The sequence below is a fragment of the Brenneria sp. hezel4-2-4 genome (genome assembly GCF_013155275.1).
GTDB lineage: Bacteria > Pseudomonadota > Gammaproteobacteria > Enterobacterales > Enterobacteriaceae > Brenneria.
This window is the reverse complement of sequence record NZ_JABJXS010000004.1, coordinates 57,672-115,342: the sequence shown is the minus strand read 5'-3', so window position 1 is coordinate 115,342 and position 57,671 is coordinate 57,672. Positions and strand designations below refer to the sequence as shown.

Here is a 57,671-nt window from a genome sequence, read left to right as displayed (position 1 = left end):
GCTTCAGCCTGATGTCCGCATTAACCCCAGCCAGTGAAGTCATACTGCGCCATAGCGACGAATTTATCCCCCGCCGGGTATTGTTTGCCGGTGATTTACAAGACACTTTGCCCGCGCAGTTCGACGCGGCCGATGTTCGCGTCCACGCCACGCAGTTTCACCACTGGCAACAGCTGAAACGCACGCTGGAGGATAATATTCAGTACGGCCTGCTGGCGGATGCCGCGCTGGCGGCGGATTGCGACACCCTGATCTATTACTGGCCGAAAAGCAAACTGGAAGCGGAGTTCCAACTGTCCAACCTGTTGTCGCTGCTGCCGGTTGGCGCCGAAATCTTTGTGGTGGGTGAAAATCGCAGCGGCGTGCGCAGCGCGGAAAATATGCTGTCTGATGTCGTGTCGTTGAATAAAATCGACGGCGCCCGGCGTTGCGGGCTTTACCACGGGCGCATTGAAAAACAAACCGCTTTCAATCTGGCCGACTGGTGGGATGAGTACGTGGTGGATGGCGTGACGGTGAAAGCGCTGCCCGGGGTATTCAGCCGCGACGGACTGGATCCGGGCAGCCGGCTTTTGCTGTCTACCTTTGAGCCGCATATGAAAGGCAAGGTGCTGGATATCGCCTGCGGCGCAGGCGTGCTGGCGGCGATGCTGGCGCAACAGTCGCCTAAAATCCGCCTGACGCTGAGCGATGTCAGCGCCGGGGCGCTGGCGTCGAGTAAAGCCACGCTGGCGGCGAACCAGCTGGAAGGCGAAGTGATCGCCAGCAATGTCTATTCAGAGATTACCGGCCGTTTTGATCTCATCGTATCCAATCCGCCGTTTCATGATGGTTTGCAAACCAGCCTGCAAGCGGCGGAACTGCTGATCCGCGGCGCGGTGTCCCACTTGCCGATTGGCGGGCAGTTGCGCATCGTCGCCAATGCGTTCCTGCCTTATCCGGATCTGTTGGACGCGGCGTTCGGCAGCCATGAAGTGCTGGCGCAGACCGGGCGCTTCAAGGTTTACCAGGCCACGGTGGGCCGCCCGCCGCGCACCGGCAAAGGCCGCCGTTAGTTCTCCGTATTGATCGCCGCCATGCCTTCTTTGCCGTAGCGTTCCCCCGCTGCGGCATGGAACGGAAAGATGGCGTCGATTTGCGCCAGTTCTTCCGCCGTTAGCGTGACGTCCAGCGCGGCGACATTCTCTTCCAGATAACGGCGCCGTTTGGTGCCTGGAATCGGCACAATATGCTCGCCCTGCGCCAGTACCCAGGCCAACGCCAACTGTGACGGCGCAATGCCTTTCTCTTGCGCCAGTTGATTGACTTTGTCCACCAGTCGCAGGTTTTTGGTGAAGTTATCTCCGGAAAAACGCGGATTGCTGCGGCGGAAATCATCCGCATCCAAATCGTCCGGGCTGCGGATCGCGCCGGTCAGAAAACCGCGTCCCAACGGGCTGTAGGGCACGAAGCCGACGCCGAGCCGTTTACAGGCGGGCAGAATGGTTGTTTCCACGTCCCGTGTCCACAGCGAATATTCACTCTGCAACGCCGTAATGGGATGAACCCGATGCGCGCGCTCCAGCGTCGCGGCGGACGCTTCACTTAAACCGATATAGCGAATCTTACCTTCCTTGACCAAATCGGCCAGCGTACCGACGGTTTCTTCAATGGGCACCGTAGGGTCGACGCGGTGTTGATAGTAGAGGTCGATTTCTTCTACGCCCAGCCGTTGCAGGCTACCTTCAATGGCGCGACGAATATATTCCGGTTTTCCGCATACGCCGCGCTCGATGTGGTTATCCGGGTTGCGCACGATACCAAACTTGGTGGCAAGGAAAACCTGCCGCCGCTTGCCTTTAATGGCTTTGCCAACCAGTAATTCATTGGTATGCGGGCCGTACATGTCCGCGGTATCCAGCAGAGTGACGCCCAATTCCAGCGCTCTGTGCAGGGTGGCAATGGCTTCTTTTTCATCCTGTGCCGTGGAGTAGAAATCGCTCATTCCCATGCAGCCCAGTCCGAGAGCTGAAACCGCTGGGCCGTTTTTGCCTAATTGACGCTGTTGCATTGTGTCGTCCTCATACTTGGTATGGAAAGTCAGACAAGTGTGGTTGTTTATTGAATAAAGATAAATAACGCATTTTGTGCAACACTGTTCAAAAATAAACAACAATCGGTCAGGCAAGATGGATCATATTCAGGCGATGCGGGTTTTTGTACGTATTGTAGAGCTGGGGAGCTTTAGCCGTGCGGCGGAAAGGCTGGCGCTGCCGCGGGCGACGGTCAGTCATACCATCAAACAGCTTGAGGCGCGTCTGGGCGTGCGTTTACTGCAACGCACAACGCGGCAGGTACAGATCACCGATGAAGGCCGCATTTATTACCAACGCTGTACGCAGCTGCTGGCGGAAATTGAAGAGACGGATTCGCTTTTCACTCGGCACAAGCGACAGCCGGTGGGCAAGGTGCGGGTGGATATGCCGCATTCGCTGGCGCGCGAGGTGGTGATCCCGGCCCTGAGCGACTTTTATCAGCGCTATCCGCAGATTACGCTGTCGCTGAGCGCCAATGACGCGGCCATTAACGTGTTGCGAGAAGGCGTGGACTGCGTGCTGCGAGCCTGGCAGACCGAGGATGACTCGCTGGCGACCCGCCATTTACCGCCGATGTCGCAGATAACCTGCGCCTCCGCCGACTATCTTGCTAAATTCGGCACGCCGCAATCGCTGGACGATTTGGTTCATCATCAGGCCGTGGGCTATTTTTCATTGCGCACCGAGCGGCTCTATCCGCTGGAGTTTATGTCTCAGGGCGAGCGTATCACCGCAATGTTGCCTGGGAAATTGCAGGTGAACGGCGCCGATGCCTATATCGCCGGGTGTCGGGCGGGATTGGGGTTGATTCAGGCGCCGCGCCATGGGCTTCAACGCTGGCTGAACAGCGGCGAACTGGTTGAGATCCTTAAGGATACGCCGCCGCCGGATATGCCGTTATACGTGATGTATCCGCCGGGAAGATTCCTCGCGCCGCGGATCCGGGTATTCATTGAATGGCTGAATGAACTGTTTACCCGGCCCTTGCCATCCTGAGATGATGATTTTTACAGCAAACCCCGCATTTACGCGGAAATAATCATTGACCTTGACGTTAAAACCTCTAGAATTCGCCCCCGTGGTGGCATTGCGTAACGTCATGTTGCCGGATTGCGAAGGTGGCGGAATTGGTAGACGCGCTAGCTTCAGGTGTTAGTGCCTTAACGGGCGTGAGGGTTCAAGTCCCTCTCTTCGCACCAATATCACCACAATGTTTTACTGCTGTAGTCATTTGTATTGCATGGCATCCCTGCGAAGGTGGCGGAATTGGTAGACGCGCTAGCTTCAGGTGTTAGTGTCTTAACGGACGTGAGGGTTCAAGTCCCTCTCTTCGCACCATGTCGTGGTACAGATTGAGCGGTGAAAGTATATAGCGTTATCCCTGTGCGAAGGTGGCGGAATTGGTAGACGCGCTAGCTTCAGGTGTTAGTGCCTTAACGGGCGTGAGGGTTCAAGTCCCTCTCTTCGCACCACTCCTCTCAAGATCTTTCTTCTTTATTATCCCAGCGTCAAATTAAATACGACGGACAGCGCCGCCAGTCCGCCGGCCAATGCAATGCAGGACGGCAACAGCAAATAGTGGCGTAAACGCTGATGAAGCAGCATCGCCAAAGTCGCCAACAGCGCGATGGCGATAATCACTTTCAGATGCGTCAGATTCAGATCAAGCACGGCCAGCAATGGCATGACGGCGCAGGGCAATAACACTCCCCATGCGCTGGACAACCGTTTGCCCAAACGCCAACCGGCGCCCCACAATCCACAGGCAGTAATCATCGCAGTCAGCATGTTATGTCCGCCTCAAAAATGATAATGATAACTAATATCATATAAGAATTTATATCAATTGCCAGCTTTTTGGCGCTGGCGGCCTCGGCGGAATGCGCAGGGGAAATCGGTCAGCTCGCCCGTAGGTGATGGCGCAGCAATTTCACCATGTTCATGATGATCGGCGAGCGTTCATGCTGGCGCCATACCATAATTATCTGGGTGCTTAGCTGGCTATCTTTGATCGCATGATAGGAAACGTTCGCCATTTTGATACAGGAGAGCGACTGGGGAATGATGGTGATGCCAAAACCTGCCGACACCATGCCGATGGTGGCGGGTAACTGAGGCGCCGGCTGGCTTAGTGTGGGTTGGTATCCGGATAAATAACAGGTGCGAAGGATCATGTCGTGCAACCCGGGGCACACTTCACGCGGGGACATGATCAACGGCTCCCGCTTCAGTTCATTCAGGTGGACGCTCTGCTTGTTATGCAGGGGATGATCGGCGGGCAGCACCAATTCCATTGATTCTTCCGCTAGTACCTCGCTATTGAATTCGCTGCCGATATTGCATGGCAGACGAAGAAAGGCGATATCAAGATTTCTGTTGTGCAGTTCAGTAAGCAGCAGCGGGGGATTTTCTTCACGCGGGCTTAATGACACGTTCGGATAGCGCTGACGGTAAGCATTCAGCAGCCGTAGTACCGCGGGATGGAAGGATGAAGAGGAAGAGAAACCGATGTTGAAGCTGCCTTCTTCCCCCCTGGCGATGCTTCTTGCTCTGTCGATGGCAGCGTCCGAGAGCTTCAGGAGCTGACAGGCATCCGTATACAACGCTTCCCCCGCTTCAGTCATTTCCACGCCGCGCGTGAGCCTTTTGAATAACGGCGTCCCTATCTCATGTTCCAGCTTCTTGATTTGCTGACTCAGCGGGGGTTGCGATATGCCCAGGTTTTCTGCCGCCCGAGTGAAATGCCGGGCAGTGGCGACGGCAACAAAATAGCGCAGGTAGCGAAGCTCCATGGGGATAACTCCATATTTTTTAGATCTTGAAATAACGATATTTGTATATTGGAACTTTGCCCGTGTCCGCGTCAATCTTTATACAAGGATTAAAAAAATTTAAGTAATAACTCGTCGGAAGAGAAGATATATGAAAGAAGACATTAACGTCGATTCCTGTGCTGAAGAGATCGCATCGTATGCGATTGCTCATCAAAAGCACCATTCTGACTGCGTTATTTATCAAACCTCACTAATGAGTGGGCTAATAAATGGCGTATACGAAGGCAGCCGAACGATGAAGGAATTATTGGAGCACGGAGATTTTGGATTAGGAACGTTTAACAACCTGGATGGAGAACTGGTGGCTTTCAACAGCCGAATTTTTCAGTTGCGTTCCGATGGCAGCGCGCGTAACGCCCTGCCGCATCAAAAGACGCCTTTCGCGGTCATGACGTTTTTCCGTCCGACAGAAGAAGTGCGCTTCGACAGCACGATTACCCGCAACGGCCTCCATCAGAAAATCGACAAGCTTATCGGTACGGATAACCTGTTTTGCGCTCTGAGAATCGATGGTCATTTTCATTACGTTGAAACTCGTACCGTGCCGCGTCAGCAGCGTCCTTATAAACCGATGCTGGAGGCGATTGCCCAGCAGCCGACGTTCCATTTTGACGATTGTCAGGGAAGCGTGATTGGTTTTCGCAGTCCGACCTATACGCAGGGCATCAACGTTGCCGGCTATCACGAGCATTTTATTACCGACGACCGCAAAGGCGGCGGACATATCCTTGATTATGAAATGGAAAGCGGGGTTTTGACATTTGGGGTCATCTCCAAACTGATTATCGATTTGCCGCAAGATCGTGATTTTCTCAGTGCCGATCTGTCACCTGACAACCTCGACAGAGCCATCCAGTCGGTGGAAAGCTGAACACAGATTAAATAAGACAGATCACGAATCATTTCTGAGGAATAAGACAATGGAAAATTCAACAGGCCGGCAGAGCTGGAACTGTGGGGCATCCCTGGTTGTAAAACATCTGGAACAGCAGGGTGTGAAATACGTATTTGGTATTCCGGGCGCGAAAATCGATCGCGTTTTTGATGCGTTGGAAGACTCGCCAATTGAAACGATCCCGGTACGGCATGAAGCCAACGGCGCTTTTATGGCGGCGGCGATCGGACGATTGACCGGAAAAGCCGGCGTGACGCTGGTGACTTCCGGGCCGGGCTGCTGCAATCTGGTTACCGGCCTGGCGACGGCGACGTCGGAAGGCGATCCGGTGGTGGCCATCGGCGGGGCGGTCAAACGATCCGAAAGCCTTAAGCTGACGCACCAGAGCCTGGACACCGTCAGCCTGTTTCAGCCGGTCACCAAGTTCAGCGCCGAAGTCAGGGCGTCATCGGCGATTTCCGAAGTGCTGGCGAATGCATTCCGGACTGCGGAGATGGGGCATCCTGGCGCATCTTTCATCAGCTTGCCCCAGGATATCATTAATGAGCCGGTGACCAGCGCCGTACTGGTGCGTCCGAATATCCCCGCGTTGAACAGTGCGCCTTATGCCGACATCGAGAAGGTCGCGCGGATGATCCAACAGGCTAAAAATCCTATTTTGCTGCTGGGGCTAATGGCGAGCCAGCCTAAAACCGCCGAGGCATTGCGCCGCTTGTTGCATAAAAGCAAGCTGCCGGTAACCAGCACCTATCAGGCCGCCGGCGCGGTCGATCAGCAGCATTTTGACCATTTCGCCGGGCGTGTCGGTCTGTTCAACAATCAGGCCGGCGATAAGCTGTTGCAACAGGCCGACCTGATCGTCACGGTCGGTTACAGTCCGGTGGAATATGATCCGGCATTGTGGAACAGCGGTAAGTCGGCGTTGGTGCATATCGATGTGCTGCCCGCCAATATCGACAGCGCCTATCTTCCCGATGTGGAACTGGTCGGCGATATCGAGCCGACCATTGATAAACTGACCGCCTGCATCCATGCGCCGCTAACGCTTTCGTCGCAAACGCAGGCTATTTTGCGCGACCGCTGCCAGCAACGTCACGATCTGGCGACACGCGGCATGAATATGCGCGGATTTGCCATTCATCCTCTGCGGCTGGTCAGGGCGATGCAGGATATCGTCAATAATGACGTTACGCTGTGCGTCGACATGGGCAGCTTCCATATCTGGCTGGCGCGCTATCTGTACAGCTTCCGGGCGCGGCAGGTGCTGATGACCAATGGCCAGCAAACCATGGGCGTGGCCTTGCCCTGGGCTATCGCCAGCTCGCTGATCCATCCCGGTCAGAAAGTGATTTCGGTTTCAGGCGACGGCGGTTTTATGCAGTCCAGCATGGAGCTTGAAACGGCGATACGCCTGAAGAGCAATCTGTTGCACATTATCTGGGTGGATAATGCCTATAACATGGTTGAGATGCAGGAAGAGAAAAAATATCACCGTTCTTCCGGGGTCAAATTCGGCCCGATCGATTTTAAAGCGTATGCAGAAGCGTTCGGCGCCAAAGGGTTTGCGGTCGAATCGGAAGACGAACTGGTCAGTAAGCTGCGGCAGGCGATGGATGTTCAAGGGCCGGCGGTGATCGCCATTCCGGTGGATTATTCGGACAACCAGCGTCTGATGGAGGATCTGAATATCAGTCAGCTTATCTAGCGTCTGTCTGGCGTGCTTTTGACGCCGGCGGCCCAGGCGGATCGCGATCGGGGAAGCCATCACCGCATGCGCACGGTTTGTCATTGGTGATAAACGTGGATACTATTGGCAATAGTTATCATTTCGTTTCCGGTTTATTCGGATGCCTAGCGGAATCTGCCTTATGCCGACCAAAAATATCGTCAGCACCGTTGAGCCGCCGGCGTTTTCCGGCGGCGACCGGGCGCTGGCCGCTGAGTTAAGCGACTTGCTGCGGCAGCATCGACCTCATTGCCTCGATAGCGTTAAATTCGGCGAACCTCCCCCGGCGGGCAGTATGCCCCTTGCCGAGTGGTCTCAGCCCGCGGTATTTAATCCGTTGGTTCAGCGCTATGGCGATGATCTGTATCGGGACTATCCGGATAGCCAGCGCGAGGGAAAACCGCTGCAATCGCTATGGGCGCAGTGGTACTTCGGGCTGCTGGTGCCGCCCTTGATGTTGGTATTGCTCAAACACGCTGCCGTACTGGATTGTTCGCCGAATCAGATACATGTCGGTTTTCATCACAAAGGACACCCGGCGACGTTTTATATTGCGACGCGGGCGCTGCCGTCCGCATCGGCCGGCGACTCGCCGCGAGCGCGGCTGGAGAGGCTGCTGCATCAACATATTGCCCCGGTGATTAATACGCTGGACAGCTTCGGTGAGCTGAATGCCAGACTCGCCTGGAACAATACCGGCTATCTGATGTACTGGTTTCTGGGCGAAATGAAGGCGCTGATGCCGCAAGATGAACTTACCCGCCTGAGCAACGATCTGTTCTTTTCCCGTTCACTGCTGGATGGCGGCGAAAATCCCCTCTATCGCACGGTTATTCCCCGTAGCGGCATCATTCAACGCCGCAGCTGTTGCCAGCGCTACCGTATTCCCGGCGTCATGCGTTGTCAGGACTGTACGCTGAATAAGGTTTAATACCTTCCGCGGCGTGGATGGTTTACTCTTTCAGTGGTGCGGGCCGCACTGAAAACAGGCGGTAAAACGGCAAACCGACAGGGAAATTAACATGCTGATAAGATCCGTCAGGCGGATAATCAAACGTATTGCCATTATTTTGGGCGTGGTGGCGGTGACGCTGCTGGCTATCCGTATTTATGACACGCAACGTGGGCCGGCGCTGGCGCCGTGGCATACGTTTGCGCCGGATGAACTGTCGGCGGAGGAGCTTGACCGGGCTGACTGGGCAGCTTACCTGCGCACCGAAGAGACGCTTTTCCAGCAAATCAATCAGCATGTGACTCAGGAACTGGATGACGATGAACAACGGCCGATTAACCGTTATTTTTCCGGCAGCCCGGTTTATCCGGGCAAGTTTCAGCATGACTGGAACCGTTCTTATGAATTGATGCCGGACGGCGCGCCAAAAGGCGCGGTGGTGCTGTTGCATGGGCTGACGGATTCTCCTTATAGCCTGCGGCATATTGCCGAGCGCTATCGCCAGCGCGGATTTGTGGTCGTCGGCATTCGTCTGCCGGCGCACGGTACGGTGCCGGGCGCCCTGACGGACGTCCGTTGGCAGGACTGGCTGGCGGCAACCCGTCTGGCGGTGCGCGAAGCGAACCGGCATCTTACGCATACGTCAGCGGGCGCATTACCGCTGCATCTTGTGGGGTTCTCCAACGGTGGGGCGCTGGCGTTGAAATATGCGCTGGATACGCTGGACGATCCAACGCTGTCCCGCCCCGACCAGCTGATACTGATTTCGCCGATGATTGGCGTCACCCGTTACGCCCGCTTTGCCGGGCTGGCGGGGTTGCCCGCAGTCTTCCCGGCGTTTGCCAAGTCGGCGTGGCTAAGCATTTTGCCGGAGTTTAACCCTTTCAAATATAACTCGTTTCCGGTTAACGGCGCCCGGCAGTCCTGGCTGTTGACCCATGAGTTGCAGCGTCAGCTAACCCGTAAAGCGCAAAACCATATGCTGGAACACCTGCCTCCGGTGCTGACGTTTCAGTCGGTGATGGATTTTACCGTCAGCACCCGGGCGGTGATTTCATCGTTTTACAATCTCTTACCCGCCAACGGCAGCCAACTGGTGCTGTTTGACGTGAACCGCACGATCAATTTTGGCCCGTTGCTGCGAGATTCGGCAAATGGCGCGCTCAGTCAGTTGCTGCCGCCGCCGCCGCGCCATTATGACACTACGGTGATCACCAATGCCGCGCCGGACAGCGCCCATGCCATTGCGCTTGATGTCAAAGCCGGGACGGGACAGGACCAATCCCGTGAGTTGGGCATTGACTACCCGCAGGATGTTTACTCTCTCTCGCACGTCGCTTTGCCTTTCCCGGATACGGATTCTCTGTATGGTCGTTTTTCGCAGAATCCCAGCGAGTTTGGCCTGCCGCTGGGCATGATCGCGGCGCGGGGGGAACGTTCGGTGCTGGTGGTGGATCTGGATACGCTGCTGCGTTTATCGTCCAACCCGTTTTTTCCTTATCTGATGCAGCGTATCGACGGGAAAATGCCGCAGTAGCGGCGTTTCGATTGAAATAATCTAATTTTGGTGAAATTTTCGCATTAATTTTAGTAATGGGTATGGGTTTTTTTTACTGTCTAAAGTGACGGATGGTTCTATTTTTCATATCAATAATTTTATTTTTTATCCGGTTTTTATTGTGTTTGTATTGATTATTTCCAATTTATTGGTTTATTCATCTGTTTTTTATCGCGCCATAACCCAGGTGTTGAGGTGTTTCCCATATAGTTTAACTTATGACTGAAGGGATAGTTTCAACCGTGCTTCGGTGGTAAGTTCACCAGTAAGAAATCGTTTGCGTGGTGGTTATCACCGGAACGCAATGCTCCGAATCGAGGGAAAAAATGGCAAAGCACACCCCGTTGTATCAGCAGCACCTGACAGACGGTGCCAAGATGGTTGATTTCCACGGCTGGATGATGCCGCTGCATTATGGCTCCCAGCTTGATGAGCATCACATTGTTCGTCGTGATGCCGGCATGTTCGATGTGTCTCATATGACGATTGTGGATTTACACGGCGCCCGAACCCGCGAATTTCTGCGCTATCTGCTGGCGAACGATGTGGCAAAGCTCACTCAGCCAGGCAAAGCGCTCTATAGCGGTATGCTGAATGCCTCCGGCGGCGTTATCGACGATCTGATCGTGTATTTCATGGCGGAGGATTATTTCCGGCTGGTGGTCAACTCGGCAACCCGCGACAACGATCTGGCCTGGATCGTCCGGCACGCCGAGCCTTTCACCATCGACATCCGCGAGCGTGACGATCTGGCGTTAATTGCCGTTCAGGGGCCGAACGCGCAGCAAAAGGTACGCTCTTTGCTGAAAGAACATCAGCGGCTAAGTGAGGCGCAGATTGAACAGATTGCCGCTATGAAGCCATTTTTCGGCGTGCAGGCCAATGACCTTTTTATTGCCACGACTGGCTATACTGGCGAAGCGGGCTATGAAATCGCACTGCCGCAGGAACAGGCGGTGAGCTTCTGGCAACAGCTTTTGTCCGTAGGCGTCAAGCCCTGTGGATTAGGCGCGCGCGACACGCTGCGGCTGGAAGCCGGGATGAATCTTTACGGCCAGGATATGAGTGAAGGCATTTCGCCGCTGGCCGCCAATATGGGCTGGACCATCGCCTGGCAGCCGGAGGATCGCCAGTTTATCGGCCGCGAAGCGCTGGAACGTCAGCGTGAAAAGGGGACTGAGCAACTGGTCGGGCTGGTGATGACGGAAAAAGGGGTATTGCGCAATGATTTGCCGGTACGCTTTACTGATAGCGAGGGTGTGATGCGGGAAGGTGTCATTACCAGCGGATCGTTTTCGCCTACGCTTGGCCTGAGCATTGCGCTGGCGCGCGTTCCGGCGGGGATCGGTGAACAGGCGATCGTCCAGATCCGCAACCGTGAACTCCCCGTGCATGTCACCAAACCCGGTTTTGTTCGTGCCGGAAAACCTATTGTTCAGTATTAATGACCCATTTGGTTTTAACCGTATTGTGAAAGGAGAAGGTGGCAATGAGCGATGTCCCAGCAGAGTTAAAATATACCGCTTCGCATGAGTGGGTGCTATTTGAAGGCGACGGGATTTATAGCGTGGGTATTACCGAACACGCGCAGGAATTATTGGGCGACATGGTGTTTATCGATTTGCCGGAGGTGGGCACTATCGTCTCCGCCGGCGATGACTGCGCCGTGGCCGAGTCGGTCAAGGCGGCTTCCGATATTTATGCGCCGATCAGCGGAGAAATTATCGAAGTCAATGAAGAGTTGGAAAACGCCCCTGAACTGGTTAACAGCGCGCCCTATACCGATGGCTGGCTGTTCCGTATCCGTTCGTCCGACGAATCCGACTTGAATGAGCTGCTTGATGCCGAGGGATATCAGGCCACGCTGGAAGAAGACGAATAATGACCGCGCCCCGGACTCTGCTGAGCCGGGGCGTTTTATTTTGTTCCTCGCTCTGTGTCGGACAGTCACTGCGTTATGCAGCCTGTGCTATGCGGAGAATGTCTGATGCAGGAAATTTTCGTAATGACCCAGACTCTCAGTCAACTTGAACATAACGGCGCTTTCGTTGAACGTCATATCGGCCCCTCCGCCGGCCAGCAGCGGCACATGCTGTCGGTGGTCGGCGCGGATTCTCTCGATGCGTTGATCCAGCAGATTGTGCCGGCTGATATTCAGTTACCCGGCCCGCCGGCGGTTGGTGAAGCGACGACGGAACATCAGGCGTTGGCTGAGTTGAAAGCCATTGCCAGCCATAATCAGCGCTACAAAAGCTACATCGGCATGGGCTATAGCGCGGTGCTGACGCCGCCGGTGATTTTACGCAACGTGCTGGAAAATCCGGGTTGGTACACGGCCTATACGCCGTATCAGCCGGAAGTTTCTCAGGGACGTCTGGAAGCATTACTCAATTTTCAGCAGGTGACGCAGGACTTAACCGGTCTGGAACTGGCCTCCGCCTCGTTGCTGGATGAAGCAACCGCCGCCGCCGAAGCGATGGCGATGGCGAAACGCATCAGCAAGCTGAAACAGGCCGATCGTTTTCTGGTCGCGGAGGATGTTCACCCGCAAACGCTGGATGTGGTGCGCACCCGGGCGCAGACGTTCGGTTTTGAGGTGGTGGTCGGCAACGCGCAAGCCGCGCTGACGGACGACAGCATATTCGGCGTGCTGTTGCAACAGACCGGGACGACCGGTGAGCTGCATGACTACGGCGCGCTGATGGCCGAATTGAAACAACGTAAGGTCATAAGCTGTGTGGCCGCCGATATCATGGCGCTGGTGCTGTTGACCGCGCCGGGCAAACAGGGCGCGGATATCGTCTTCGGCTCCGCGCAGCGCTTTGGGGTGCCGATGGGCTACGGTGGGCCGCATGCGGCGTTCTTCGCCTGTCGCGACGAACACAAACGCGCCATGCCGGGGCGGATTATCGGCGTGTCGCGCGATGCGGCGGGCAATACCGCGCTGCGTATGGCGATGCAAACCCGCGAGCAGCATATCCGCCGTGAAAAGGCCAACTCCAATATCTGTACCTCACAGGTGCTATTGGCCAATATCGCCAGCCTGTATGCGGTGTTCCACGGCCCGGAAGGGTTGAAACGCATTGCCGGGCGTATCCACCGTTTGACGGATATTCTGGCGCTCGGCTTACGTCAGGGCGGGTTGACGTTGCGCCATCAGGCGTGGTTTGACACATTAACCGTCGAGGTGGAAGACAAGGCCGCGGTGCTGAGCCGGGCATTGAGCTTTGGCATCAACCTTCGCGGCGATCTTGACGGCGCGGTCGGGGTGACGCTGGATGAGGCCACCACTCGGGAAGACGTACTGACCTTGTTTGCGGTACTGCTGGGCTATGCCAACGGTCTGGATATCGATACGCTGGATGCGGCGGTCAACCGGCAGGCCGCGTCCATTCCCGCCGCGCTGCAACGTGATGACGCCATTCTTTCCCATCCGGTGTTCAACCGCTATCACAGCGAAACCGAGATGATGCGCTATCTGCATCGTCTGGAGCGCAAGGATCTGGCGCTCAATCAGGCGATGATCCCGCTGGGCTCCTGCACCATGAAGCTCAACGCCGCCGCTGAAATGTTGCCGATTACCTGGCCGGAATTTGCCGAACTGCATCCGTTCTGCCCGCCTGAGCAGGCGCTTGGCTATCGGCAGATGATCGAGCAGCTTGCCGGCTGGCTGGTACAACTGACCGGTTATGATGCGGTGTGCATGCAGCCGAACTCCGGCGCCCAGGGCGAGTACGCCGGACTGCTGGCGATCCGCCGCTATCATGCAAGCCGTAACGAAGCCCGCGATATCTGCCTGATCCCCAGTTCCGCGCACGGCACCAACCCGGCGTCGGCGCAGATGGCGGGAATGAGCGTGGTGGTGGTGGCCTGCGACAAGCATGGCAATATCGATCTGCACGATCTGCGGGAAAAAGCGCAGTCGGCGGGAGAACGCCTGGCCTGCATCATGGTGACTTATCCGTCAACTCACGGGGTATATGAAGAAACCATCCGTGAAGTGTGCCAGATCGTGCATCAGTTCGGCGGCCAGGTGTATCTGGACGGCGCCAACATGAACGCGCAGGTCGGGATCACCACGCCGGGGTATATCGGCGCGGATGTTTCCCATCTCAATTTGCATAAAACCTTCTGTATCCCGCACGGCGGCGGCGGCCCGGGCATGGGGCCGATTGGCGTGAAAGCGCATCTGGCGCCGTTTGTCCCGGGGCACAAGGTGGTGAAAATCGACGAGATGTTGACGGAGCAGGGGGCGGTGTCCGCCGCGCCGTTCGGCAGCGCCTCCATTTTGCCGATTAGCTGGATGTATATCCGCATGATGGGCGCGGAGGGGCTGAAGCAGGCAAGCCAGATGGCGATCCTGAATGCCAACTATATTGCCGCACGGCTGCAATCGGCTTATCCGGTGCTGTATACCGGGCGGGGCGGTCGCGTCGCGCATGAATGTATTCTGGATATTCGCCCGCTGAAAGAGCGCAGCGGCATCAGCGAAATGGATATCGCCAAGCGTTTGATTGACTACGGTTTCCATGCCCCGACGATGTCGTTCCCGGTGGCCGGCACCTTGATGGTGGAACCGACTGAATCAGAAAGTCAGGCGGAGCTGGATCGGTTTATTGACGCCATGCTGTCGATTCGGGCCGAAATCGATCGCGTGGCGAGCGGCGAATGGCCGCTGGCGGACAATCCGCTGGTCAATGCTCCCCATACGCAGGCGGAACTGGTCGGCGAGTGGTCGCATCCCTACAGCCGTGAGCTGGCGGTGTTTCCGGCGGGCAGCGAAAATAAATTCTGGCCGACGGTAAAACGCCTCGATGATGTCTACGGCGACCGCAATCTGTTCTGTTCCTGCGTACCGCTGGCGGATTATCAGTAATCCTTTTCCCTGAGCATCGGCCCGTCGGTTATCCGGCGGGCCGATCGCCATACTGGCCGTATTAACATTATTCAAACTTTCTGCAAGTCTGGGCCTCTGTAGCTCTGAACCGTTGTCATACGCCATGATTGGAAAGATTGATGGAACCGTATAAGGGTTTTAGACCACTTAACTCATGGTCTGGGTCTGATCGCTGAGCTTTATCCTGAAAACGCCATGATGTGATTGGTCCGCGGATTTTTCATCGCATCCTGAATATGACGCGAGCGTCAGCGCCTGCCTCGTCGCTGATAGGTCGTATGAATGATCGCGTTTATCTTTCGCATTAATAAACAGGGAGCGTATAGCGTGAATGGAATAAGGAATCGACAAGCGCCTGACTTTTCCACCTACGTCCAGAGTGTGAGTAAAGCGCCGGAGAAAAAAGAGATTGGGATAAGAACATTGGACGAAGCGCGAACGTATGTTGCCGCACAGCGGTTTACGGATAAAACCCATGCGCAAAAATATCTGGAAAAATTAGACGTAGCGAGCGATCTAAAAATAGAGAAACAGGCTCTCAGCCTTTTGAAATCGGCAATCCAGAATGAAATTAAAACGCTACCTGAGAGATCGGAGAAGGCCGAGGCCCTGGTTAAACAACGATTTACCATTAAGCCGAATAATCGTCTTTCTCCCGAACAGTTTGCCGTAACGCAGAACGACATGCAGGGGAAGGGTAAGCGCGCGCCGATTCTGCCGATGACGCTCGGTACTTTCGCTGTAATACGCGGCTTATGTTCATCACAGCCCCGGGTCGATGAACATAATAGCTATTCTTTTGGGGGGAGCGCGGCTTGGTCATCTTACCGAGCGGCGGCTTTTGACCAGAGCGAAGCGCTGGATCGTGTAGAAGATGGGCATCCCGGCGCTTGCGTTATCTATAGCGCGCAGTGGTTAAAACAGATTGCCGCTCATCCCTCAAATGATGCGTCTTCACGGATGGATTTTCTTGATAACGCCACCCCTGATGTGATTGCGCAGCAACAGGATTATGCGGATAGAGTCCATGCCGCCAATCAAAGTTCCTACGCCGTTGAGGATCCGTTTTTTCAAACGATTAGAGCCATAGGCATCAATCCCGGCTCTGGCGATAACCGTGTAATTGATATAACAGAAGATGAAGAAAGCGCAATGAGCGAGCTTGCCGAAGCGCTGAGTCGCCAAGGCAGTTCAAATTTTATTTGGTTGGATCGGCCAGACGACTGTTCCGCCAGCAAGCATGTGGTCGCTACGCATGCGCATGGTAATAGGATCGCATTGTTTGATCCTAATATCGGCGAATTCAGGGTCAGAAGATCTGAAATACCCACCGTGATGCGGGCTATTATTGGCGATAACTCGATGAATTTTCCTATTCCCGACGTTACGGTGGTTCCCGTTCACCCCTAGATTACTGCCGTTCGGCCATTTCTCCAGCGCGTCCGACAAGATTGCGTGAGCGCTGGGGACGGATAACGGATACGGCCGAAGTCAGTACGGATGTGTTAGCAGCCTAGGTACTAAAGCAGCCAGCCTTTGTCCTGCGCGGCTTCCAGATGTTGTTTCAGATGTTGCCACAGCTCGGGATGAACGCCGGCGATAAACTCGGTGCGGCCTAATACCTGATCCAGCCGAATGCCGTTTTCCACCCAGCTTTGACCCTGATTGTGTAAATTCATCAGCACCGGCATGATGCGGTCGATCATCAGAGCAAAGCGGGCATTGGCGGTTTCGCCCGCTTCATATTCCAGCCACAGATCGTGAAATTTCTGCCGTTGCGGTTCGGGTAACAAACCGAAAATACGCGCCGCGGCGGCCACTTCTTGGACGTGCACCGCCAGTCGGGCGGAGAGATCGTAAACCATCACGTCGCCGGCATCGATCTCGACGATATCGTGAACCAGCGCCATTTGAATCACGCGATTAATATCGACCTCTTTTCCGGCATAGGGCGCCAGGCTCATGGCGGCGACGGCAAAATGCCAGCTATGCTCGGCGGAGTCCTCATGGCGCGGGCTGCCAATAATTTTTGAGCGGCGCTGTACGCTTTTCAACTTGTCGATTTCCATCAGAAAATCGACCACCTCAGTCAATGAACCGAAATCCAGAACAGGTGAAGCAAACGACATCAGAACAACCTCTTGGTAGTGAAAAGCCAGCCATCATCAAAGCCTGATAACCGGTAAAGAAGGATGGCATCGCGAAAACGTGCGTACAGCGTACATCGAAGCCGATAATTGTAGGGGAAGCGATCGGAAATTTATACGCTTGATTACGCTAAAAATTGCGTAGGAGGGTAATAATAATTATTTTAGCTTACACGTGTACACTGAAACTATTCTCAGTTAATCTGCTCAAAGGTTATACCAATGCGTTCGTTAACCGTCGGCTTATTGCGCTTCGATAGCCTGCGCTACTGCTCATTAAGGTAAACATGTCAAAGAATTTGTGGGAATCAGGGTATTCACTGGCGGAGGAAATCGCCAACAGCATCAGTCATGGAATCGGCCTGGTTTTCGGTATTGTCGGTCTGGTTCTGCTGTTGGTGCAGGCGGTGAACAATGGCGCGGATAGCGTCGCCATCACCAGCTATAGCCTGTACGGCGGAAGCATTATTCTGTTGTTTCTGGCTTCAACGTTGTATCACGCCATTCCTTCGCCGCGCGCCAAACCCTGGCTGAAGAAGTTTGATCACTGTGCGATTTACGTGCTGATTGCCGGTACTTATACGCCTTTCCTGCTGGTGGGGCTTGATTCGCCGCTGGCCCGCGGGCTGATGGTGGTGATCTGGAGTATGGCGCTGGCGGGGGTGATCTTTAAACTGGCGTTCGCGCACCGTTTTGAAGTGCTGTCGCTGATTACCTATCTGGCGATGGGCTGGCTGTCGTTAGTGGTGATTTATCAGCTGGTTATGACGCTGTCCATCGGCGGCGTGACGCTGCTGGCGATAGGCGGCGTCATTTATACGTTGGGGGTGATTTTTTATGCCAGCCAGCGCATTCCCTACAACCACGCCATCTGGCACGGTTTTGTGCTGGGCGGCAGCGTTTGCCATTTTTTGGCAATTTACCTGTACGTGTAGCGCGGAAATAGCGATGCCTGCGGCAGCAGGCATCCGAGGCTACGTTCAGTCGGTTATTGCGTAAGGCAGGGGTTGGATCGCCAGTTGACTGTCGGCGTCATCCCGCACGCGTAACAGGCTGTCGGCGTCCAGATCGTTGTTCAGCACCGCCTGTACCCATACGCTTTCATCCTGTAAGCGGCAGGCCGCCAGTACGCTGCCGGTGCGCCGCCAGTTTTCTCCCAGTTGTAATTCAAGATCTTCTCCCGCTTCGGGAACCCGGCTTGCCTGGCCGGCCAGCCAGTAAAGCGCGCGTTTATTGGCCCCCCGGTATTTGGCCCGGGCAACCATTTCCTGTCCGGCATAACAGCCTTTACTGAAGCTAATCCCGTTTAATGCCTGTAAATTAGCCGCTTGCGGGATGAACTGCGCACTGTTTGCGCTGTCAATGATCGGCAGACCGGATTCAATATCCAAAGCCAGCCATTGGCGGCTATCATTTAACCCGGTTTTGTCCGCCAGCCGTTCCAGCAGCGCAGCGCTCTGCTCTGCGTTCAGCACCAGCAGGAAACGCTCCGCCGGATGAGAAAAATGCAGCAGGGTGGCGCCTTGATATTGAACCACCGGATGCTCGGCGTCCGGCAGGATATCGAAAATCGGGCCCAGCAGTTCACGGATTTGCGCGCCGGCGGCGCCCAGCAGAATGACATCGTCGTCTGCGGCAATCGTGGTTTTAGAAAAAACGGCGTATTTTTTCAGCTCGTTGAGTTGGGTGTCGCGCAGGTTGCGCCGTTCGATAAAGGCGAAACCTTCCCCACGCTGGAATAAACGCAGATCGCTCCACATTTTCCCTTTGGCGTCACAGTGGGCACAGAGTATATGCTGGTCGGCCGGTAGCGCGGCCACATCGGCGGTGACCTGCCCCTGAAGGTACTTGACGGTGTCGGGGCCGCTTAATGTGACCAATGCCCAGTCGTCAAGCGAGATCAGGGTCGCGGGTAAATGAGCCGAGGCAAACGGGGGTAGTGAAGTAAAAGACGGTTGATTAGCCATAGTACAATCCTGCGCGCGATACGATAAGCGAATGGCCTAATGGTAAAAGAGCGGCCGGGGTTTGCAAGGGGTTATTGTGCGGTCAGGTCTGCGATGCGGCGCGCAATGCGACGCTAAAATATGTCAAAGTGTTACTATTTGTTGAATACCTGTTGCTGAAATCAGGTTACACTGATAGTCAGCATCGATAACAAGGTGGTATAAGCATGGAAATCGATAACAAATCACGGATTCATTGGGCATGTCGACGCGGTATGCGAGAGTTGGATATTTCTATCATGCCTTTTTTTGAGCATGACTATGATGCATTAAGCGATGATGACAAGCGAACATTCGTCCGCCTGTTGCAGTGTGACGATCCGGATCTGTTTAACTGGCTGATGAATCACGGTGAACCGCAAGATCAGGATCTGAAACGTATGATCTCCCTTATCCAGACGCGAAACAAAGACCGTGGCCCAGTGGCAATGTGACCTTCGCGTTTCCTGGCGCATGCAGCTTTTCTCGTTGGTTGTGCACGGACTGCTGGTTTTACTGATACTGCTGGCTCCCTGGCCGGACAGCTATACCGTGCTGTGGCTGGGGCTGGTCACGCTGGTGGTGTTCGGTTTTATCCGCAGCCAGCGCAATATCAAATCCCGCCAGGGGGAAATTTCATTACTCGGCGACACGCTCCTGCGTTGGCAGCGGCGGGAATGGCTGATTATCAAACGTCCGTGGATGTTGAAGCATGGCATTTTGCTGTCGCTGAAATCGACGGAGGGTAAAGGGCGGCAGCGCCTGTGGCTGGCGTCGGACAGCATGGACGAAGAAGAGTGGCGGCACCTGCGCCAGTTGCTGTTGCAGCATAAAAAATAACGGCAGTGATTTACCTCGATTAGCGCAGCAGGTATCTTACGCGGCATTGAATAAGAGAGAAGCCGATGACAACGCCCGCTGATAAACATGCCGTGCAAAAAAATGTGCTGCACCCGCGTAACCGCCACCGCGGTCGATATGACTTTCCCGCGCTAAAACAAATCCACCCGGCGCTGATCCCCTTTGTGAAGGTGAATGCCTACGGCGACGAATCGGTTGATTTTTCCGATCCGCAGGCCGTTAAGGTGCTCAATCAGGCGCTATTGCACCATTTCTATCAGATTGAACACTGGATTATTCCCGATGGTTTTCTCTGCCCGCCGGTGCCCGGCCGGGCGGATTACGTTCACCATCTGGCCGATCTGCTGGCGGAAGACAATCAATCCGTGGTGCCGCGTGAGGCGTCGGTGCTGGATGTCGGTTGCGGCGCCAACTGTATTTATCCGCTGATTGGTTATCGGGAATATGGCTGGCGTTTTACCGGTAGCGAAATTAATCCGCAGGCGATGCAGGCCGCCAATGCCACCATTGAAGCGAATCCCGGCCTGAATCGGGCTATTCGGTTACGTCGTCAGAAAAACAGCAAAGCGATTCTTGCCGGTATCATTCATAAGAACGAAATCTTTGACGCAGTGCTGTGTAACCCGCCGTTCCACGCTTCCGCCGCCGATGCGCGGCAAGGATCGCAGCGCAAACTGCATAATCTTGGTCTGGATAAAAACTCGCCGCTCAACTTCGGCGGTCAACAGGATGAGTTGTGGTGCGACGGCGGGGAAACCGCGTTTATCAGTCAGATGATCGGCGAGAGCGCCAGCTTTGCCCGCCAGTGCCTGTGGTTCACCTCGCTGGTATCGCGCAAAGAAAACCTGCCCGACCTTTATCGTGCGCTGGAAAGCGCCGGGGCAGAGAAAGTCAGAACCATCAATATGGCGCAGGGGCAGAAACAGAGCCGCTTCGTGGCCTGGAGTTTTTTTGATACGCCTGCGCGCGCAAGATGGTGGCTACAGAAGCAGAAGCGGTGATGGCGTTTACAGCAGCGGTTCCATTTCCAGCAGAATCTGCTCGCACCATTGCGCGATTCGCTCGTCGCTGAGATCGTACTGATTGACTTCATCCAGCGCCAGCCCGACAAACTGCTTGCCATCGGCGGTCAGCGGTTTCGGGCTGGTGAAGTCATAACCTGCCACCGGCCAATAGCCGATAAACTTCACCCCCAGCGGCAGTAACTGGTCGTGCAACATCCCTAACGCATCAAGAAACCACTCGCCGTACCCTAACTGGTCGCCCATACCATACAACGCCACGATCTTGCCGCTCAGCCTGAGGGTGGGTAACTGTGGCCAGATAGCCTCCCAATCTTCCTGAAGTTCGCCAAAATCCCAGGTCGGAATGCCGAGGATCAGCATGTCGTACTCTTCCATACGTTGCGGATCGACATCTTTAACGTTATGCAGATCCACCAGATCTTCACCCAGCGTGTCGCGGATTTTTTCTGCTGCCATTTCGGTATAGCAGGTGCTTGAGCCGTAAAACAGACCGATTTTCATAGGCGGTAGGGAAGTCGTTCCTGGTCGAAGTAAATGAGGGAGTCAGAAGCGGGTATTCTAAAATGATGGGCGGAGGAAAGAAAGACGCAGTGAAGGCCGTCGCCTTCACTGCCGTCAGATCGATTTAGCCAAGCGATTGATGGCGGGTTTCTTTGCTCAACAGCAAGGCGATCAGCGTCAGCGACGCCATGGCCGCCAGATAAATCCCCACATAGAACAGGCCGTAAGTCACCGTCAGCCAGGTGGCGATATAGGGAGCGATGGAGGCGCCGAGAATGGACGACACGTTATAGGAGAACGATGCCCCGGTATAACGCACTTCCGTTGGGAACAACTCCGGCAGCAGCGCGCCCATCGGGCCGAACGTCAACCCCATCATGCCCATGCCGCAGATCAGGAAAGCCATCACCATGGCCTGATTGCCGGAACCCAGCATTGACGGGAACAGCATGGCGAACACCAGCATCAGGCAGGTAACGGTAATCATGGTTTTACGCCGTCCGAAGATGTCGGCCAGATACCCCGACAAAGGGATGATGACGGCGAAGGCAATGACGGCGATCATCAGCATCCACAGGAAGGTGTTGCGCGAGAATCCCAGCCCTCTTGGCGACGGCGTGGTGCCGTAGGTCATGGAGTAAACGGTCATGATGTAGAACAGCGTGTAGGTCGCCAGCATGATGAAAGTGCCAAGAATGGTGGCTTTCATATGTTTACTGAACAGCGTTCCAATGGGGATCCGCACTTGCTTGCCCGCTTTGGCGACTTTGGCGAAGACCGGCGTTTCGTGCAGGGAGACGCGCACGTACAGACCGATTAACACCAGCACGGCGGAGAAAATGAACGGCACGCGCCAGCCCCACTGCATGAATTGCTCGTCGGTCAATAGCCAGGAGAGCAGCAGGAAGGTGCCGTTGGCGAAGAAGAAGCCGATCGGGGCGCCAAGCTGAGGGAATGAACCGTACAATGCCCGCTTGTGGGCCGGCGCGTTTTCGGTCGCCAGCAGCGCCGCGCCGCCCCATTCGCCGCCCAGACCCAGGCCCTGTCCGAAACGCGCCAGCGCCAGCAGGATGGGAGCAAGGATGCCAATGGTTTCATAGCTGGGCAGCAGACCGATCAGTACGGTTGAAATACCCATGGTCAGCAACGACGCCACCAGCGTAACCTTACGGCCCGCGCGGTCGCCGAAATGACCGAATAGCGCTGAGCCAATCGGCCGGGCGATAAAGGCAATCGCAAACGTCGCCAGAGACTGTAGCGTGGCCGCCGCCGGATCGCCCTGCGGAAAGAAGATATGGGGAAACACCAGCACGGCGGCGGTGGCGTAGATATAGAAATCAAAAAATTCAATAGCTGTACCCACCAGAGAGGCGATAACAACTTTACTTCTGGAGTTTACCGGCGAAGCATCGGCCTCTGCGTCGATAGTGGGGGTGATGGTGGCTTGCATGGTGATTCATCTTTTTTAACAACACGAACGCTTATTCTATGCATGGAAAAAAGTGCTTTTCAACGGGGATTTCGCAGGGGTATCGTCCGGAGAAAAGCCGCGTCTGGAGCCTATTCCGACATATACGGCATGTGTAAGATATAATCTCAGCACATGATGTTTTTACCGGAGAATGTTATGACGATGTGAGATATCACGGGATATGTGAGATCCGTCAATCTTTGCGATTATCTCTTTCGTGTTCGAGTCGAAAGTCTGTTGGCCGCCTTTATATCACGATGATTAGCCCCTTAACGGATTGCTCAGGCATAATGGAGGCCGATGAGTTAGAGAGGATACTGCGATGCACGCGCAGGATCAGACATTTATTGAACAATTTCTTGATGCGCTGTGGCTGGAGCGCAATCTGGCGGAAAATACGCTGGCCTCTTACCGTTTGGATCTCCGGTCGCTGGCTGAGTGGCTGGCGCACCACGATAACGATTTGCTGCGGGCGCAGGCGATTGATCTGCAATCGTTTCTGGCTGAACGCATCGAAGGCGGGTATAAAGCGACCAGCTCGGCGCGTTTACTGAGCGCCATGCGTCGGCTGTTCCAGTACCTTTACCGGGAAAAAATCCGCAGCGACGATCCCAGCGCCGTGTTGTCATCCCCGAAGCTGCCGCAGCGGTTGCCGAAAGATTTGAGCGAGGCCCAGGTCGAAGCGCTGCTCAGCGCCCCCAGCGTTGATCAACCGCTGGAATTGCGCGATAAGGCCATGCTTGAGGTATTGTATGCCACCGGGCTGCGAGTCTCGGAACTGGTGGGGCTGACCATCGGCGATGTCAGCCTGCGTCAGGGCGTGGTGCGGGTCATCGGCAAGGGGAATAAAGAACGGCTGGTGCCGTTGGGTGAAGAGGCGGTGTACTGGATTGAACAGTATCTGGAATATGGACGGCCGTGGTTGCTCAACGGGCGGACGCTGGATGTGATGTTTCCCAGTAACCGCGCGCGGCAGATGACGCGTCAGACGTTCTGGCATCGTATCAAGCACTATGCGATTCTGGCCTCCATCGATAGCGCAAAACTTTCGCCGCATGTGCTGCGTCATGCGTTTGCCACCCATTTGCTGAACCACGGCGCGGACTTACGGGTGGTACAGATGTTGCTGGGGCACAGCGATCTTTCAACGACGCAGATTTATACCCATGTTGCGACGGAGCGTCTGAAACAGCTCCATCAGCGGCATCATCCGCGAGCGTGATGGCTGTTGCCGGATTGTCGGTTATCAGCGTATCGCTTCGGCGTAGTTACCGAAACAGGATTGATGAAATGAAAAAAGGGTTACGACTACTTTCTCTATTATTGGCGGCAACGGCTGCCGGGTTTGCTCACGCCGACGATTCGGCGATCAAACAGACCATGACCCGCCTGGGGATGCCGGATGCGCAGATCCAGAACGCGCCGGTTTTGGGTATGAAAACCGTGCTGACCGACAGCGGCGTGTTTTATATCAGCGAGGATGGCAAGCATCTTATTCAGGGGCCGTTGTACGACGTGAGCGGCAACGCGCCGCTGAACGTGACCAGTCAGATTTTAAAAGCAAAAATGGATGCGTTGCAGGATCAGATGATCGTCTATAAAGCGGCGCAGGAAAAACATGTGATAACCGTGTTTACCGACATCACCTGCGGCTACTGCCACAAACTGCATGAGCAGATGAAAGAGTACAACGCGCTGGGCATTACCGTGCGCTATCTGGCTTTCCCGCGTCAAGGGCCAAATTCTCAGGCGGAGAAAGATATGCAGTCCATCTGGTGTGTGGCTAATCGCAACAAGGCGTTCGATGACGCGCTGAAAGGCGAAGAGATTTCCCCGGCGACCTGCAAGACCAATATCGCCGCGCACTATCAGCTCGGCGTTCAGTTTGGCGTGCAGGGTACCCCGGCCATTGTGCTGGAAGACGGTATGATCGTGCCCGGTTATCAAGGGCCGCAAGAGATGTTGGCGATGCTGGATGCGCACAAGGCATCGAAGAAAACCGGTGGTTGAGGCTAAGTGGAAATGATTACCCAACTCCGCCGGCGTCCGCTGGCGGAGGACATTGATTTACCCGACACCGTTCCGCCATTGCTGCGCCGCCTGTATGCGCAGCGCGGCGTTAAGGGCGCGCAGGAACTGGAACGTAGCCTGAGCGGCTTGCACAATTACCGTTTGTTAAGCGGAATTGAGCAAGCGGTCGATCTTCTGCAACGGGCACTGGCGGAGAAACGCCGCATGGTGATCGTCGGCGACTTTGACGCCGACGGCGCCACCAGCACCGCGCTCGCCGTGCTGGCGCTGCGCAGTATGGGCGGCGTGAACGTGAAATATCTGGTGCCGAACCGTTTTGAAGATGGCTACGGGCTAAGCCCGGAGGTCGTCGCGCAGGCAGCCGGGTTGGGCGCAGAGATCATTGTCACCGTGGATAACGGGATTTCCTCCCATGCGGGGGTCGAGGAAGCGCATCGACGCGGCATCGCCGTGCTGGTGACCGACCACCATCTGCCGGGGGAAACGCTGCCTGACGCCGATGCGATGATTAACCCCAACCTTCCCGATTGTCTGTTTCCCTCCAAAGCGCTGGCAGGCGTGGGGGTGACGTTTTATCTGATGATGGCGCTGTTTGTGCGCCTGCGTGAGAGCGGCTGGTTTACGCAACAAGGATTGCCAAAGCCGAATCTCACCGAGCTGCTGGATTTGGTGGCGCTGGGCACGGTGGCCGACGTGGTGCCGCTGGATGCCAATAACCGTATTCTGGTCGCGCAAGGGTTGAACCGCATTCGCGCCGGCGAGTGTCGTCCGGGCATTCGGGCGCTGCTGGAAGTGGCGAACCGCGATGCCGGTCAACTGGTGGCCAGTGATTTGGGGTTTGCGCTTGGGCCGCGTCTGAACGCGGCCGGACGGCTTGACGATATGACGGTAGGGGTGGAGTTGTTACTGAGTGACGACATCACTCAGGCGCGCATGCTGGCCAGCGATCTGGACGCGCTGAATCAGGATCGCCGTGAAATCGAGCAAAGCATGCAGGTGGAAGCGCTGCACCTGTGCGAGTCGCTGGAGCGTACTCGCGCCGCGCTGCCTTACGGACTGGCGATATACCACCCGGAATGGCATCAGGGCGTGGTCGGGATTCTGGCGTCGCGCATTAAAGAGCGTTTTCATCGTCCGGTGATTGCCTTTGCGCCCGCCGGCGATGGCATGCTGAAAGGGTCGGGACGTTCCATTGCCGGTCTGCATCTGCGTGATGCGCTGGAACGGCTGGACACGTTGTATCCCGGGATGATGCAGAAATTCGGCGGACATGCCATGGCGGCGGGGCTTTCGCTGCATGAAGATCGGTTCGAGGATTTCCGGCAGCGTTTCGGCGCACTGGTCGGCGAGTGGCTCGATCCTTCTCAACTCGAAGGCGTCGTCTGGTCTGATGGCGAGTTGGCGCTGCCGGAACTGAATCTGTTATCAACGGCGGAGATGCTGCGTTACGCCGGCCCCTGGGGACAAGCGTTTCCTGAACCGACGTTCGATGGCCGATTTCGTATTCTGCAACCCCGTCTGTTAAAAGCGCGCCATTTGAAAGCGATGTTTGAACCGCTTGACGGCAAAGGGCAGGTGCCTTTGTTGGATGGCATCGCGTTTAATGTTGATACGTCCGTATGGCCGGATCCGAGCATTAAAGAAGTGGAAATGGTATATCGGCTGGATATTAACGAGTTTCGCGGTAAACGCTCGGTACAGTTGCTGATTCAGCATCTGTGGCCGCGCTGAGGCGGTGAACGAAATACGGCGGGCGGAAAGGCGATACCCGTCATCTTTCAAGTTGCAGCCCGTGCGCCTGCAACTCGACATCTATTGGGTATATAAACTGAGCATGTTATCCGTTAGAATGTCCGGTTTATGCCCGTAGGGCCATACCATTCCGTTGTCGACGACTTAACGTAAGAATATAAAAAATCATGTTTGAAATTAATCCGGTAAAAAACCGCATTCAGGATCTGTCGGAACGTACCGCCGTTCTTAGGGGGTATCTTTGACTATGATGCCAAGAAAGAACGCCTCGAAGAAGTAAACGCCGAACTCGAACAGCCTGACGTCTGGAATGAACCCGAACGCGCGCAGGCGCTGGGTAAAGAGCGTTCCTCGCTGGAAGCTATCGTCGATACCATCGATCAGATGACCCAGGGGCTGGAAGATGTGGCCGGCTTGCTTGAGCTGGCGGTGGAAGAAGACGACGAAGACACCTTCAATGAAACCAGCGCCGAGCTGGACGCGCTGGAAAATAAATTAAGCCAGTTGGAATTCCGGCGCATGTTCTCCGGCGAATATGACAGCGCAGACTGCTACCTGGATATTCAGGCGGGCTCCGGCGGCACGGAGGCGCAGGACTGGGCCAGCATGCTGGTGCGGATGTATCTGCGCTGGGCGGAAGCCAAAGGCTTCAAAACCGAAATTATTGAAGAGTCCGATGGTGAAGTGGCTGGCACGAAATCCGCCACCATCAAAATCATCGGCGATTATGCCTTTGGCTGGCTGCGTACTGAAACCGGCGTACATCGTCTGGTGCGTAAAAGCCCATTCGACTCCGGCGGCCGCCGACATACCTCGTTCAGTTCCGCTTTCGTTTATCCCGAAGTGGATGACGACATTGATATCGAAATCAACCCCGCCGATCTGCGCATTGACGTTTACCGCGCTTCCGGCGCGGGCGGTCAGCACGTAAACCGTACGGAATCCGCGGTACGTATTACCCATATCCCCACCAATATCGTGACGCAGTGCCAGAACGACCGTTCCCAGCATAAAAACAAAGATCAGGCGATGAAACAGCTGAAAGCCAAGCTGTACGAGTTTGAAATGCAAAAGAAAAATGCTGAGAAACAGGCAATGGAGGATAACAAGTCCGATATCGGCTGGGGCAGCCAGATCCGTTCCTATGTACTGGATGATTCGCGCATTAAAGATTTGCGTACCGGAGTAGAGACGCGTAATACCCAGGCGGTGCTGGATGGCGATCTGGATAAATTTATTGAAGCAAGTTTAAAAGCGGGGCTATAAGGAATCACATGTCTGAATCACAATCACAGGGTGCCGATCAGGCGCAGGATCTTAATAACGAACTGAAAGCGCGGCGTGAAAAATTGGCGGCGCTGCGTGAAAACGGCATTGCGTTTCCGAATGATTTCCGCCGTGACAGCACCTCAGACCTGCTGCACGCCGACTATGACGACAAAGAAAACGAAGAGCTGGAAGCGCTGAACCTTGAAGTGACCGTCGCCGGCCGGATGATGACGCGTCGTATCATGGGGAAAGCCTCCTTTGTGACGTTACAGGATGTGGGCGGACGTATTCAACTGTACGTTTCCCGCGACGATCTGGCGGCGGGCGTTTATAACGAACAGTTCAAAAAATGGGATTTGGGCGATATCCTCGGCGCGCGCGGCAAACTGTTTAAAACCAAAACCGGCGAGCTTTCCGTTCACTGTACCGAACTGCGTTTGCTGACCAAAGCCCTGCGCCCGCTGCCGGATAAATTCCACGGTCTGGCCGATCAGGAAACCCGCTACCGTCAGCGTTATCTGGATCTGATCGCCAACGATGAATCGCGCAATACTTTCCGTATTCGTTCAAAAGTGATGGCGGCGATCCGCAGCTTTATGGTCGATAATGGCTTTATGGAAGTGGAAACGCCGATGATGCAGGTGATCCCCGGCGGCGCGGCGGCGCGTCCGTTTATCACCCATCATAACGCGCTGGACATCGATATGTACCTGCGCATTGCGCCGGAACTGTATTTGAAGCGTCTGGTGGTCGGCGGCTTTGAACGCGTGTTCGAAATCAACCGCAACTTCCGTAACGAAGGGGTTTCCCCGCGCCATAACCCTGAGTTCACCATGATGGAACTTTATATGGCGTATGCCGATTATAAAGACCTGATTGTACTGACGGAAAACCTGTTCCGCACGCTGACGCAGCAGGTATTAGGTTCCACGACGGTCGAATACGGCGATCAGAGTTTCGATTTTGGGAAACCATTTGAGAAACTGACCATGCGCGAAGCGATCTGCAAATACCGCCCGCAAACCAACGTTGCCGATCTGGACGATTTTGATAAAGCGTCCGACATTGCCCGGTCTTTGGGCATTAAAATCGAGAAAAGCTGGGGACTGGGTCGCATCGTTACCGAGATCTTTGAAGAAACCGCGGAAAGCAGCCTGATCCAACCGACGTTTATTACCGAATACCCGGCAGAAGTGTCGCCGCTGGCGCGCCGTAACGATCAGAACCCGGCAATCACCGATCGTTTCGAATTCTTCATCGGCGGACGTGAAATTGGCAACGGTTTCTCCGAGTTGAACGACGCCGAAGATCAGGCCGAACGCTTTGCCCAGCAGGTCAGCGCCAAAGACGCGGGTGATGATGAAGCCATGTTCTACGACGAAGACTACGTGACCGCGCTGGAGCACGGTATGCCGCCGACCGCCGGTCTGGGGATCGGCATCGACCGGATGGTGATGTTGTTTACCAACAGCCACACTATCCGCGACGTGATCCTGTTCCCGGCGATGCGTCCGCAGAAGTAATACTCCCTGCTGACGAATAGGATGTCGCCAAACGGCGCTTAATCGCGCCGTTTGCGTTTTATAACGCTTTTTTCCCCGCACTTGCCTCGCCAAACGTGTAACCGGTCAAAAGCTAAACAGTTTTGCCGGGTTTTTTGCTTGCCCGGCAACGGGATAGCGCTATAATGCCAAGCGCTGTCCCGTTGCGAGTGTAGTTCAATGGTAGAACGAGAGCTTCCCAAGCTCTATACGAGGGTTCGATTCCCTTCACTCGCTCCAATTACAGTTTCTCAACCTCTGCTAAGTCCATCCATCCTGTCTCTACAAGGCTTAAAGTCGAGTTGCGTTTGCTCAGGGAAAATCGACGTCTAGCAAAATCTGTATAGTTATGTGTATAGGCGTTGGTTATATGCGAAATTCTATACCCATGCCGCTTACAGTGCTTGAGATAGGTCGCGCCGCAAGAGAAGATTAGACGCCCGGCATCGATATAATTGAATGCCCAGTTAAATAGCAGAATTTAAACCGGTAATCCCTCAATTAATAATTTCACAGAGAATCATTATTCCATATTCACTTATCACTCTCTCTTTTGTTTAGGAATAATCTTACATTATTATAATAATTTCCTCTCATACTTTATCTTATTAGTGACATTTAAATTAAAAAAGACGGGGGTGGCGATGCCTTATTCATCGAAAGAACAACTTCCTGATAATGTAAAAAACGTACTGCCTTCCCACGCGCAGGAAATATATAAAGAAGCGTTCAATAGCGCTTGGGATCAATATAAAGATGCTGACGACAGGCGGGGCGATGACAGTAGGGAAGAAACCGCTCATAAGGTGGCATGGAGCGCGGTGAAAAACCAGTATGAAAAAAAAGATGATAACAAGTGGCACAAGAAAAAATAACTCCCTACCATGGTAGCCGATGGCAATAAAAATATTATTGCTCGGTCGACCATTTGTCAGTGTCAGACTCTCGGTAATCTATAAATATTCAAGACCTTATTATTCCATAGGCTGAAACCCTGATTTAACCCATCGCGTTTTCCCACACCGGGGACATTTTTCCTTGTTGCTTCCAGGCTGGTTTTGCGCTTCATGATATTGTGTATGACTACAGTGACAACATGAATAATAACCTTTATCGTCTATTTCCTCTTTAATCGCTAACAGATATAAAGGTAACGTGGTCAAGCCAGGTTTAATGTCCTTTTTTTCATGCTCAAATACGCTGATATTTCCATCTATTTCAAGAAAGGCTAATTTAATCTGTCCAAGCTGTTCAATGCTTTTCTGCCGCAGCTCCATCATCACTTCATCCATTGAGAAACTTTGCTTTTGCAGGCTATGCCATTTCAATACGCCATCCTCAATAATCAAAAGCGGTTTTCCATCAAATTTTTCCTGGAAATAATCACTTTTCTTCAATGCATATGCAAACATCTTGTACAGCAAAATAACCACAACAAACACCACCAGTACTGGAAGCAGGGGCGTATCGTCATATAAAGCCACATCCCCGGCCGCCGATCCCAGAGATAAAACGATCACCAACTCTAACGGCGTCATTTGCTTAATTCCACGCCGGCCGATCAGTTTGATAAAAGTTAAAACGAAAAAGAATGAGATTATCGAGCGTACGGCGACCTCTCCTAAGTAGCTGATGGGGAAATTATTAATAGCCATCCGACTCACATCAAAAACGACCATATATCACTCTTCCGGTAAAGTAGCGTAATAATGAGGGTAGGCTATATATGCGCTTGCGTCGCTCTCTAACGCTCACCGTCTTTATCATTAGGATGGCAGGATAAATATCGCTTGATGACAAGTATGGCAATCATCGTCCATATCCGAGCGGTATCTTTGTCAGGAATGCCTGTCCGCGGTTACCTATAAACCCCATAAAAAATACTGCCTATTCGTTCTTTACGCAAAGACGTTTTTATATAATTAATTGTTTTTAATAAATAAATTAGACATCCCCATTGATGTATTCATCATTACGATCCTCTTTTCACGCCACACATTATGGAGGAAATGTGAGGTTTTTCCCGACATATATACAATGATAATCATTATTATTATCATTAGTCTTTGCTTGCAATTATGTACATAAATGGGGATAAATATAATGAATGTAACAACTAATTACATTAAGCGACCATTGGCCGTACTGCTGGCTGGAATTTTGAGCGGTAACGTCTACGCAGCAGAAGAAACACAAGAAGATGTCATGGTAGTGCAGGCGACGGCGGAGGAAGCGCTGAAACAGCAGCCAGGGGTTTCCATCATTACCGCCGAGGATATTCAGAAATCGCCGCCGGTTAATGACCTGTCGGATCTTATTCGTAAAATGCCCGGCGTTAATCTGACCGGCAACAGCGCCACTGGCGCTCGCGGCAATAATCGCCAGATCGATATCCGCGGCATGGGGCCGGAGAACACGCTGATTCTAATCGACGGCAAACCGGTTTCCTCGCGTAATGCCATCCGCTATAGCCGGACAGGTGAACGTGACACCCGCGGCGATACCAACTGGGTGCCGGTGGAGATGGTCGAGCGGGTCGAAGTATTGCGCGGTCCGGCCGCCGCACGCTATGGTTCCGGCGCGGCGGGCGGTGTGGTGAATATTATTACCAAACGCCCCACCAACGACTGGCATGGCTCATTCACTGTGTATACCAACCAGCCGGAAGATAATAAAGAAGGCGCCACCAACCGGGCTAACTTTAGCCTTAACGGCCCGTTGATCGACGATACGCTGACCATGCGGGTGTATGGCAATATCAATAAGACTGACGCCGACGCCGCCGATATCAATAGTTCCATCGCCGATACCACTGCCGCCGGGCGCGAAGGGGTGCGCAACAGAGATATCAACACGCTGTTGTCGTGGAAGATCAATCCCCAGCAGATCATGGATTTCGAATACGCTTACAGCCGTCAGGGCAATATCTACGCCGGGGATGTTCAGTACAGTAACCATGACTCGCTGCCCGCCGGTCAGACCGATATTGTGGAAAATATGTACGGCCAGGAAACCAACCGGTTGTACCGGCAGACCTACGGCGTAACCCATAACGGCATCTGGGACTGGGGTCAGACGAGAACCGGTTTTTATTATGAAAAAACCAACAATACCCGCTTGGGCGAAGGTTATGCCGGACGAACGGAAGGCGCGCCCAACAGCACCGAATATGACACTAGCAGACTGGACAGCTACCGAGCCAATTTCGAAGCTAACGTTCCGTTCCACTTACTGGCGGATCAGACTGCTACCTTAGGCGCCGAATGGAACCGCGACAAGCTTAACGATCCGGCCGCAACCGGCTATAGCGCCACAGATACGGATATCGGTGGCATATCGGGCAACCCGGATGGGCGCAGCAGCAAAAACAGCGCGACGCTGAGCGCCCTTTATTTCGAGGATAATATCGAAGCTGCGCCGGGCACCAATATCATCCCCGGCCTGCGCCTCGATTATCACAACGAGTTCGGCGCCAACTGGAGTCCGAGCCTGAACGCCTCTCAGGAACTGGGCGACTACTTCACACTAAAAGCGGGGATCGCCAGGGCATTCAAGGCCCCCAACCTGTACCAGTCCAGTGAAGGTTACCTGATGACCAGCAACGGCAATGGTTGCCCGATCGGTACCAACGTCGCTTGCTATCTGATTGGTAATGACAATCTGGATCCGGAAATCAGCGTCAATAAAGAGGTTGGGCTGGAGTTCACCTACGAGGGTTATGACGCCGGGATTACCTGGTTCCGCAACGACTACAAGAACAAAATCATCTCCGGTCTCGACTCTCTGGGCACCACGTCTTCCGGTCGTAATATCTATCAATGGGAAAACGGCGGCAAAGCGGTGGTGGAAGGGCTGGAAGCCAATCTGGTGGTGCCGGTGGTGCCTGATACGCTGAACTGGCGTACCAATGCGACCTATATGATCACTTCCGAGAATAAAGATACCGGTAATCCGCTGTCTGTCATTCCCAAATACACCATCAATACCATACTGGATTGGCAGGTAACCGAACAGTTATCGGCGAATGTGGCCTGGACGATGTATGGACGTCAGAAACCGCGCCAGAATGCGGAAAACCGCACTGAATTCAGCAGCGGCATGTCTAATAAGGAAGTCGCGTCTTATTCCGTTGTGGGACTTGGCGTGAATTACGACATCACGAAAAACGTGCGGGTTAATGCGGGCGTCAACAACCTGTTCGACAAACGCGTCTATCGTGAAAACGACGGGGCATCAACCTATAACGAGCCGGGCCGCGCCTATCATGCCAGCTTGACTTACAACTTCTGATCGCCATGTTTCACTAGCTATACCCGGGGAAACCCGGGTATAGCTGATAGCATCAACGTGCGCACACCCGCCTATGACGGCAATCACGCCAGATAGCGGTTAAACCAGTTGATGGTGCGATCCCAGGCCAGCTCGGCGGCGGCTTTATCGTAGCGCGGCGTCGAATCGTTATGAAAACCGTGATTAACGCCTGGATAAATGTAGGCCTCATAGGTTTTGCCCGCGGCTTTCAGCGCTTCTTCATAGGCGGGCCAACCTTCGTTGATGCGGGTATCCAGTTCTGCGTAGTGGATCAGTAGCGGGGCTTTGATTTTGGGCACGTCCTGCGGATTCGCCTGACGTCCGTAAAAAGGAACGGCTGCCGCCAGTTCGGGAAAAGCGACCGCTGCCGCATTTGACACACCGCCGCCATAGCAGAAACCGGTGATCCCTACCTTACCGGTGGTGTCCGGGTGATGCATCATAAAGTCGATCGCCGCGAAGAAGTCATTCATCAATTTGGTCGGATCGATCTGCTGTTGCAGCTCGCGTCCTTGATCATCATTACCGGGATAGCCGCCCACCGAGCTTAGTCCATCAGGCGCCAGAGCAATGAAACCGGCTTTAGCGACCCGACGAGCCACGTCTTCTATATAGGGATTCAGTCCCCGGTTCTCATGCACCACCACGACCGCCGGAACTTTGCCGGTCGCCGCCGCTGGACGCACAAAATACCCCCGCACCTCGCCATGCCCTGAGGGTGAGGGATAACGGATATATTCGGGAATGATCGCGGGATCGGTGAATTCAACCTGTTGCGCTAGCGCATAATTGGGGCTCAGCATACTGAGCAGCGTCAGGCCGGTCATCCCGCCGATGGCGAATTTTGCCGCCATAGAGACGAATTCACGTTTGGTGATTTTTCCATGCGCATAGTAATCATACAGTTCAAGCAATTCCGGCGAGAAATCTTTTGCAGTCATACGTGCCATAACCGAATCCTCTACACTTGAGTTAATCAGATGTTAGCGGTAGGTAACATGCAGGTGGTGCTGCTAGCAAGATAGCACGGGTTATTTATCTCGACCAGAGAGGGGAGGCCGGCATTGCGCATTGCTCGAATAATTTTACAATGAATTACCTACGCTTTTTCGATAATTTCTCTGCGCCGTTGGCACCGAAAGACCGACTGATCGACTACGTTTTTAAGGGAGGTGGCTGTTTTATTAAAGGTGTATGATCGATATCGGACACTGAAGAGAATAGGTAACCTATCTGACAGATAAATGTTTCTACCGCACAACCCATTGAATTGAGGGTATTATCGCATGGAGTTTAAAGATTACTATGCTGCGTTGGAAGTAGACCCGTCCGCCGATCTGAAAACGATCAAAACGGCCTACCGCAGGCTGGCGCGTAAATATCACCCCGATGTCAGCTCTGAGCAGGATGCAGAAAGCAAGTTTAAAGAGGTCGCCGAAGCGTATGAGGTGCTGAAAGACAGCGAGCGCCGCGCTGAATACGACGAGCTAAGAGTACACCGAAACGATCCCCGCTTTTCCGAACCGCCGCCGAACTATGGTGGCCGCGAGCAGACCTGGCATAGTTCGGAAGGCAGCCCGCACGATTTTTCTGATTTTTTTGAATCCATTTTTGGCCGTCAGGCGGCGGGGCGGCGAGCGTCCGATCATACTTCACCCAGCGGCCGCGGTCAGGATTTCGAGATGGAGGTGCCCCTGTTTTTAGAGGAAACCTTAGCCGAGCAAACCCGACCTATTTCTTATCATCTACCGGTTTATGATGAACTGGGCCGCCAGGTAAAAGAAATCACCAAAACGCTGAATGTGAAAATCCCGGCGGGCGTCGGGGATGGCGAGCGTATTCGTTTAAAAGGACAGGGGAGCGCGGGATTTGGCGGCGGCCCGAACGGTGATTTATTCCTGATTATCCGTATGGCGCCGCATCCGTTGTTTGATATTGATGGCCAAGATCTGCACATCGTGGTGCCATTGGCTCCCTGGGAAGCGGCGTTAGGGGCCAGTATTGAAGTACCGACCTTAACCGGCAAGATTTCCCTGACGATCCCGGCCGGCAGCCAGAGCGGGAAGCGGTTGCGCATTAAGGGGAAAGGGTTGGTCGGTAAGAAAGGGACGGGCGATATGTATGCCATTCTGAAGGTGGTGATGCCCCCGAAACCGGATGAAAAGATCAGTGCCCTGTGGAAACAGTTGGCCGAACAGGCTGCGTTTAATCCTCGGGTTGAATGGGAGTAAATACGATGGCTGAAGAAATGACATTTACTATGGTGGAACTGTGTCAGTCAGTAAATATTTCTCAGGATGAGTTGCTTGAAGTGGTTGGACTGGGTGTTATTGTTCCGTTGGATACCGATAAATCGAGCTGGGTTTTTGATTACCATGCGGTAAGTTGCCTCAGGCGCGCGCAGCGGTTACAGGCAGAGTTGGATTTAGACTGGTCAGGGATTGCAATGACGCTGACATTGCTGGATAAGATTGATGAACTCAAGAGAGAGAATGACCAACTGCACAGGCAGCTCAATCGCTTTTTGATGACGTCATAAAGATCGACCGGGGCTGAAATCATAATTGTTCAGCCCCGGCAGGCAGTCCGTTTTCTTGACAGACGTCAATTGATTATGTCGAAAGAACATTTAAATGTTCGGCTGACCTAATGAAATTGAGATGATTTTATATCAATAGACGTGATAAGGCTTCTGCTTGAATTGGCGAAGGCGCAGGGAAACTTTTTCTTCACATCATTTTGGTTGTGTCAGGCACGTGTTTTTTTAATGCTATCAAGGTGATTTTGGAGCGGGTGAATACCTAATGCCTTGTGACAATGAATATGCTTACGTCGGCAATACCGATAACTTATCGAACAGGTATGTTGGGTATATGTGTCCTTGCATGCCATCTACCCCACACTGTTTTAAATACTCATATTCTGAATAATCCTGTACGCCTTCAACAATAATGCCATTACAGAATTTTTTCATATTTTTAATCAATGCCGGGAAAATATGTTCCTGTCTGCTTTTCATCATCGCCGAATAGAATTTTTTATCTAACTTAATATAGCTGAACATAGATTGGAGCACGGCATAGAGGTTCGCATCCCCTCTGCCTAAATCATCCAGCCAGAGTGGGTGACGCTCATACAGTTTTGCGAGTAGCGGATTATGTATCCCATCATTGAGATTTGGAAATATTTCATTTATTTTCAAATGGATAAATGGTAAGTTGTCCAGCAAGTAACCGGCGTACCGATCCTGTAATAGGAATACCGCCATGACGAAATCAATGTCTACGGTTACCAGCATGTCGTGATCGACAAAGTATGACTGCTTCTGTGAAATACACTCCAGTTGCTCGATAAGCAGGGTTTGTTTTTCTGATGGCGTCATTTTTTGAATGCGTTTTTCGCTGTTTACCCCCTTGTTCTTATACCGGGCAAGCAGTTCCACTGCGAACATTTGGTTCTGACAATTATAGATTGGCTGCGCCACATAGTATCTTCTGTCATCTACGTCTAATATTGAATCTACCATCATCACCGCTCCCTGTTTGCAAAGGTAAACGGTATTATTGATCGATCAGTAAAACTGATCAATATGCCTGTATCAATTGATTAAATTGATTGAAATGATTAATTTGCCGATCGATTAAGCCTGTTTGATAGGCTAAACCGTTTGGAGTGATTAAAAAAGAAATGAGCGGTGAAAGATACAAGGTGTGAATAATTTAAAGAGGATATTATTTATCGATATGCGATTACCAAAACCGAATATTTATATACTGACATACGGATATTTCTGCCGCAACAGTTTACGATTAGGGGACGCGATTCTTCGAAAAATAAATAATTCGCTTGCTAAGTTTACTGTCGTTTAGCGCATTTATCCGGAGCGGTATTTTATGATGGCTCATCAATAGCGTGCATTGAGTCAGGTTATCTTTTTTCAAATAACCATTTTCAAACAACCCTGATGTTACTCTTTGGCGTGAGCGTCCTGATTCTTTTCCAGAATTGAAATGGCGGTCATCATACCTTCTATGTCTTCTCTTTTTCCCATGTCGTTGAGTTGTACATACATCAGATCAAGTAATGTCCGTGTGTTTATCGGCCTGCCTTGCTCACAAACCAATACTACGGCTTGACCGATAATGGCTTCAACACGTGAGCGCTGTGCCGGGTACCAGGTTAGATTATGAATATTCATTGATTATCTCCGGCTTTTTTGGTGCATCATTATATCACCTTTTGCCTTAAGGCAGGGGAAATGATGTTGAAAGAGGCTGGATGAAAAAACAGGCTATTCAGGAATAAAGTTATATTTATCATCCCTATGCGTATTTTTCCTGGTTTTATGCGGGGAGGTAAATGTTTCTGGTCTGGGGCAGAGCCTGTTTTCATTACCGGCGACAGTAATACTTTGGATGCGTTGAAAGAAAAGCTTGCTATAAAAATTCGTTCGTGCGTTAATAGCTTCATCGGCCTGGAATACAGACCCTATTTATGAAAGACATTGTAATTAAGTAGTTCCTAGTTCAAGCGATGTACCCAATCTCTTATCCGACGAATTTCCTTCTTATAAGTGCCCATAAGTAATCACTGTAACAGACCTTACTCCGCCCTATAGTGGCTATCTAAATATATAAAGGAAATTCTCTATGTCTAATAAAATGACTGGATTGGTAAAATGGTTTGACGCTGGTAAAGGTTTTGGTTTCATCACCCCGACTGACGGCAGCAAAGACGTATTCGTTCACTTCTCTGCCATCCAAGGCCAGGGTAACGATTACAAAAGTCTGGACGAAGGCCAGAAGGTAGAATTCAGCGTTGAAAGCGGCCAGAAAGGCCCGTCAGCAGTGAATGTTACCGTAATCTAATGGTCTTCCGCTGATGAATAGCCGACCTGGCATTACAGGTTTCGGTTTCATCGCTGAAAACACCTGATTATGTATTAAGCCCCTCAGAAATTCTGAGGGGCTTAATTATTTCTATAATCACTACTCCTACCCTTATTCTTAATCGAGTATGATATCCAGCGCTGCTGCCGACTGGCCGGTTGGACCCGAGTACTCCCCTGTGACACCTCCCGCCTGGTCTTTCAGCGTCTTTGTTAATCTTACTAATCGTGACGGTTAGATTGAATTTAATACAGTATGGAAACTATTATACGCTAAGTAATGTCACAGTAGATGTAGCGCGACAGGAGGAACGATTTTCTTTTATGCGGTACGCACTTTGACCACTTAAAGATGAGTCTAATGAAGATTAAACAAAAATTTACCCTGGCTTTGCTTCATCCTCGCTACTGGGCCACCTGGTTCGGTCTCGGCATTCTGTTTTTATTGGTGCAACTGCCTTACCCGCTGCTGATGAGAATTGGTAGTAGCGCCGGTCGCTTCTCCCGTCTTTTTCTCAAGCGCAGGGTGTCTATTGCCCGGCGTAATCTTGAACTCTGTTTTCCGGCGATTTCCGTTGCCGAGCGTGAAGCGATGATTATCAGCAATTTCGCCTCGCTGGGAATGGCACTGGTGGAAACCGGTATGGCCTGGTTCTGGTCGGATCGCCGCGTTCGCCATTGGTTTGACGTCTCCGGACTTGAGCATTTACAACATGCCTGCGGTAAAGGTCGCGGGGTGATGGTGATTGGCATCCATTTTATGTCGCTTGAGTTGGGCGGCAGGGCAATGGGGCTGTGTCAGCCGATGATGGCAATGTATCGCCCCCACAACAACAAAGTAATGGAGTTGGTGCAAACCTGGGGGCGTTCCCGTTCCAATAAGGCGATGATCGACAGAAAGGATTTGCGCGGTATGGTGCAGGCTCTGAAGCGCGGCGAGGCCGTGTGGTTTGCGCCGGATCAGGATTACGGCCCGAAAGGCAGCGTTTTTGCGCCGTTCTTCGCCGTAAAGAAGGCCGCCACCACCAGCGGTACGTTTACCATTGGCCGTTTAGCCAAGCCCGCAATGATTACCACGGTGCTAATCCGTAAGCCGGATGCGTCCGGGTATAAGCTGGTGATCCAGCCTGAATTACAGGATTATCCGTATCATGACGAGCAAGAAGCGGCATGTTATATGAATAAAGTGATAGAGACGGAAATCATGCGCGCACCAGAGCAATATCTTTGGCTGCATCGTCGTTTCAAAACTCGTCCGGCCGGGGAAGTTTCGCTGTATACCCGAGTGTTACAGCGTTCTGAACTGAAGCGATAAACGTCGGGCCGAATGGAACATTTCGCCTGACTTTCAACCTGAAAGTCAGGCGGGCAGAGAGTGAACAGCCGTTAATCCTTCTTCAGCATCATGCCGTGCATTGAGATGGCCGGTACATTCGCCGCGCGTTCATGGCGCGCCAGATAGCGATAACAGCCGGCGCCAAGGAATGCGCCAATAAACCAGCTAAAGTTCGCCACCGCATGCCATCCCGGCGTGAAGCTGATGATCAAACCAATCGCCACCGACGGAAGCAGCGCCAGCACTGCCTTGGGGTTAAATCCGTTGCGATACCAATAGCGCCCTTTGGGCGTATCGTCGAACAAATCGTCCACATGCACTTTTGCCCCTTTGATCAGGTAGAAATCGGTCAGCAGGATGCCGAACAGCGGGCCGATAAAGGCGCCCAGCACATCCAGTGTGTAATGGATCAGTTCCGGGGAGTTAAACAGGTTCCACGGCGTGAGCAGCACAGAACCCACGGCGGCGATCATCCCGCCGGTGCGGAAGCTGATGCGCTGGGGCGAGCAGTTGGAGAAATCAAACGCCGGAGAAACAAAGTTCGCCACGATATTGATACCAATGGTCGCCACAATCATGGTCAGTAAGCCCAGCGCGACGGCAACGCTGTTACCCACGCGGCTGACGGTTTCTATCGGATCGGTAATCATTTGACCAAACAACGATTGCGTGCCGGAGACAATCACCACCGTCACAATGGAAAACAGCAGGAAGTTAAACGGTAGTCCCCAGCGGTTGCCGCGGCGGATTTCCTGCATACTTTTCCCATAGCGGGAGAAATCGCCAAAGTTGAGCAACGGGCCTGAAAAATAAGAAACCACCAACGCCGTTGCCGTAATCATCTGCCACGTTTGCTCGCCGACGGTAAGTTGTTTGCTGCCCAGGGTAAACGAGATATTTTCCAGCCCGGTTTTATAAACAATCCATCCGGCCAGCGCCAACATCACAACATAGACTGCCGGCCCGGCAATATCAATAAAGCGCTTGATGGCGCTCATGCCGTGCCAGAACACCATAGCTTGCAACAGCCACATCACGCCAAAGCAGATCCACCCCAGCGCGGACAGGCCGAGCCAGTGACTTTGTGTGAGCGGCTGAAGCGAGGGAGTGAACTTAAGCAGCACCAGCATTAGCGCGTGGGCGGCCAGATAGGTCTGAATGCCATACCAGGCGAAGGCGATCAGCCCGCGAATAACCGCCGGAATATTGGCGCCAAAGACGCCGAAGGCTTGACGGCAAATCACCGCGTAGGGCACGCCGCTCATCTGGCTGGGTTTCGCCACCAGATTGGCGCATAGCTGCACGATACAAATTCCCACCAACAGGCACAGCAGCACCTGCCAGCTCGCCAACCCCAGCGTAAAGAAACTGGCGGCGACGACGTAGCCTCCCATGCTGTGGACATCAGACATCCAGAACGAAAAGATGTTGTACCAGGACCAGGTTTGAACGCGGGTGGGGGCCAGATCCTCATTGCATAATCTGGGGCTGTAATGTGCCTGAGCGTCATTGTCTAACGTATTATTTTCTGGCATGGAATCTGCTCCTTTTGACTACGACCGAGAAATTAACCAAATCGATGTATGCAAAAGGAATTGCATTAATTAGGCCAAAATTGTTTTTTTGTATACAAAAAATAGATTAATCAGTATACGATTTAGCAATGATGTGATGACGGGATAAACCGATGAATTATACCTATGGACTTGAGCAAGCTCCGTTTTTTGAACAAAAAGATGAAGTTATCTATCACGCCTTGCTGAATGCGATCGTTGAGCATCAGCTATTGCCGGGAACAAAATTGCCTGAGGAAGCGCTGGCGGAGGTATTTGACGTCAGCCGCACCGGGATCAGAAAAGTGCTGCAACGCCTTGCCACGGTGCAAATGATCACCTTAACGCCCAAACGAGGTGCGCATGTCGCCACGCCGTCGGTAGAAGAAGCGCAAGAGATCTTCCAAACCCGCAGCATATTGGAGTGCGCCAACCTGCCGCAGGTGGTGGCGCACTGCCAGTCCCCCCATCTGGTTGCGCTGGAAAACCTGTTACAGGCGGAACAGCAGGCTCACCGCGATCAAAACGGGCCGGAAGCGATCCGTCTGTCCGCCGCTTTTCATATTCAGATACAGGCAATCTCCGGCAATACCGTGCTGACTGGCATGGTGTCGCAGTTAACTCTGCGATCGTCGTTGGTTATCGCGGCCTATGGCGCGCCGTGGCAGCAGGGATGCCGTGGTCACGATCACCACGATCTTTTCACGCTGTTGCGTGAGAAAAAGGCCGACGCGCTATCGACCGCAATGCAGCACCACTTTGCCGATATCGTCGCCAGCCTGCGTTTTGATCGCGACAAAGAGATCGCGCCTGATTTTTTTCGCCTGTTTGGTCACCTTAAGGGGCGCAAAGCATGAGTTCATGTGTGATACAGGTCATCAACCCGAATACCAGTCTTGCCATGACCGAGACTATCGGCGACGCGGCCCGTCGCGTTGCGGCGCCGGGAACGGAAATTATCGCCGTCAGTCCATCGCACGGCGTGCCGTCGATTGAAGGCCACTTTGATGAGGCGATTGCCGCGATTGGCGTGCTGGAGCAGGTGAGGAAAGGGAAGGAGCAGGGCGTTCAGGGGCATGTTATCGCCTGTTTCGGCGACCCGGGGTTGCTGGCGGCCCGTGAGCTGGCCAGCGCGCCGGTGGTGGGGATTGCCGAAGCCGCCATGCATATGGCGACGCTGGTGGCGACGCGCTTTTCGATCGTCACGACGTTGCCGCGCACGCTGATTATCGCCCGTCACTTATTGCAACGTTATGGCTTTGAACATCATTGTGCCGGGCTGCATGCCATCGACCTGCCGGTGCTGGCGCTGGAAGAGGATGCGGGCGTGGCGCAACAGAAGGTGCGGGAATTATGTATACAATCCAGCCGTCAGGATGATACCGGCGCGATCGTGCTGGGCTGCGGCGGCATGGCCGATCTGGCGTTGGCACTCACGCAGGAATTAGGGATCCCGGTTATTGATGGCGTCAGTTCGGCGGTCAAGTTGATCGAGTCATTGGCGTCGCTGGGGCTGACTACCAGCAAGCGTGGCGATCTCGATTATCCAATCGCCAAACCGCTGACCGGAATATTCAGCCAGTTACGTGAAACACAGTCGTTAAGGAAGGCAGTATGAAAAGACAACCGGGAATAGCGCTGGAGGAGATTGATAGCCGCTATCCGCGCGATCTGATCGGTTATGCCGGCAAGCCGCCGCACGCCAACTGGCCGGGGCAGGCGCGAATTGCCGTACAGTTTGTGCTGAACTATGAGGAAGGATCGGAAAACCATGTGCTGCATGGCGATGCCGGTTCGGAACAGTTTCTTTCCGATATCATCGGCGCGGCCAGCTATCCCGATCGCCATATGTCGATGGATTCGTTGTATGAGTACGGTTCCCGGGCCGGATTCTGGCGTATTCATCAGGAGTTTCAGCGTCGCGGATTGCCGTTAACGGTGTTTGGCGTCGCCATGGCGCTGGCTCGCAATCCGGCGGTGGTGGAAGCCATTACGTCCGCTGGTTACGATGTGGTCAGCCACGGCTGGCGTTGGATCCACTATCAGAATATGGATATCGATACCGAGCGGCTGCATATGCAAAAAGCGGTGGAGGTGTTGACCGCATTGTTCGGTCAACCGCCGGCGGGCTGGTACACCGGACGCGATAGCCCCAATACGCGTCAGTTGGTGGTCGATCACGGCGGCTTTCTGTATGACAGCGACTATTATGGTGACGATCTGCCGTTCTGGATGCCGGTAACGCGTTCTGACGGAGAGATCCGGCCGCATCTGGTTGTGCCCTATACGCTGGAAGCCAATGATATGCGTTTTGCTTCGCCGCAGGGTTTTAACAGCGGCGATCAGTTTTTTACCTACCTGAAAGACAGCTTTGATGTGTTGTATGCCGAAGGCGAGACGTCGCCGAAAATGCTGTCGATCGGTATGCACTGCCGTTTGCTTGGGCGACCAGGGCGCTTTCGGGCGTTGCAGCGCTTTCTCGACTATATCCAGCAGCACGATCGCGTATGGATCTGTCGTCGTCAGGATATTGCCGATCACTGGATCCGGCATCATCCTTACCCGACATCGTGGTGATTGCAGCGCGGCGAAAAAAGCGCTGTACCGATGAAAACAAAAATGGCCGCCCGATGGCAGCCATTTAAATTTTTGTCATCACACTTGATGCGATTAACGGAAGATGGCGTGGGAGTTGAAACCGTGATAGTTTTTGCCCAACGCTTTTAGCAATTGATTGATTTTACGGACAACTCTCATCTTTATTCTTCTCACTTTTGCTGATCTTACAGGTTGAATGTGCCGAAGTTTACGTTGATGTTTTCAAACGCAACGATGATTTTTTTTACCAGTTTCATTTCAGCTTCCTCGTAGATTAATCCAATTCTGTGATGCTCTTCACGTTTTAAAGCATACTCGCGTCGATATGGCGGGTCAATTTTTTTGTGACGCAAATCACAAAAAAATGATTATGCAGTTTGTTTGAAATAAACCGTCGTTTTGATTGTTTGGTTTTCGCTGACGATCCCCTGTTTTCCCACCAGGCGGTTCGACGACGATCGCGTTGGCGTTAGTGGGACGGCCGGTGGGGTATTACGCGGCAACTATTGGTAAATAGTCTTGAATAGCAGTTGAAATAGACGTCGGGGAAGCAGGATAATCGTTTGCTTCAATTGACCCGGCGAAATTTTGAGGTTTTGCATTCAGCGAGTTAATCGTTTGCGTGCACGGCCTGATGGTTCTTTGTGGATGGGCGTTTGCCGACCATACCCGGTGCAAGGCTGGGTGAACCGCTTACGATTTACCTTAATAATGATGACATCTCAGGGGATACCACCATGTCAAATACCACTCGTCAGGCTGATAGTGCGGCCCGTCCGCACGGCGCGCTTGATGCATTTTTTAATATTACCCAGCGTGGCAGCAACGTGCGTCAGGAAGTGTTGGCAGGGCTAACCACCTTTCTGGCCATGGTTTACTCGGTTATCGTTGTTCCGGGTATGCTGGGTAAAGCCGGCTTTCCGCCGACGGCGGTGTTTGTCGCCACCTGTCTGGTTGCCGGCTTTGGTTCATTACTGATGGGCTTATGGGCCAATCTGCCGATGGCGATTGGCTGCGCCATTTCTCTGACCGCGTTTACCGCGTTCAGTCTGGTATTGGGCCAGCAGATCAGCGTGCCGGTTGCGTTGGGCGCGATTTTCCTGATGGGGGTATTGTTCACCATTATCTCCGCCACCGGGATCCGCACCTGGATTTTGCGTAACCTGCCGCTCGGGGTGGCTCACGGAACCGGCATCGGTATCGGCCTGTTTCTGTTGATTATTGCCGCCAACGGGATTGGTCTGGTGATTAAAAACCCGCTTGACGGCTTGCCGGTTGCGCTGGGCGATTTTACTTCTTTCCCGGTTATTATGGCGCTGCTCGGGTTGGCGGCCACCATCGGTCTGGAAAAACGTCGCGTACCGGGCGGTATTTTGCTGGTGATCATCGTGATTTCCGTCCTCGGTCTGATTTTCGATCCGAATGTGAAATATCAGGGTTGGTTTGCGTGGCCCAGTCTGACGGGGGCGGACGGCACGTCGCTGATCTTCAGCCTGGATATCATGGGTGCGTTGCAGCCGGTGATTTTGCCAAGCGTACTGGCGCTGGTGATGACGGCGGTCTTTGACGCCACCGGCACCATTCGTGCGGTGGCGGGGCAGGCCAACCTGCTGGATAAAGACGGACAAATCATCAACGGCGGCAAAGCCTTGACCTCCGACTCCGTCAGCAGCATTTTCTCCAGTCTGGTGGGTACGGCGCCGGCGGCGGTCTATATTGAATCCGCCGCCGGTACGGCTGCCGGCGGTAAAACCGGTCTGACCGCTACGGTCGTCGGCGTATTGTTCCTGCTGATTTTGTTCCTGTCGCCGCTGTCTTATCTGGTTCCCGGCTATGCGACCGCGCCGGCGCTGATGTATGTCGGTTTGTTGATGCTGGGCAACGTGTCCAAACTGAACTTTGACGACTTCGTTGATGCCATGTCCGGTCTGGTGTGCGCCGTATTTATCGTGCTGACCTGCAATATCGTTACCGGCATTATGCTGGGCTTCGGTTCACTGGTGCTGGGGCGTATTTTCTCCGGCGAATGGCGCAAGCTGAATATCGGCACCGTCCTGATCGCCATCGCGCTGGTGGTGTTCTACGCCGGCGGTTGGGCGCTGTAATCCGCCGGGTCTTTCTGTGTCGGGGGACGTTGTCCCCCTTCAACTGTCCGCTTATCCTTTTTTCCGCCGTTTGATTTCCGCTTTTTCCGCTATTCTTAACATGGATTTGCAGGCGTCGGAGGGCCTATTCCCGTCCGGCGAAAAATATTAATTTCTTCACGTAAAAACCGATGTTAATGCCAGAATAAATGCGTTAAATATTAGGTAGCACGTCATTAAGCCTGGCTGGCGGATAACTCACTTTTTAATGCAGCGGGAGATCGTCTAAGGAAAGCATGGAAATCTTTTTTACTATTCTTATTTTGACCCTGATGGTTTCTCTGTCAGGGGTGGTTACACGAATTTTACCTTTTCAGATACCTCTGCCGTTAATGCAAATTGCCGTCGGCGCCATACTTGCCTGGCCCCAGTTCGGTTTGCACGTCGATTTCAATCCCGAGCTGTTTATGGTGCTGTTTATTCCGCCGCTGCTGTTTGCCGACGGCTGGAAGACGCCGACCCGTGAATTTCTCAAGCATGGGCGTGAGATCATCGGTCTGGCGCTGGTTTTGGTGTTGATTACCGTGGCCGGCGTCGGATACTTCATCTACTGGATGGTGCCCGGCATGCCGCTGATTGCGGCTTTCGCCCTGGCTGCCGTGCTGTCTCCGACCGACGCCGTGGCGCTTTCCGGCATCGTGGGCGAAGATCGCATCCCGAAAAAGCTGATGGGGATCCTTCAGGGCGAAGCATTAATGAATGATGCGTCCGGTCTGGTGTCGCTGAAATTCGCCGTCGCCATCGCCATGGGCACCATGGTGTTCAGCGTGTCGGGCGCCACGCTGGCGTTTATCAAAGTGGCGATCGGCGGGTTGCTGGCCGGTGTGGCCGTCACCTGGCTGTACAGTAAATCCCTGCGCATCATCAGCCGCTGGAGCGGCAATGACGCGGCAACGCAAATTGTGTTACTGCTGTTGTTGCCTTTTGCGGCGTATCTGATTGCCGAACATATCGGGGTTTCAGGCATTCTGGCGGCGGTCGCCTCCGGGATGACCATCGGCCAGTCCGGGATTATCCGTAATGCGCCGCTGACCATGCGGCTACGGGCGAATAGCGTCTGGTCGATGCTGGAGTTCGTGTTTAACGGCATGGTGTTCATCATGCTGGGGCTGCAATTGCCGGGTATTTTGGAAACCTCGGTGACGCAGGCGGAGCTGGATCCCACCGTTGAAACCTGGATGCTGTTTACCGATATCGCCATCATTTACGCCGCGCTGCTGCTGCTGCGTTTCGGCTGGCTGTGGATGATGAAAAAATACAGCACCCACATCCAGAAAAAGAAGCCGATGGTATTCAGCGAATTCACCACGCGCGAGCTGTGGATCGCGTCTTTTGCCGGCGTGCGCGGGGCCATTACGCTGGCCGGCGTGCTCTCCATTCCGCTGTTGCTGACGGATGGCACCGCTTTCCCGTCACGTTACCAACTGGTGTTTATCGCCACGGGCGTGATCCTGTTTTCCCTATTGTGCGGCGTGCTGGCGTTGCCTTTTCTGCTGCGGGGGATCGTGGTGGCGGATAAAGCGGCTTACGCCAAAGAGGAGCGGATGGCGCGGGTTGCCGCCGCGGAAGTGGCCATCGATAGCCTGCATAAAATGGAGGAGCGATTGGCCGCCGATCGGGAAGAAAATATTGACGCCCAGGTGCTGAAAGAGGTCAGCGCCCGGGTGATCGGTAATTTGCGCCGGCGGGTGGTGGGCAACGACGATCTGGAAAACAGTTTGCTGGTGGAGGATTTGGAGCGGCGTTTTCGCCTGACGGCGCTGAATTCGGAGCGGGCGGAGCTGTATCACCTGCGCGCCACGCAGCAAATCAGCAATGAGACGTTGCAGAAAATGCTGCGAGAACTGGACTTACTCGAAGCGGTGTTGATTGAAGCAGTATGATTTTCGCCGGATGATATTGGTATCGTCTTGATTTCTTTCCTTTCACGTTAATCTCCACTGCTCGGGCAGTGGAGATCCTACTCTTGTTCTTATCGGCAGACGCCGTAAATGACTTGTCACTAAATGATAATGATTGTTATTATCCGACTAATAATTCTCAGATGATGTTTGCTCATCCCTCACCGCTGCGTGTGGGATGAGCGCTGCCTATGATGGCGGTCTGAAATAATAAATTAGCGTTAACCATAAATTAAATAGGTTTTTGGTAGGGGAAAATTATGCGCGTACTCGTGGTCGATGATGATTCTGTACTGTGCCATTGGTTAGGCTCTAAATTACACTCACACGGTCATTCCTGTCGTATGGTTCACGATGGCGCACATGCATTAAAAGCCATAAAGGATGAGGTTTATGATGTGGTGCTGCTGGATAGAATGCTGCCGATTATGGACGGATTTACGGTATTGCGTGAATTACAGGGGCTGCGTCACCCGCCGATTATGTTGTTATCCGCATTAGACCGAGATGTCGATCGGGTGATGGGATTGGAACTCGGCGCGGAAGATTATCTTGGCAAACCGTTTAATTTTAATGAACTCAGACTGCGTCTGGATATTATGGCGCGGCGCGGTAAACGTCATGCCGATAATTCCTCCATCCTGACGTTTGAAGATCTGCAACTCGACCGTCTGCAACGGGTCGCCTGGCGTGGCGGCAAGCGTATCGATCTGACGGATAAAGAAATTAAGTTGTTGATTATACTTATGGAAAATCCAGGTCAGGCGATTACGCGCACCATGCTGCTGGAGCGGGTATGGGGCTATAATTTCGATCCGCAGACCAATTTAATCGATGTTCATATGTCGAAACTGCGGGCGAAAATCGATAAAGGTTTCCCGCATCCGTTAATCAAAACATTAAGAGCGATGGGCTATGCGTTAGGTTCTGTTGACAAGGATAAAACGGATGTTGGCAGCTACGCTGAATAAAATAAAAATAAAGAAACTGGGCCGTCTGTGGCAGATAAAAATAAAACACTGGCAATTAATAGGGGCAAGTCAATACCCGGACTTTTTATGCACCTCTAATTTCAGGCAGGCGATCACCATTGTTTTTTTATTTTTACTGATGATGCTGATGTGTATTATCGGCTTCAGTTTATTAAGCGAGACGCTGATCAGAACGCATGTCCGTGAAGTTATTCTGGGTAATATTTATGATTACTCCATGCAGTCGCGTTTAACCGATGCGAATAGCCTGATGACCCAGTTGCGTCAGGATAATCTGGCTAAAAACGATGAATTGCCGCTATTCCTGATAATGGATAACCGCGGTGACATTGTGTATCACAATCACCCGTTGAAAAATTTGCAGCGCACCGACTGTCTGATGGACGTCGCCTGCCTGAAAGCGCTTCTCTCCAGCAAAAACGATCCTAATCTGATTGGTTTATCCGTCATGCTTGATGACGGCGGCGTATTTTTTACCGCCTACAATATTCGGCCGATGCTGGAGCGGGTACGGACGATTCCGTTGGTGGCGGGGGCCGGGCTGTTTATCGTGTTGCTGTTTTGCCTGTTTGTCAGCCGTCATTTCAGCTTGCGCAATTTGCGCCGCGTCGAGCAAATCCGCACCGCGCTACACCGTTACAGCACCGGTGAACAACAGGTCAGAATGCCGTTATCACGCTACGGTGACGATTTCGACAGCCTGAGTGCGGATATTAATCAGAATCTGGAACGCATCGAACGCCTGATGGAGCAGGTGCGCAGCACCTCCAGCCATGTCGCCCATGAGTTGCGCACGCCATTGACGCACCTGCAAAACCGGTTATTCAACCTGACGGAACGCATCGGCCCGGACGGCGCGCTGCGCGATGAGTTGAATCTGGCGGTGGACGAGGTGCATAAAATTCTGGGGCTGTTTCGCACGGTAATGCGTATCGGCGAGATTGAAAGTGGGCGCTGCATTCATCAGTTTGAGCACATCGAGGCCCGGCTCATTCTGGAAGAGATTGTCGAATATTATCAGCCGCTGGCAGAGCAGCGCGGCTGTCATCTGCTCATTGAGGTTAAGGCGGGCATTCAGTTGTTTGGCGATCGCGCGTTGCTGTTTCAGGCATTGGCCAATCTGGTCGAAAATGCCCTGAAATATGCCGCGCACGGCAAATATATCACCCTGGGCGTCAAATTATACCGGGGTTGGATGGCGCTGAGCGTCGCCGATCGCGGGCCGGGGATCCCGAGCGCCCAGCATGATAAAGCGCTTCAGCGTTTTCAGCGCCTGGATCCCGGGCAGCAGCCGGGTTATGGACTGGGCCTGTCATTGGTCAAGGCGATTATCGACCTGCATAATGGCAAACTGTATCTGGAGTCAGACAATCCCGGATTAACCGTCTATCTGTGCCTTAAACGTGGTTGAAAGAGTGAATATCCCTGCAAAAAAAGTGCATATCCAACCTTGCCGTCTTGATCGTGGATTTGTATTACTATTTGATTTTTATTGTTAATTTTTCGTATTGAAAGATTAACTAATATTAATGTTCTGCATCTTGTAGTGTTTGATAATAAGTCTCATTATTACTCTTATTAGCGTCATGGCGCCCGATATTCGCCATGATCCCTTTGGCTGCGGATAAGAGAATCTCCCCATGAATAAAATGAAAACCCCATTGCGTACTTTCCTGCGTGATGAAAGCGGTGTGACGGCGATTGAATACGGCATTCTGGCGGCGGCGATGGCGGCGGCGATCGGCGCTATTTTCGGCAGCGACGGTATTTTCGTTCAGGCCCTGAATGAAAAGTTCAGTGAAATCGCCGACCAGATTACCGGCGCCGGCACCAGCGGATCCGGCACGTCAGGGACGGCGAAATAAATCCAGTGGCGGCGCATTACGCAGACTGGCTGCAAACGGCGTTACTGGCAGCCTGCCTGTTGTGGTGTATCAGCACCGATCTGTTGGCGCGAAAGATCCCGAATCAGGCGGTGCTGATGCTGGCGTTGGGCTGGTTGGCTTTCAGCGCGCTGGATGTGTTGCAGTCCGGCCTGATTGACAGGCTGAAACTGTATCAGACGTTGTGGGCGTTGCCGGGCGCCGCCGTCGTGCTGGTGGTCGGTTTTTTGCTTTTCCTCACCGGCAGGCTGGGCGCGGGCGATGTGAAACTGATGAGCGTGTTATGTCTGTGGGTGGGACATGGGCATCAGATCGTTTTTGTCATGGTAACCGCGCTGGCGGGGGGCGTATTGGCGCTGAGTCTGCCGTTGCTCAATACCGTACCGGCCGCGGTGACAATGGGAATTCAAACCACCAACCGGATGTTTAAAAGCCGGTTACCCATTCCGCCCGCGCTGCCCGCCGACCTTTTGCAAGGGATCCCTTACGGCATCGCCATCGCATTCGGCGCGACGTACGTCCTGATTTTTCCCTTGTTTTAATTCCGTCGCTGTTTTTTAAGACGCACACACTTGGGTAGGCAAGTTGAAATGAAAGTTAACTCTACGTATGTACTGTCAGGCGCCTTGATCCTGGCGGGTATTGTCGCGCTGATGGTGCGCAGCCATTTGTCGTCACCGCCGCCGGTTCCCCAGCAGGTTGCGGTAAAAGCGCCGGAACAGATTGCCGTGCTGGTGGCGGCGAAAGATCTTCATCCCGGCGATTTTCTGGATTCTTCCTCGCTGCGCTGGCAGGTAACGGCAGAGCCGGTATCCCGTACCTTCAATTTCATTCGCGGTAAAGACAGCCAGACGCTGCTGTTGGGCGCCACCCTGCGCGAGTCGATTACCGCAGGCACGCCGCTGACCAGCAATGTGGTGGTGAAGCCCAACGAGCCGGGTTTTGTCGCCGCCGTGTTGCGCAAAGGGATGCGCGCCATCTCGATTCCCACCAACGCCGTAGCCAGTAACTCCGGTCTGGTCGCCGCCGGCGATCGGGTAGATATCATCCTCAGTTTGCGCAGAGACGAACAGCCGGAACCGCAGACCGGCGGCGGACAGACGGCCGCGCCTCTGCTGGCGTCGCAAACCATCGTGCGCGATTTACGGGTTCTGGCGCTGAACAATCAAACCGACACCGACGTGCGTCCGCGGCAGGACGTGGTGCAGGAAGATGACGCCGAGACAACGGCCTCGAATAGAAGCCGTACGGCCGCCGTCGGCAATCGGCCGCGTTCCGTCAGTTACCAGACGGTAACGGTAGAAGTGACGTCGGAACAGGCGGAGATTTTGGCGGTGGCGAAAGAAGTGGGAATGTTGCATCTGGCGCTGCGCAGCTCAACGCCGGATGAATTGGACAATGCCCGGCAGGGCGCATCGCCGGTTACCACGCTGTCGCAGAGCACCAGCATTTATAACGGTCTGTCCGGCAGCGGCCATCAGGTAAAAGTGTTTCGCGGCGCGCAAAAAGATGTGCTGACGTTCCCGGCCCGTTAGGACGGGCGAGCAATCCATCCGGCAGCCTCTGAATCGCTCAATCAGCCGGTTTACGGAAAAAATGAAGCCTATTACGGAAATTAAGTAAATGACGATGTTTTCCCTGTTTTTGAAAGCGGATTCCCGGGGTGCGTGTAAACGATGGTTGGCCGCCGGCTGGCTGGCAATGGCATTGTCGCCCGCCACGATTTTCGCCGCGGGCATTTCTGAAGTCGCTGAAACCAACGTGGTGCATATGACGGTGCATCAGGGGCGTTTATTACAGTTGGATGCCTTACCGGACAGCGTATTGGTGGCGGATCCGGAAATAGCCAGTTTCGAACTGCCTTCTCCCGGCAACCTGTTTATCTATGCCAAGAATGTGGGAACCACCACGCTGTACGCCATGGATGAGAGCGGCAATGTCATCAATGCCATCCGCATCGTTTCCGAACACGATCTGAAAGCCTTAAGCCAACGGATGAAGCGGGAATTTCCCAATGCGGACATTCAACTGGAAGCGGGGATCCCCAGCGGCGTGATTGTGCGCGGCAGCGTTGATACCCCGCAAGACGCCAAACGGGTGATCGACAGCGTACAGGCTTATATCGTCGCCTCCGCCTCTACGGCCGGCGGCAGCGGCGGCGGAGCGAATGGCTTGCCCGGCAGCAGCGAATCGTCCGGCAAAGTGATCAACCAGTTGAAGATTAAAACCCCCTCGCAAATCAATATCCGCGTCCGGGTGGTGGAAGTGTCCCGCAACCTGACGCACGAACTGGGTTTTAACTGGGAAGCCTCGCTTAACCGGGGCGGCGCCAACTTTGGTTTGGGCACCGGTACGCTGGGCGGCTTTTTTGATTCCAGCACCGGGGCGTTTACCGGCGTCGAGGGGAGCAGCTTCTTTGGCGCCAACGTCGGCGGCGGCGAAGGATCGCTCAGCGGATTGTTGTCCGCCATGAACAAACAGGGCATGGCCTCCGTGCTGGCGGAACCGAACCTCACCGCCATGTCGGGCGAAACCGCCGCCTTTGCCGCCGGCGGTGAAGTGCCGGTGGTGGTGATCACCAATAACAACGTCAATATCGATTACAAATCGTACGGCGTGATCCTGCGCATGACGCCGACCTTACTGTCCGCCAACCGCATCAGCCTGCACATCGCCCCGGAAGTCAGTGAGTTAACCTCGGTCGGGGCGGTCACGCTGGAAGGCGGATCAACCATTCCGGCGCTGACCGTGCGCCGCGCCGATACCACGGTGGAACTGGCCAGCGGGCAGAGTTTCGCCCTGGCCGGCATGTTGCGCAGCTCCAACAGCCAAACGGTGACCGGCGTGCCGGGGTTAAGCCGCATTCCGATTATCGGCCGTGCTTTTGAAAACGAATCAGCAAGTCATGAGGAAACCGAACTGGTGATCATCGCCACGGCGTATGTGGTGGAGCCGGTGAATGCGGGCGATCTTCAGATGCCGGGGCAGGGCGTCAAAACGCTGGACTCGGTGATGCCAAGTTATGGCGCCGTGGGCTATCTCTACTGAGCCTGATGATTAATGGTGAGCACAATGCATAAACACAATATTCACACATTCCCGCGCGCCGCGCGCCAGCCGTCCGGCGGGCCGATTTTCGGCCTGACGCTCTGCGCCCTCTGCTTGCTGCTGACGGCCTGCGGCGATAGCGCCGTCAACAGCCAGCGTTTGCAGCGCTATGACCAGCCCGCGCTGGCGCCGATTGACGTCCGGCCTTCTTCGCTGGCGGTCACGTTGCAGGTGGCGGCAAACGGGCGCGGCTTTACCCCGGAATCGCTTAAACAGCTCAATGTGATGCTCAAGGATCAGGGGCGGCTTTCCAAACAGACGTTAACGCTGATCCCCCGTAGCGCCCGCGGCGAGCAAATGGCCGCCAGGCTGGCGAGCGTGCTGAAGAACGCGGGCGCCGATGCGCAAAAAGTCAAACTGATGCGCGCAGCGACGGCCGGCGCTCAGTCTGGCGATGTGGAGGTGATTTCCGAGGCGCTGGCGGTAAAAACCACTCGCTGTCAGGTGAACGATCCTGATTTGCTGATGGTGAAACCGTTTGAAGGCATCGGCTATCTGGGCTGCGCCACACAAAACAATCTGGCGATGATGGTGGCGGAGCCGCGCGATCTGATTCAGGCCAAAGCGCTGGATGATGCGGACGGCGTGGTTGCGGTCAACAGCATCGAACGTTATCAATCCGATGAGGTGAAAGAGCTCATCGACATTAACTTTGATGATTAAGGGCCGGGCATTCCATGAGTGAAATTACCCTTAACGACGGTGAAGAGCTGGCGCTGCCGCTAGTGGCGTTTGTCCATACCGAACACGACGTCGCTGATATCAGCGACCAATTGGCCCGCCTGAAACAGCCGGATGCGCCGGTTATGCCCGGGGGCATCGCCGCCGCACGGCAATGGTGCGAGCGGAATGCGCCGCCGCGCATTCTGCTGGTGGATTTGGACGGCGCGCACTGGCCGTTGCCGGAGCTGGACGAATTGCTCAACGTTTGCGGCCCCGCCAGTCAGGTGATCGCCACCGGCAAAGCGCAGGATGTCGGTTTGTATCGGGCGTTGTTGCAGGCCGGCGTGGTGGACTATCTGCTAAAGCCGTTCACGCTGGATTTGCTGGCGTCGACGTTGGCGAAATGCGAAGGCCAGCAGGCGGGGCCGGAGTATGCCCGTATGGGGCGCACCGTTGCGGTGGTCAGCGCCAGCGGCGGCAGCGGCGGCAGTACCGTGGCCATGGGACTCAGCCGGCTGATGTCCGGCGAGCGGCACTTACCGGTCGCGCTGGTGGATTTTGACCGTCGCAATGGCGATCAACTGTTGCTGCTGGGGCAGAACGAAGATGCCGGGCTGGCGGCGGTGCTGGGTACGCAGGAGCTGGATACCCGGCTGTTGCAGCGCGCCATGCTGCGGGTGGATACGCGTCTGCACCTGCTGGCGCAGAAACCGGAACTGGGCGAGTTAAGCCCGGTCGAGGTGGACAACGTGCTGAACCTCGGCGGGGCGCTGTGCCGCATGTTTAATCAGGTGATCTGGGATTTACCCAGCAGCTACCCGCCGGGGGCGCTGGACGTGCTGACCTACGCGGACTTACGCATCATCGTTACCGAACTGACGCTACAGGATGCGCGCAATATCCGCCGGGTGTTGCATGAAATCGGCGATGAAAGCGAAGGACAACGCCTGCTGCTGGTGCATAACCACAGCCGGTTTGTCGGCAACACGCCGCTCAGTCGCGAGCAGTTTGAGCAGTTTGTCGGCCGGAAGATCGACGCGGTGCTGCCGAACGCCGGCCATGCGCTGGCGCAGAGCCTCAGCCTGGGCGCGCTGAATCTGGCGGCGGCGCCGGCGTTCCAGCAAGGGTTGCGTCAGCTTGTCGATCTGGCCTGCGGCGTGCGCGCCCGACCGGTGGAAAAACGCTGGTTTTCGCGCTGGTTGAAACGGGCATGAATACCGCTGACATTGCCGGTTTATCAAAAGGTTAAACACTATGCTGATTCGTAAAAACAATTTATATAAAAACAACCAGCAAAAAGGCGAGGCGCATAACAGCGCGTCCCAGCCTGCGACGGCCAGCGTGACCGAACTGAAAGCCCGTCCGGCGGCGGAAAATCGTGCGCAGCCGGCGGTAAATAACCCGATGGTCGCCACGCCCGCGGCAAGACAAACGGACGGTCGCACCAGCCAGCGGCGTCTGATTCGTTCTCAGCTTTACGATCAGATCGATGCCGGCAAGGCCGCCATCATGGGGCGCGACAAGCTGCTGGTGCAGATTGAAACGGTGATCCGCCGTATCTGCGACGAACAGCGTTTACAGCTTTCCCGGCAGGAAGAAGAAGCCATCGCCACGGAAATGCTGGACGAGATGACCGGGATCGGCCCGATCCAGCCGCTGCTGGCGGACGATACCGTCAACGATATTCTGGTTAATGGCGCGGGTCAGGTGTTTGTCGAGCGTTTCGGCAAGCTGGAACTTTCGCCGATCACCTTCATTGACGAAGAGCATGTGTTCAATACCGCCCAGCGGATTGCCGCGGCGGTGGGGCGGCGTATCGATGAAGCCAGCCCGATGGTCGATGCCCGTCTGCCGGACGGCAGCCGCGTCAACGTGATTACCTATCCGCTGGCGATCGACGGCACCACCATCTCCATTCGTAAATTCATGCGTCGCAACCTGTCGCTGGAAGCGCTGGCGGAAAGCCGCTGTATGTCATACGCGATGGCGGATGTGTTGAACAAGGCGATGCAGGCGCGGGTGAATGTGATTGTCTCGGGCGGCACCGGCGCGGGGAAAACCACGCTGCTGAATGCGCTGTCGCAGAAGATCGGCAGCACCGATCGCATCATCACCATTGAAGACGCCGCCGAGCTGCAATTGCAACAGGAACATGTGGTCAGGCTGGAAACCCGCCCGATCAGCGCCGAAGGCACCGGACGCGTCGATCAGCGCGATCTGATGCGTAACGCGCTGCGTATGCGTCCCGACCGCATCATCCTCGGCGAAGTTCGCGGCGGGGAAAGTTTTGACATGTTGCAGGCGATGAACACCGGCCATGACGGCTCGCTGTGCACCGTGCATGCCAACACCTCGCGTGATTCGATACAGCGGCTGGAAAACATGGTGATGATGGCCAATATGCAACTGCCGCTGATGGCGATCCGCCGTCAGATCGCCAGTGCGGTGCACCTGATCGTCCAGATCGAACGTATGCGCGACGGCATGCGCCGGGTGGTGTCGATTACCGAAGTGTGCGGCATGGAGAATGAAGTGATCCAGCTACAGGATCTGTTCACTTTCCAGATCAAAGGCATGGACGCGCAGGGGATACTGACCGGCGAATACGTTCAGCATATTCAGCGCCCGCAGTTCTACAGCGATAAAGCGCATCTGTTTGATGCGCAGTGATGAACTGAGGAGACGCCGATGACCCCGTTATTGCTCAATCTGATTACCTTGCTGGTGTTTTGCTGCGTGCTGCTGGCGCTTTTTGCCCTCCATGGTTGGCAACA

General features: G+C 54.0%; 52 protein-coding genes and 4 tRNA genes (1 of these 56 only partly in view). 44 read left to right on the top strand and 12 right to left on the bottom strand.

Going from position 1 to position 57,671, the window contains the following annotated elements; translation table 11 throughout:
* The first annotated feature begins 11 nt into the window (after positions 1-11).
* Positions 12-1,055, top strand: coding sequence for a 16S rRNA (guanine(1207)-N(2))-methyltransferase RsmC (gene rsmC / locus HOY33_RS10235; protein ID WP_172290125.1), 1,044 nt, complete (start codon positions 12-14; stop codon positions 1,053-1,055).
* Here the strand turns inward: rsmC and HOY33_RS10230 are convergent.
* Positions 1,052-2,050, bottom strand: a complete 999-nt coding sequence (locus HOY33_RS10230) for an aldo/keto reductase (RefSeq protein ID WP_172290124.1) — start codon at positions 2,048-2,050, stop codon at positions 1,052-1,054. The two genes, rsmC and HOY33_RS10230, sit on opposite strands and share 4 nt — an antisense overlap.
* 118 nt (positions 2,051-2,168) lie before the next feature.
* On the opposite strand from HOY33_RS10230, the gene HOY33_RS10225 reads away from it, so the two are divergent.
* The 4 genes from HOY33_RS10225 (at position 2,169) to HOY33_RS10210 (ending at position 3,547) form a co-directional block, all read left to right on the top strand.
* Positions 2,169-3,071: a LysR family transcriptional regulator gene (locus tag HOY33_RS10225; RefSeq protein ID WP_172290123.1), complete on the top strand. Its 903-nt coding sequence runs from the start codon at positions 2,169-2,171 to the stop codon at positions 3,069-3,071.
* 116 nt (positions 3,072-3,187) lie between these two features.
* A tRNA-Leu gene (locus HOY33_RS10220) sits at positions 3,188-3,274 on the top strand.
* A 52-nt stretch (positions 3,275-3,326) separates the two neighbouring features.
* Positions 3,327-3,413 (top strand) — tRNA-Leu (locus tag HOY33_RS10215).
* A gap of 47 nt (positions 3,414-3,460) precedes the next feature.
* Positions 3,461-3,547 (top strand) — tRNA-Leu (locus HOY33_RS10210).
* A 25-nt stretch (positions 3,548-3,572) separates the two neighbouring features.
* On the opposite strand, the gene HOY33_RS10205 is transcribed toward HOY33_RS10210, so the two are convergent.
* Together HOY33_RS10205 and HOY33_RS10200 are read right to left on the bottom strand one after the other, a co-directional pair.
* Positions 3,573-3,863 carry a DUF1435 domain-containing protein gene (locus tag HOY33_RS10205; protein ID WP_172290122.1) on the bottom strand — a complete coding sequence of 97 codons (291 nt, stop codon included), beginning with the start codon at positions 3,861-3,863 and terminating at the stop codon, positions 3,573-3,575.
* Positions 3,864-3,973: 110 nt separating this feature from the next.
* Positions 3,974-4,867: a LysR family transcriptional regulator gene (locus tag HOY33_RS10200; protein ID WP_172290121.1), complete on the bottom strand. Its 894-nt coding sequence runs from the start codon at positions 4,865-4,867 to the stop codon at positions 3,974-3,976.
* Between the two features lie 130 nt (positions 4,868-4,997).
* On the opposite strand from HOY33_RS10200, the gene budA reads away from it, so the two are divergent.
* The 8 genes from budA (at position 4,998) to HOY33_RS10160 (ending at position 16,347) form a co-directional block, all read left to right on the top strand.
* On the top strand, positions 4,998-5,780 hold the full coding sequence (budA, locus tag HOY33_RS10195; RefSeq protein ID WP_172290120.1) for an acetolactate decarboxylase: 783 nt from the start codon (positions 4,998-5,000) through the stop codon (positions 5,778-5,780).
* A gap of 49 nt (positions 5,781-5,829) precedes the next feature.
* Positions 5,830-7,509 (top strand): acetolactate synthase AlsS, encoded by a 1,680-nt coding sequence (alsS, locus tag HOY33_RS10190; protein WP_172290119.1) that lies wholly within the window; start codon positions 5,830-5,832, stop codon positions 7,507-7,509.
* A 163-nt stretch (positions 7,510-7,672) separates the two neighbouring features.
* Positions 7,673-8,461 carry a siderophore-iron reductase FhuF gene (gene fhuF, locus HOY33_RS10185; RefSeq protein WP_172290118.1) on the top strand — a complete coding sequence of 263 codons (789 nt, stop codon included), beginning with the start codon at positions 7,673-7,675 and terminating at the stop codon, positions 8,459-8,461.
* A 91-nt stretch (positions 8,462-8,552) separates the two neighbouring features.
* On the top strand, positions 8,553-10,019 hold the full coding sequence (locus tag HOY33_RS10180; RefSeq protein WP_172290117.1) for a carboxylesterase: 1,467 nt from the start codon (positions 8,553-8,555) through the stop codon (positions 10,017-10,019).
* Positions 10,020-10,366: 347 nt separating this feature from the next.
* Complete coding sequence (gcvT, locus tag HOY33_RS10175; protein ID WP_172290116.1) at positions 10,367-11,485, top strand: glycine cleavage system aminomethyltransferase GcvT; 1,119 nt, start codon at positions 10,367-10,369, stop codon at positions 11,483-11,485.
* Positions 11,486-11,529: 44 nt separating this feature from the next.
* A complete protein-coding gene (gene gcvH, locus HOY33_RS10170) occupies positions 11,530-11,922 on the top strand; it encodes a glycine cleavage system protein GcvH (protein WP_172290115.1) in 393 nt (130 codons plus the stop codon).
* Between the two features lie 123 nt (positions 11,923-12,045).
* Positions 12,046-14,916: an aminomethyl-transferring glycine dehydrogenase gene (gene gcvP / locus HOY33_RS10165; RefSeq protein WP_172290114.1), complete on the top strand. Its 2,871-nt coding sequence runs from the start codon at positions 12,046-12,048 to the stop codon at positions 14,914-14,916.
* Positions 14,917-15,219: 303 nt separating this feature from the next.
* Positions 15,220-16,347, top strand: a complete 1,128-nt coding sequence (locus HOY33_RS10160; protein WP_172290113.1) for a YopT-type cysteine protease domain-containing protein — start codon at positions 15,220-15,222, stop codon at positions 16,345-16,347.
* Positions 16,348-16,457: 110 nt separating this feature from the next.
* Here the strand turns inward: HOY33_RS10160 and HOY33_RS10155 are convergent, their stop codons facing one another.
* Complete coding sequence (locus HOY33_RS10155; RefSeq protein ID WP_172290112.1) at positions 16,458-17,066, bottom strand: HD family hydrolase; 609 nt, start codon at positions 17,064-17,066, stop codon at positions 16,458-16,460.
* Positions 17,067-17,371: 305 nt separating this feature from the next.
* Between HOY33_RS10155 and HOY33_RS10150 the strand changes: the two genes are divergently transcribed.
* Positions 17,372-18,019, top strand: a complete 648-nt coding sequence (locus HOY33_RS10150) for a hemolysin III family protein (protein WP_172290111.1) — start codon at positions 17,372-17,374, stop codon at positions 18,017-18,019.
* 45 nt (positions 18,020-18,064) lie between these two features.
* On the opposite strand, the gene ygfZ is transcribed toward HOY33_RS10150, so the two are convergent.
* Positions 18,065-19,051, bottom strand: a complete 987-nt coding sequence (gene ygfZ, locus HOY33_RS10145) for a tRNA-modifying protein YgfZ (protein WP_172290110.1) — start codon at positions 19,049-19,051, stop codon at positions 18,065-18,067.
* 206 nt (positions 19,052-19,257) lie between these two features.
* Between ygfZ and sdhE the strand changes: the two genes are divergently transcribed.
* The 3 genes from sdhE to rlmF all read left to right on the top strand — a co-directional run bounded on the left by sdhE (position 19,258) and on the right by rlmF (position 20,931).
* The gene (gene sdhE / locus HOY33_RS10140; RefSeq protein WP_172290109.1) at positions 19,258-19,524 is read left to right on the top strand and encodes an FAD assembly factor SdhE; all 267 of its coding nucleotides are present in this window, start codon (positions 19,258-19,260) and stop codon (positions 19,522-19,524) included.
* Positions 19,505-19,909, top strand: coding sequence for a protein YgfX (locus HOY33_RS10135; RefSeq protein WP_172290108.1), 405 nt, complete (start codon positions 19,505-19,507; stop codon positions 19,907-19,909). The genes sdhE and HOY33_RS10135 overlap by 20 nt, the downstream gene beginning before the upstream one ends.
* Before the next feature lie 65 nt (positions 19,910-19,974).
* Entirely contained in the window at positions 19,975-20,931 is a 957-nt protein-coding gene (rlmF, locus tag HOY33_RS10130; RefSeq protein WP_172290107.1) for a 23S rRNA (adenine(1618)-N(6))-methyltransferase RlmF, read from the top strand.
* A 6-nt stretch (positions 20,932-20,937) separates the two neighbouring features.
* Here rlmF and fldB read toward each other — a convergent pair whose 3' ends face one another.
* Both fldB and HOY33_RS10120 read right to left on the bottom strand, forming a co-directional pair.
* Positions 20,938-21,456: a flavodoxin FldB gene (gene fldB, locus HOY33_RS10125; RefSeq protein WP_172290106.1), complete on the bottom strand. Its 519-nt coding sequence runs from the start codon at positions 21,454-21,456 to the stop codon at positions 20,938-20,940.
* A 124-nt stretch (positions 21,457-21,580) separates the two neighbouring features.
* Positions 21,581-22,906 carry an MFS transporter gene (locus HOY33_RS10120; protein WP_172290105.1) on the bottom strand — a complete coding sequence of 442 codons (1,326 nt, stop codon included), beginning with the start codon at positions 22,904-22,906 and terminating at the stop codon, positions 21,581-21,583.
* Positions 22,907-23,249: 343 nt separating this feature from the next.
* On the opposite strand from HOY33_RS10120, the gene xerD reads away from it, so the two are divergent.
* The 7 genes from xerD (at position 23,250) to chaB (ending at position 30,395) form a co-directional block, all read left to right on the top strand.
* Positions 23,250-24,149: a site-specific tyrosine recombinase XerD gene (gene xerD, locus HOY33_RS10115; protein ID WP_172290104.1), complete on the top strand. Its 900-nt coding sequence runs from the start codon at positions 23,250-23,252 to the stop codon at positions 24,147-24,149.
* A gap of 68 nt (positions 24,150-24,217) precedes the next feature.
* Positions 24,218-24,937 (top strand): bifunctional protein-disulfide isomerase/oxidoreductase DsbC, encoded by a 720-nt coding sequence (gene dsbC, locus HOY33_RS10110; protein WP_172290103.1) that lies wholly within the window; start codon positions 24,218-24,220, stop codon positions 24,935-24,937.
* A gap of 6 nt (positions 24,938-24,943) precedes the next feature.
* Complete coding sequence (recJ, locus tag HOY33_RS10105) at positions 24,944-26,689, top strand: single-stranded-DNA-specific exonuclease RecJ (protein WP_172290102.1); 1,746 nt, start codon at positions 24,944-24,946, stop codon at positions 26,687-26,689.
* A 188-nt stretch (positions 26,690-26,877) separates the two neighbouring features.
* A protein-coding gene (prfB, locus tag HOY33_RS10100) for a peptide chain release factor 2 (RefSeq protein ID WP_172290101.1) occupies positions 26,878-27,976 on the top strand; the annotation gives its coding sequence in 2 pieces (ribosomal slippage) (positions 26,878-26,952 and positions 26,954-27,976; 1,098 coding nt in all).
* An 8-nt stretch (positions 27,977-27,984) separates the two neighbouring features.
* Complete coding sequence (lysS, locus tag HOY33_RS10095; RefSeq protein ID WP_172290100.1) at positions 27,985-29,502, top strand: lysine--tRNA ligase; 1,518 nt, start codon at positions 27,985-27,987, stop codon at positions 29,500-29,502.
* A gap of 184 nt (positions 29,503-29,686) precedes the next feature.
* Positions 29,687-29,760: transfer RNA gene (locus HOY33_RS10090), tRNA-Gly, on the top strand.
* Positions 29,761-30,164: 404 nt separating this feature from the next.
* The gene (gene chaB, locus HOY33_RS10085) at positions 30,165-30,395 is read left to right on the top strand and encodes a putative cation transport regulator ChaB (protein ID WP_172290099.1); all 231 of its coding nucleotides are present in this window, start codon (positions 30,165-30,167) and stop codon (positions 30,393-30,395) included.
* 99 nt (positions 30,396-30,494) lie between these two features.
* Here chaB and HOY33_RS10080 read toward each other — a convergent pair whose 3' ends face one another.
* Entirely contained in the window at positions 30,495-31,199 is a 705-nt protein-coding gene (locus tag HOY33_RS10080; protein ID WP_172290098.1) for a DUF421 domain-containing protein, read from the bottom strand.
* Positions 31,200-31,623: 424 nt separating this feature from the next.
* Here HOY33_RS10080 and HOY33_RS10075 point away from each other — a divergent pair, with 424 nt between their 5' ends.
* Entirely contained in the window at positions 31,624-33,810 is a 2,187-nt protein-coding gene (locus HOY33_RS10075) for a TonB-dependent siderophore receptor (protein ID WP_172290097.1), read from the top strand.
* 83 nt (positions 33,811-33,893) lie between these two features.
* Here HOY33_RS10075 and yghX read toward each other — a convergent pair whose 3' ends face one another.
* Positions 33,894-34,781: a YghX family hydrolase gene (yghX, locus tag HOY33_RS10070; RefSeq protein ID WP_172290096.1), complete on the bottom strand. Its 888-nt coding sequence runs from the start codon at positions 34,779-34,781 to the stop codon at positions 33,894-33,896.
* A 336-nt stretch (positions 34,782-35,117) separates the two neighbouring features.
* On the opposite strand from yghX, the gene cbpA reads away from it, so the two are divergent.
* Both cbpA and HOY33_RS10060 read left to right on the top strand, forming a co-directional pair.
* Positions 35,118-36,062, top strand: a complete 945-nt coding sequence (cbpA, locus tag HOY33_RS10065) for a curved DNA-binding protein (RefSeq protein ID WP_172290095.1) — start codon at positions 35,118-35,120, stop codon at positions 36,060-36,062.
* Between the two features lie 5 nt (positions 36,063-36,067).
* Positions 36,068-36,370 (top strand): chaperone modulator CbpM, encoded by a 303-nt coding sequence (locus HOY33_RS10060; protein WP_172290094.1) that lies wholly within the window; start codon positions 36,068-36,070, stop codon positions 36,368-36,370.
* 288 nt (positions 36,371-36,658) lie between these two features.
* On the opposite strand, the gene HOY33_RS10055 is transcribed toward HOY33_RS10060, so the two are convergent.
* Together HOY33_RS10055 and HOY33_RS10050 are read right to left on the bottom strand one after the other, a co-directional pair.
* Positions 36,659-37,360 (bottom strand): EAL domain-containing protein, encoded by a 702-nt coding sequence (locus HOY33_RS10055; RefSeq protein ID WP_253906954.1) that lies wholly within the window; start codon positions 37,358-37,360, stop codon positions 36,659-36,661.
* 438 nt (positions 37,361-37,798) lie between these two features.
* Positions 37,799-38,029, bottom strand: coding sequence for a hypothetical protein (locus HOY33_RS10050; protein WP_172290093.1), 231 nt, complete (start codon positions 38,027-38,029; stop codon positions 37,799-37,801).
* Positions 38,030-38,480: 451 nt separating this feature from the next.
* Here HOY33_RS10050 and cspA point away from each other — a divergent pair, with 451 nt between their 5' ends.
* Together cspA and lpxP are read left to right on the top strand one after the other, a co-directional pair.
* Complete coding sequence (gene cspA / locus HOY33_RS10045; protein WP_172290092.1) at positions 38,481-38,699, top strand: RNA chaperone/antiterminator CspA; 219 nt, start codon at positions 38,481-38,483, stop codon at positions 38,697-38,699.
* A 381-nt stretch (positions 38,700-39,080) separates the two neighbouring features.
* The gene (lpxP, locus tag HOY33_RS10040) at positions 39,081-40,034 is read left to right on the top strand and encodes a kdo(2)-lipid IV(A) palmitoleoyltransferase (RefSeq protein ID WP_172290091.1); all 954 of its coding nucleotides are present in this window, start codon (positions 39,081-39,083) and stop codon (positions 40,032-40,034) included.
* 71 nt (positions 40,035-40,105) lie between these two features.
* On the opposite strand, the gene HOY33_RS10035 is transcribed toward lpxP, so the two are convergent.
* Positions 40,106-41,590 carry an NCS1 family nucleobase:cation symporter-1 gene (locus HOY33_RS10035; RefSeq protein ID WP_172290090.1) on the bottom strand — a complete coding sequence of 495 codons (1,485 nt, stop codon included), beginning with the start codon at positions 41,588-41,590 and terminating at the stop codon, positions 40,106-40,108.
* 152 nt (positions 41,591-41,742) lie between these two features.
* On the opposite strand from HOY33_RS10035, the gene HOY33_RS10030 reads away from it, so the two are divergent.
* The 15 genes from HOY33_RS10030 to HOY33_RS09960 form a co-directional block, all read left to right on the top strand.
* On the top strand, positions 41,743-42,465 hold the full coding sequence (locus HOY33_RS10030; RefSeq protein ID WP_172290089.1) for a GntR family transcriptional regulator: 723 nt from the start codon (positions 41,743-41,745) through the stop codon (positions 42,463-42,465).
* Entirely contained in the window at positions 42,462-43,226 is a 765-nt protein-coding gene (locus tag HOY33_RS10025; protein ID WP_172290088.1) for an aspartate/glutamate racemase family protein, read from the top strand. Before HOY33_RS10030 ends, HOY33_RS10025 begins: the two co-directional genes overlap by 4 nt.
* On the top strand, positions 43,223-44,185 hold the full coding sequence (puuE, locus tag HOY33_RS10020; RefSeq protein ID WP_172290087.1) for an allantoinase PuuE: 963 nt from the start codon (positions 43,223-43,225) through the stop codon (positions 44,183-44,185). Before HOY33_RS10025 ends, puuE begins: the two co-directional genes overlap by 4 nt.
* Before the next feature lie 758 nt (positions 44,186-44,943).
* On the top strand, positions 44,944-46,311 hold the full coding sequence (locus HOY33_RS10015; RefSeq protein WP_172290086.1) for an NCS2 family permease: 1,368 nt from the start codon (positions 44,944-44,946) through the stop codon (positions 46,309-46,311).
* A 275-nt stretch (positions 46,312-46,586) separates the two neighbouring features.
* Positions 46,587-48,233, top strand: a complete 1,647-nt coding sequence (locus HOY33_RS10010) for a Na+/H+ antiporter (protein WP_172290085.1) — start codon at positions 46,587-46,589, stop codon at positions 48,231-48,233.
* Between the two features lie 278 nt (positions 48,234-48,511).
* Positions 48,512-49,222, top strand: a complete 711-nt coding sequence (locus HOY33_RS10005; protein ID WP_172290084.1) for a response regulator transcription factor — start codon at positions 48,512-48,514, stop codon at positions 49,220-49,222.
* Entirely contained in the window at positions 49,200-50,654 is a 1,455-nt protein-coding gene (locus tag HOY33_RS10000) for a HAMP domain-containing sensor histidine kinase (RefSeq protein WP_172290083.1), read from the top strand. The genes HOY33_RS10005 and HOY33_RS10000 overlap by 23 nt, the downstream gene beginning before the upstream one ends.
* A 229-nt stretch (positions 50,655-50,883) precedes the next feature.
* Positions 50,884-51,108, top strand: coding sequence for a Flp family type IVb pilin (locus HOY33_RS09995; protein WP_172290082.1), 225 nt, complete (start codon positions 50,884-50,886; stop codon positions 51,106-51,108).
* A gap of 5 nt (positions 51,109-51,113) precedes the next feature.
* Positions 51,114-51,668, top strand: a complete 555-nt coding sequence (locus HOY33_RS09990; RefSeq protein ID WP_172290081.1) for a prepilin peptidase — start codon at positions 51,114-51,116, stop codon at positions 51,666-51,668.
* A 48-nt stretch (positions 51,669-51,716) separates the two neighbouring features.
* Positions 51,717-52,661, top strand: a complete 945-nt coding sequence (cpaB, locus tag HOY33_RS09985) for a Flp pilus assembly protein CpaB (RefSeq protein WP_172290080.1) — start codon at positions 51,717-51,719, stop codon at positions 52,659-52,661.
* Positions 52,662-52,749: 88 nt separating this feature from the next.
* Positions 52,750-54,174 carry a type II and III secretion system protein family protein gene (locus tag HOY33_RS09980; RefSeq protein WP_172290079.1) on the top strand — a complete coding sequence of 475 codons (1,425 nt, stop codon included), beginning with the start codon at positions 52,750-52,752 and terminating at the stop codon, positions 54,172-54,174.
* A gap of 24 nt (positions 54,175-54,198) precedes the next feature.
* Positions 54,199-54,897 carry a CpaD family pilus assembly lipoprotein gene (locus HOY33_RS09975; RefSeq protein WP_172290078.1) on the top strand — a complete coding sequence of 233 codons (699 nt, stop codon included), beginning with the start codon at positions 54,199-54,201 and terminating at the stop codon, positions 54,895-54,897.
* A gap of 14 nt (positions 54,898-54,911) precedes the next feature.
* The gene (locus HOY33_RS09970; RefSeq protein ID WP_172290077.1) at positions 54,912-56,111 is read left to right on the top strand and encodes a hypothetical protein; all 1,200 of its coding nucleotides are present in this window, start codon (positions 54,912-54,914) and stop codon (positions 56,109-56,111) included.
* A 40-nt stretch (positions 56,112-56,151) separates the two neighbouring features.
* Positions 56,152-57,567, top strand: a complete 1,416-nt coding sequence (locus HOY33_RS09965) for a CpaF family protein (protein ID WP_172290076.1) — start codon at positions 56,152-56,154, stop codon at positions 57,565-57,567.
* A gap of 18 nt (positions 57,568-57,585) precedes the next feature.
* Positions 57,586-57,671, top strand: partial view of a type II secretion system F family protein gene (locus HOY33_RS09960; protein WP_172290075.1) — the 5' end (the start) only. The gene runs 895 nt beyond the window's last position; 86 of the gene's 981 nt are visible here — the first part of the coding sequence; the start codon lies at positions 57,586-57,588; the stop codon falls past the right edge of the window.

Coding starts and splice junctions, on each gene's coding strand:
- lpxP (WP_172290091.1), top strand. CDS start 39,081: ATGAAGATTAAACAAAAATTTACCCTGGCTTTGCTTCATCCTCGCTAC.
- alsS (WP_172290119.1), top strand. CDS start 5,830: ATGGAAAATTCAACAGGCCGGCAGAGCTGGAACTGTGGGGCATCCCTG.
- dsbC (WP_172290103.1), top strand. CDS start 24,218: ATGAAAAAAGGGTTACGACTACTTTCTCTATTATTGGCGGCAACGGCT.
- HOY33_RS10230 (WP_172290124.1), bottom strand. CDS start 2,050: ATGCAACAGCGTCAATTAGGCAAAAACGGCCCAGCGGTTTCAGCTCTC.
- HOY33_RS10015 (WP_172290086.1), top strand. CDS start 44,944: ATGTCAAATACCACTCGTCAGGCTGATAGTGCGGCCCGTCCGCACGGC.
- HOY33_RS09975 (WP_172290078.1), top strand. CDS start 54,199: ATGCATAAACACAATATTCACACATTCCCGCGCGCCGCGCGCCAGCCG.
- cbpA (WP_172290095.1), top strand. CDS start 35,118: ATGGAGTTTAAAGATTACTATGCTGCGTTGGAAGTAGACCCGTCCGCC.
- rlmF (WP_172290107.1), top strand. CDS start 19,975: ATGACAACGCCCGCTGATAAACATGCCGTGCAAAAAAATGTGCTGCAC.
- HOY33_RS09995 (WP_172290082.1), top strand. CDS start 50,884: ATGAATAAAATGAAAACCCCATTGCGTACTTTCCTGCGTGATGAAAGC.
- HOY33_RS09980 (WP_172290079.1), top strand. CDS start 52,750: ATGACGATGTTTTCCCTGTTTTTGAAAGCGGATTCCCGGGGTGCGTGT.
- HOY33_RS10030 (WP_172290089.1), top strand. CDS start 41,743: ATGAATTATACCTATGGACTTGAGCAAGCTCCGTTTTTTGAACAAAAA.
- HOY33_RS10035 (WP_172290090.1), bottom strand. CDS start 41,590: ATGCCAGAAAATAATACGTTAGACAATGACGCTCAGGCACATTACAGC.
- HOY33_RS10000 (WP_172290083.1), top strand. CDS start 49,200: ATGTTGGCAGCTACGCTGAATAAAATAAAAATAAAGAAACTGGGCCGT.
- HOY33_RS10180 (WP_172290117.1), top strand. CDS start 8,553: ATGCTGATAAGATCCGTCAGGCGGATAATCAAACGTATTGCCATTATT.
- fhuF (WP_172290118.1), top strand. CDS start 7,673: ATGCCGACCAAAAATATCGTCAGCACCGTTGAGCCGCCGGCGTTTTCC.
- HOY33_RS10155 (WP_172290112.1), bottom strand. CDS start 17,066: ATGTCGTTTGCTTCACCTGTTCTGGATTTCGGTTCATTGACTGAGGTG.
- HOY33_RS10160 (WP_172290113.1), top strand. CDS start 15,220: ATGATCGCGTTTATCTTTCGCATTAATAAACAGGGAGCGTATAGCGTG.
- lysS (WP_172290100.1), top strand. CDS start 27,985: ATGTCTGAATCACAATCACAGGGTGCCGATCAGGCGCAGGATCTTAAT.
- fldB (WP_172290106.1), bottom strand. CDS start 21,456: ATGAAAATCGGTCTGTTTTACGGCTCAAGCACCTGCTATACCGAAATG.
- HOY33_RS10075 (WP_172290097.1), top strand. CDS start 31,624: ATGAATGTAACAACTAATTACATTAAGCGACCATTGGCCGTACTGCTG.
- gcvT (WP_172290116.1), top strand. CDS start 10,367: ATGGCAAAGCACACCCCGTTGTATCAGCAGCACCTGACAGACGGTGCC.
- cspA (WP_172290092.1), top strand. CDS start 38,481: ATGTCTAATAAAATGACTGGATTGGTAAAATGGTTTGACGCTGGTAAA.
- chaB (WP_172290099.1), top strand. CDS start 30,165: ATGCCTTATTCATCGAAAGAACAACTTCCTGATAATGTAAAAAACGTA.
- HOY33_RS10150 (WP_172290111.1), top strand. CDS start 17,372: ATGTCAAAGAATTTGTGGGAATCAGGGTATTCACTGGCGGAGGAAATC.
- HOY33_RS10225 (WP_172290123.1), top strand. CDS start 2,169: ATGGATCATATTCAGGCGATGCGGGTTTTTGTACGTATTGTAGAGCTG.
- yghX (WP_172290096.1), bottom strand. CDS start 34,781: ATGGCACGTATGACTGCAAAAGATTTCTCGCCGGAATTGCTTGAACTG.
- budA (WP_172290120.1), top strand. CDS start 4,998: ATGAAAGAAGACATTAACGTCGATTCCTGTGCTGAAGAGATCGCATCG.
- HOY33_RS10205 (WP_172290122.1), bottom strand. CDS start 3,863: ATGCTGACTGCGATGATTACTGCCTGTGGATTGTGGGGCGCCGGTTGG.
- HOY33_RS09970 (WP_172290077.1), top strand. CDS start 54,912: ATGAGTGAAATTACCCTTAACGACGGTGAAGAGCTGGCGCTGCCGCTA.
- puuE (WP_172290087.1), top strand. CDS start 43,223: ATGAAAAGACAACCGGGAATAGCGCTGGAGGAGATTGATAGCCGCTAT.
- sdhE (WP_172290109.1), top strand. CDS start 19,258: ATGGAAATCGATAACAAATCACGGATTCATTGGGCATGTCGACGCGGT.
- HOY33_RS10010 (WP_172290085.1), top strand. CDS start 46,587: ATGGAAATCTTTTTTACTATTCTTATTTTGACCCTGATGGTTTCTCTG.
- HOY33_RS10025 (WP_172290088.1), top strand. CDS start 42,462: ATGAGTTCATGTGTGATACAGGTCATCAACCCGAATACCAGTCTTGCC.
- rsmC (WP_172290125.1), top strand. CDS start 12: ATGTCCGCATTAACCCCAGCCAGTGAAGTCATACTGCGCCATAGCGAC.
- HOY33_RS10200 (WP_172290121.1), bottom strand. CDS start 4,867: ATGGAGCTTCGCTACCTGCGCTATTTTGTTGCCGTCGCCACTGCCCGG.
- HOY33_RS10050 (WP_172290093.1), bottom strand. CDS start 38,029: ATGAATATTCATAATCTAACCTGGTACCCGGCACAGCGCTCACGTGTT.
- xerD (WP_172290104.1), top strand. CDS start 23,250: ATGCACGCGCAGGATCAGACATTTATTGAACAATTTCTTGATGCGCTG.
- ygfZ (WP_172290110.1), bottom strand. CDS start 19,051: ATGGCTAATCAACCGTCTTTTACTTCACTACCCCCGTTTGCCTCGGCT.
- gcvH (WP_172290115.1), top strand. CDS start 11,530: ATGAGCGATGTCCCAGCAGAGTTAAAATATACCGCTTCGCATGAGTGG.
- HOY33_RS10080 (WP_172290098.1), bottom strand. CDS start 31,199: ATGGTCGTTTTTGATGTGAGTCGGATGGCTATTAATAATTTCCCCATC.
- HOY33_RS10120 (WP_172290105.1), bottom strand. CDS start 22,906: ATGCAAGCCACCATCACCCCCACTATCGACGCAGAGGCCGATGCTTCG.
- HOY33_RS10060 (WP_172290094.1), top strand. CDS start 36,068: ATGGCTGAAGAAATGACATTTACTATGGTGGAACTGTGTCAGTCAGTA.
- HOY33_RS09965 (WP_172290076.1), top strand. CDS start 56,152: ATGCTGATTCGTAAAAACAATTTATATAAAAACAACCAGCAAAAAGGC.
- cpaB (WP_172290080.1), top strand. CDS start 51,717: ATGAAAGTTAACTCTACGTATGTACTGTCAGGCGCCTTGATCCTGGCG.
- HOY33_RS10005 (WP_172290084.1), top strand. CDS start 48,512: ATGCGCGTACTCGTGGTCGATGATGATTCTGTACTGTGCCATTGGTTA.
- gcvP (WP_172290114.1), top strand. CDS start 12,046: ATGACCCAGACTCTCAGTCAACTTGAACATAACGGCGCTTTCGTTGAA.
- HOY33_RS10055 (WP_253906954.1), bottom strand. CDS start 37,360: ATGATGGTAGATTCAATATTAGACGTAGATGACAGAAGATACTATGTG.